Source organism: Rhodococcus sp. NPDC047139 (assembly GCF_040643435.1).
Lineage (GTDB): Bacteria > Actinomycetota > Actinomycetes > Mycobacteriales > Mycobacteriaceae > Rhodococcus.
In genome coordinates, this window is record NZ_JBEYUH010000011.1 from 1 (window position 1) to 57,671 (window position 57,671).

Annotated in this window: 54 protein-coding genes, 1 tRNA gene and 1 other RNA gene (1 of these 56 running past the window's edge); 34 read left to right on the top strand and 22 right to left on the bottom strand. The window is 67.3% G+C overall.

Features of this window, described 5'->3' with window-relative positions:
* Positions 1-104: 104 nt before the first annotated feature.
* The gene (locus tag ABZ789_RS15060; protein WP_016693855.1) at positions 105-455 is read right to left on the bottom strand and encodes an iron-sulfur cluster assembly accessory protein; all 351 of its coding nucleotides are present in this window, start codon (positions 453-455) and stop codon (positions 105-107) included.
* A 140-nt stretch (positions 456-595) separates the two neighbouring features.
* Here ABZ789_RS15060 and ABZ789_RS15065 point away from each other — a divergent pair, with 140 nt between their 5' ends.
* Positions 596-1,267, top strand: a complete 672-nt coding sequence (locus tag ABZ789_RS15065; RefSeq protein ID WP_358424969.1) for a DUF3043 domain-containing protein — start codon at positions 596-598, stop codon at positions 1,265-1,267.
* An 18-nt stretch (positions 1,268-1,285) separates the two neighbouring features.
* Here the strand turns inward: ABZ789_RS15065 and ABZ789_RS15070 are convergent, their stop codons facing one another.
* A complete protein-coding gene (locus tag ABZ789_RS15070) occupies positions 1,286-1,519 on the bottom strand; it encodes a hypothetical protein (RefSeq protein WP_358424971.1) in 234 nt (77 codons plus the stop codon).
* A 124-nt stretch (positions 1,520-1,643) separates the two neighbouring features.
* Here ABZ789_RS15070 and cobT point away from each other — a divergent pair, with 124 nt between their 5' ends.
* Both cobT and ABZ789_RS15080 read left to right on the top strand, forming a co-directional pair.
* Positions 1,644-2,735, top strand: a complete 1,092-nt coding sequence (gene cobT / locus ABZ789_RS15075) for a nicotinate-nucleotide--dimethylbenzimidazole phosphoribosyltransferase (protein ID WP_358424973.1) — start codon at positions 1,644-1,646, stop codon at positions 2,733-2,735.
* The gene (locus tag ABZ789_RS15080; RefSeq protein ID WP_358424975.1) at positions 2,735-3,499 is read left to right on the top strand and encodes an adenosylcobinamide-GDP ribazoletransferase; all 765 of its coding nucleotides are present in this window, start codon (positions 2,735-2,737) and stop codon (positions 3,497-3,499) included. The genes cobT and ABZ789_RS15080 overlap by 1 nt, the downstream gene beginning before the upstream one ends.
* Positions 3,500-3,514: 15 nt before the next feature.
* Here ABZ789_RS15080 and ABZ789_RS15085 read toward each other — a convergent pair whose 3' ends face one another.
* Positions 3,515-4,621, bottom strand: a complete 1,107-nt coding sequence (locus tag ABZ789_RS15085) for a branched-chain amino acid aminotransferase (protein WP_358424977.1) — start codon at positions 4,619-4,621, stop codon at positions 3,515-3,517.
* A gap of 32 nt (positions 4,622-4,653) precedes the next feature.
* Complete coding sequence (gcvT, locus tag ABZ789_RS15090) at positions 4,654-5,754, bottom strand: glycine cleavage system aminomethyltransferase GcvT (RefSeq protein ID WP_358424979.1); 1,101 nt, start codon at positions 5,752-5,754, stop codon at positions 4,654-4,656.
* Between the two features lie 167 nt (positions 5,755-5,921).
* Between gcvT and ABZ789_RS15095 the strand changes: the two genes are divergently transcribed.
* From ABZ789_RS15095 to ABZ789_RS15115, 5 genes are all read left to right on the top strand, one after another.
* Positions 5,922-7,433: a leucyl aminopeptidase gene (locus ABZ789_RS15095; protein WP_358424981.1), complete on the top strand. Its 1,512-nt coding sequence runs from the start codon at positions 5,922-5,924 to the stop codon at positions 7,431-7,433.
* A gap of 285 nt (positions 7,434-7,718) precedes the next feature.
* Positions 7,719-9,866 (top strand): 2-oxoglutarate dehydrogenase, E2 component, dihydrolipoamide succinyltransferase, encoded by a 2,148-nt coding sequence (sucB, locus tag ABZ789_RS15100; RefSeq protein ID WP_358424983.1) that lies wholly within the window; start codon positions 7,719-7,721, stop codon positions 9,864-9,866.
* 119 nt (positions 9,867-9,985) lie between these two features.
* Positions 9,986-10,765, top strand: a complete 780-nt coding sequence (gene lipB / locus ABZ789_RS15105) for a lipoyl(octanoyl) transferase LipB (RefSeq protein WP_358424984.1) — start codon at positions 9,986-9,988, stop codon at positions 10,763-10,765.
* A gap of 53 nt (positions 10,766-10,818) precedes the next feature.
* Entirely contained in the window at positions 10,819-11,829 is a 1,011-nt protein-coding gene (lipA, locus tag ABZ789_RS15110; RefSeq protein ID WP_358424986.1) for a lipoyl synthase, read from the top strand.
* Positions 11,830-11,911: 82 nt separating this feature from the next.
* The gene (locus tag ABZ789_RS15115; protein ID WP_358424988.1) at positions 11,912-12,652 is read left to right on the top strand and encodes a DUF4191 domain-containing protein; all 741 of its coding nucleotides are present in this window, start codon (positions 11,912-11,914) and stop codon (positions 12,650-12,652) included.
* Between the two features lie 85 nt (positions 12,653-12,737).
* Here ABZ789_RS15115 and ABZ789_RS15120 read toward each other — a convergent pair whose 3' ends face one another.
* Positions 12,738-13,214 (bottom strand): RDD family protein, encoded by a 477-nt coding sequence (locus ABZ789_RS15120; RefSeq protein WP_358424990.1) that lies wholly within the window; start codon positions 13,212-13,214, stop codon positions 12,738-12,740.
* A gap of 210 nt (positions 13,215-13,424) precedes the next feature.
* Between ABZ789_RS15120 and glnA the strand changes: the two genes are divergently transcribed.
* The 4 genes from glnA (at position 13,425) to ABZ789_RS15140 (ending at position 18,311) form a co-directional block, all read left to right on the top strand.
* A complete protein-coding gene (gene glnA / locus ABZ789_RS15125; protein ID WP_358424992.1) occupies positions 13,425-14,861 on the top strand; it encodes a type I glutamate--ammonia ligase in 1,437 nt (478 codons plus the stop codon).
* A gap of 215 nt (positions 14,862-15,076) precedes the next feature.
* A complete protein-coding gene (locus tag ABZ789_RS15130) occupies positions 15,077-15,535 on the top strand; it encodes a Fur family transcriptional regulator (protein WP_358424994.1) in 459 nt (152 codons plus the stop codon).
* Positions 15,536-15,552: 17 nt separating this feature from the next.
* Complete coding sequence (gene katG, locus ABZ789_RS15135) at positions 15,553-17,739, top strand: catalase/peroxidase HPI (RefSeq protein ID WP_358424996.1); 2,187 nt, start codon at positions 15,553-15,555, stop codon at positions 17,737-17,739.
* 236 nt (positions 17,740-17,975) lie between these two features.
* Positions 17,976-18,311 carry a hypothetical protein gene (locus ABZ789_RS15140; RefSeq protein ID WP_358424998.1) on the top strand — a complete coding sequence of 112 codons (336 nt, stop codon included), beginning with the start codon at positions 17,976-17,978 and terminating at the stop codon, positions 18,309-18,311.
* Between the two features lie 7 nt (positions 18,312-18,318).
* Here ABZ789_RS15140 and ABZ789_RS15145 read toward each other — a convergent pair whose 3' ends face one another.
* The 3 genes from ABZ789_RS15145 to ABZ789_RS15155 form a co-directional block, all read right to left on the bottom strand.
* The gene (locus tag ABZ789_RS15145; RefSeq protein WP_358425000.1) at positions 18,319-21,330 is read right to left on the bottom strand and encodes a bifunctional [glutamine synthetase] adenylyltransferase/[glutamine synthetase]-adenylyl-L-tyrosine phosphorylase; all 3,012 of its coding nucleotides are present in this window, start codon (positions 21,328-21,330) and stop codon (positions 18,319-18,321) included.
* Between the two features lie 14 nt (positions 21,331-21,344).
* Positions 21,345-22,682 (bottom strand): glutamine synthetase family protein, encoded by a 1,338-nt coding sequence (locus tag ABZ789_RS15150; RefSeq protein WP_358425002.1) that lies wholly within the window; start codon positions 22,680-22,682, stop codon positions 21,345-21,347.
* 81 nt (positions 22,683-22,763) lie between these two features.
* On the bottom strand, positions 22,764-24,317 hold the full coding sequence (locus ABZ789_RS15155; RefSeq protein ID WP_358425004.1) for an alpha/beta hydrolase: 1,554 nt from the start codon (positions 24,315-24,317) through the stop codon (positions 22,764-22,766).
* 150 nt (positions 24,318-24,467) lie between these two features.
* Here ABZ789_RS15155 and panB point away from each other — a divergent pair, with 150 nt between their 5' ends.
* The 4 genes from panB (at position 24,468) to pip (ending at position 29,609) form a co-directional block, all read left to right on the top strand.
* Complete coding sequence (gene panB / locus ABZ789_RS15160; RefSeq protein ID WP_358425006.1) at positions 24,468-25,328, top strand: 3-methyl-2-oxobutanoate hydroxymethyltransferase; 861 nt, start codon at positions 24,468-24,470, stop codon at positions 25,326-25,328.
* A gap of 111 nt (positions 25,329-25,439) precedes the next feature.
* Positions 25,440-28,142, top strand: coding sequence for a cation-transporting P-type ATPase (locus ABZ789_RS15165; RefSeq protein WP_358425008.1), 2,703 nt, complete (start codon positions 25,440-25,442; stop codon positions 28,140-28,142).
* A gap of 69 nt (positions 28,143-28,211) precedes the next feature.
* A complete protein-coding gene (locus ABZ789_RS15170; RefSeq protein ID WP_358425010.1) occupies positions 28,212-28,646 on the top strand; it encodes a hypothetical protein in 435 nt (144 codons plus the stop codon).
* A 3-nt stretch (positions 28,647-28,649) separates the two neighbouring features.
* Positions 28,650-29,609, top strand: a complete 960-nt coding sequence (gene pip, locus ABZ789_RS15175) for a prolyl aminopeptidase (RefSeq protein WP_358425012.1) — start codon at positions 28,650-28,652, stop codon at positions 29,607-29,609.
* 6 nt (positions 29,610-29,615) lie between these two features.
* On the opposite strand, the gene ABZ789_RS15180 is transcribed toward pip, so the two are convergent.
* From ABZ789_RS15180 to rnpB, 4 genes are all read right to left on the bottom strand, one after another.
* Positions 29,616-30,218, bottom strand: coding sequence for a CHAP domain-containing protein (locus tag ABZ789_RS15180; protein ID WP_358425014.1), 603 nt, complete (start codon positions 30,216-30,218; stop codon positions 29,616-29,618).
* Positions 30,208-30,363, bottom strand: a complete 156-nt coding sequence (locus tag ABZ789_RS15185) for a hypothetical protein (protein ID WP_358425230.1) — start codon at positions 30,361-30,363, stop codon at positions 30,208-30,210. The genes ABZ789_RS15180 and ABZ789_RS15185 overlap by 11 nt, the downstream gene beginning before the upstream one ends.
* A complete protein-coding gene (locus tag ABZ789_RS15190; protein ID WP_358425016.1) occupies positions 30,348-30,530 on the bottom strand; it encodes a hypothetical protein in 183 nt (60 codons plus the stop codon). Before ABZ789_RS15190 ends, ABZ789_RS15185 begins: the two co-directional genes overlap by 16 nt.
* A 252-nt stretch (positions 30,531-30,782) precedes the next feature.
* Positions 30,783-31,190, bottom strand: an RNA gene (gene rnpB / locus ABZ789_RS15195) — RNase P RNA component class A.
* Positions 31,191-31,245: 55 nt separating this feature from the next.
* On the opposite strand from rnpB, the gene ABZ789_RS15200 reads away from it, so the two are divergent.
* Both ABZ789_RS15200 and ABZ789_RS15205 read left to right on the top strand, forming a co-directional pair.
* On the top strand, positions 31,246-31,767 hold the full coding sequence (locus tag ABZ789_RS15200; protein ID WP_358425018.1) for a DUF1697 domain-containing protein: 522 nt from the start codon (positions 31,246-31,248) through the stop codon (positions 31,765-31,767).
* A 108-nt stretch (positions 31,768-31,875) separates the two neighbouring features.
* The gene (locus ABZ789_RS15205) at positions 31,876-33,120 is read left to right on the top strand and encodes a lipase family protein (protein ID WP_358425020.1); all 1,245 of its coding nucleotides are present in this window, start codon (positions 31,876-31,878) and stop codon (positions 33,118-33,120) included.
* A gap of 131 nt (positions 33,121-33,251) precedes the next feature.
* Here the strand turns inward: ABZ789_RS15205 and ABZ789_RS15210 are convergent, their stop codons facing one another.
* The 3 genes from ABZ789_RS15210 to ABZ789_RS15220 form a co-directional block, all read right to left on the bottom strand.
* On the bottom strand, positions 33,252-34,394 hold the full coding sequence (locus tag ABZ789_RS15210) for a bifunctional RNase H/acid phosphatase (protein WP_358425022.1): 1,143 nt from the start codon (positions 34,392-34,394) through the stop codon (positions 33,252-33,254).
* A complete protein-coding gene (locus tag ABZ789_RS15215; RefSeq protein WP_358425024.1) occupies positions 34,391-35,128 on the bottom strand; it encodes a C4-type zinc ribbon domain-containing protein in 738 nt (245 codons plus the stop codon). Before ABZ789_RS15215 ends, ABZ789_RS15210 begins: the two co-directional genes overlap by 4 nt.
* Before the next feature lie 75 nt (positions 35,129-35,203).
* On the bottom strand, positions 35,204-36,346 hold the full coding sequence (locus tag ABZ789_RS15220; RefSeq protein ID WP_358425026.1) for a Nif3-like dinuclear metal center hexameric protein: 1,143 nt from the start codon (positions 36,344-36,346) through the stop codon (positions 35,204-35,206).
* Between the two features lie 82 nt (positions 36,347-36,428).
* Here ABZ789_RS15220 and ABZ789_RS15225 point away from each other — a divergent pair, with 82 nt between their 5' ends.
* The 5 genes from ABZ789_RS15225 to ABZ789_RS15245 all read left to right on the top strand — a co-directional run bounded on the left by ABZ789_RS15225 (position 36,429) and on the right by ABZ789_RS15245 (position 39,579).
* Positions 36,429-37,127, top strand: coding sequence for an HAD-IA family hydrolase (locus ABZ789_RS15225; RefSeq protein ID WP_358425028.1), 699 nt, complete (start codon positions 36,429-36,431; stop codon positions 37,125-37,127).
* Complete coding sequence (locus ABZ789_RS15230; protein WP_358425030.1) at positions 37,117-37,587, top strand: low molecular weight protein-tyrosine-phosphatase; 471 nt, start codon at positions 37,117-37,119, stop codon at positions 37,585-37,587. The genes ABZ789_RS15225 and ABZ789_RS15230 overlap by 11 nt, the downstream gene beginning before the upstream one ends.
* 28 nt (positions 37,588-37,615) lie before the next feature.
* Entirely contained in the window at positions 37,616-38,455 is an 840-nt protein-coding gene (locus ABZ789_RS15235; RefSeq protein WP_358425032.1) for an SURF1 family protein, read from the top strand.
* Positions 38,456-38,493: 38 nt separating this feature from the next.
* Positions 38,494-38,850: a DUF5655 domain-containing protein gene (locus tag ABZ789_RS15240; RefSeq protein ID WP_358425034.1), complete on the top strand. Its 357-nt coding sequence runs from the start codon at positions 38,494-38,496 to the stop codon at positions 38,848-38,850.
* 126 nt (positions 38,851-38,976) lie between these two features.
* Positions 38,977-39,579, top strand: a complete 603-nt coding sequence (locus tag ABZ789_RS15245) for a DUF2510 domain-containing protein (RefSeq protein WP_358425035.1) — start codon at positions 38,977-38,979, stop codon at positions 39,577-39,579.
* Positions 39,580-39,652: 73 nt separating this feature from the next.
* Here ABZ789_RS15245 and ABZ789_RS15250 read toward each other — a convergent pair.
* The 3 genes from ABZ789_RS15250 to ABZ789_RS15260 form a co-directional block, all read right to left on the bottom strand.
* A tRNA-Val gene (locus tag ABZ789_RS15250) sits at positions 39,653-39,724 on the bottom strand.
* Between the two features lie 32 nt (positions 39,725-39,756).
* Complete coding sequence (locus ABZ789_RS15255) at positions 39,757-40,221, bottom strand: peroxiredoxin (RefSeq protein WP_358425037.1); 465 nt, start codon at positions 40,219-40,221, stop codon at positions 39,757-39,759.
* A 29-nt stretch (positions 40,222-40,250) separates the two neighbouring features.
* Positions 40,251-40,673: a DUF3052 domain-containing protein gene (locus ABZ789_RS15260; protein WP_358425039.1), complete on the bottom strand. Its 423-nt coding sequence runs from the start codon at positions 40,671-40,673 to the stop codon at positions 40,251-40,253.
* Positions 40,674-40,999: 326 nt separating this feature from the next.
* On the opposite strand from ABZ789_RS15260, the gene aceE reads away from it, so the two are divergent.
* The 6 genes from aceE (at position 41,000) to ABZ789_RS15290 (ending at position 49,452) form a co-directional block, all read left to right on the top strand.
* The gene (gene aceE, locus ABZ789_RS15265; RefSeq protein ID WP_358425041.1) at positions 41,000-43,849 is read left to right on the top strand and encodes a pyruvate dehydrogenase (acetyl-transferring), homodimeric type; all 2,850 of its coding nucleotides are present in this window, start codon (positions 41,000-41,002) and stop codon (positions 43,847-43,849) included.
* Positions 43,850-43,915: 66 nt separating this feature from the next.
* A complete protein-coding gene (locus ABZ789_RS15270) occupies positions 43,916-45,229 on the top strand; it encodes a helix-turn-helix domain-containing protein (protein WP_358425043.1) in 1,314 nt (437 codons plus the stop codon).
* 128 nt (positions 45,230-45,357) lie between these two features.
* A complete protein-coding gene (locus ABZ789_RS15275; RefSeq protein WP_358425045.1) occupies positions 45,358-46,275 on the top strand; it encodes an ACP S-malonyltransferase in 918 nt (305 codons plus the stop codon).
* Between the two features lie 119 nt (positions 46,276-46,394).
* A complete protein-coding gene (gene acpM, locus ABZ789_RS15280; protein ID WP_358425047.1) occupies positions 46,395-46,673 on the top strand; it encodes a meromycolate extension acyl carrier protein AcpM in 279 nt (92 codons plus the stop codon).
* Positions 46,670-47,926, top strand: coding sequence for a KasA/KasB family beta-ketoacyl-ACP synthase (locus ABZ789_RS15285; RefSeq protein ID WP_358425048.1), 1,257 nt, complete (start codon positions 46,670-46,672; stop codon positions 47,924-47,926). Before acpM ends, ABZ789_RS15285 begins: the two co-directional genes overlap by 4 nt.
* 92 nt (positions 47,927-48,018) lie before the next feature.
* A complete protein-coding gene (locus ABZ789_RS15290) occupies positions 48,019-49,452 on the top strand; it encodes a carboxyl transferase domain-containing protein (RefSeq protein ID WP_358425050.1) in 1,434 nt (477 codons plus the stop codon).
* A 107-nt stretch (positions 49,453-49,559) separates the two neighbouring features.
* Here the strand turns inward: ABZ789_RS15290 and ABZ789_RS15295 are convergent, their stop codons facing one another.
* The 3 genes from ABZ789_RS15295 to ABZ789_RS15305 all read right to left on the bottom strand — a co-directional run bounded on the left by ABZ789_RS15295 (position 49,560) and on the right by ABZ789_RS15305 (position 52,164).
* Complete coding sequence (locus ABZ789_RS15295) at positions 49,560-50,066, bottom strand: DUF3145 domain-containing protein (protein WP_358425052.1); 507 nt, start codon at positions 50,064-50,066, stop codon at positions 49,560-49,562.
* Between the two features lie 123 nt (positions 50,067-50,189).
* The gene (locus ABZ789_RS15300) at positions 50,190-51,002 is read right to left on the bottom strand and encodes a serine hydrolase domain-containing protein (RefSeq protein WP_358425054.1); all 813 of its coding nucleotides are present in this window, start codon (positions 51,000-51,002) and stop codon (positions 50,190-50,192) included.
* A 34-nt stretch (positions 51,003-51,036) separates the two neighbouring features.
* The gene (locus ABZ789_RS15305; protein ID WP_358425056.1) at positions 51,037-52,164 is read right to left on the bottom strand and encodes an NDMA-dependent alcohol dehydrogenase; all 1,128 of its coding nucleotides are present in this window, start codon (positions 52,162-52,164) and stop codon (positions 51,037-51,039) included.
* 369 nt (positions 52,165-52,533) lie between these two features.
* Between ABZ789_RS15305 and ABZ789_RS15310 the strand changes: the two genes are divergently transcribed.
* The 3 genes from ABZ789_RS15310 to ABZ789_RS15320 all read left to right on the top strand — a co-directional run bounded on the left by ABZ789_RS15310 (position 52,534) and on the right by ABZ789_RS15320 (position 55,356).
* Entirely contained in the window at positions 52,534-52,953 is a 420-nt protein-coding gene (locus tag ABZ789_RS15310; RefSeq protein WP_358425058.1) for an OB-fold domain-containing protein, read from the top strand.
* A 34-nt stretch (positions 52,954-52,987) separates the two neighbouring features.
* A complete protein-coding gene (locus tag ABZ789_RS15315) occupies positions 52,988-54,136 on the top strand; it encodes a thiolase family protein (RefSeq protein WP_358425060.1) in 1,149 nt (382 codons plus the stop codon).
* 197 nt (positions 54,137-54,333) lie between these two features.
* On the top strand, positions 54,334-55,356 hold the full coding sequence (locus ABZ789_RS15320; RefSeq protein WP_358425062.1) for an alpha/beta hydrolase family protein: 1,023 nt from the start codon (positions 54,334-54,336) through the stop codon (positions 55,354-55,356).
* Between the two features lie 97 nt (positions 55,357-55,453).
* On the opposite strand, the gene ABZ789_RS15325 is transcribed toward ABZ789_RS15320, so the two are convergent.
* Positions 55,454-56,080 (bottom strand): TetR/AcrR family transcriptional regulator, encoded by a 627-nt coding sequence (locus ABZ789_RS15325; protein ID WP_358425064.1) that lies wholly within the window; start codon positions 56,078-56,080, stop codon positions 55,454-55,456.
* 338 nt (positions 56,081-56,418) lie between these two features.
* Between ABZ789_RS15325 and ABZ789_RS15330 the strand changes: the two genes are divergently transcribed.
* Positions 56,419-57,222 (top strand): ATP-binding cassette domain-containing protein, encoded by an 804-nt coding sequence (locus ABZ789_RS15330; protein ID WP_358425066.1) that lies wholly within the window; start codon positions 56,419-56,421, stop codon positions 57,220-57,222.
* Positions 57,219-57,671 carry the 5' portion of an ABC transporter ATP-binding protein gene (locus ABZ789_RS15335; protein ID WP_358425068.1) on the top strand. 267 nt of this gene lie beyond the right edge of the window, so the window shows 453 of its 720 coding nt (coding positions 1-453); it begins with the start codon at positions 57,219-57,221; its stop codon lies beyond the right edge, outside the window. Before ABZ789_RS15330 ends, ABZ789_RS15335 begins: the two co-directional genes overlap by 4 nt.

The following is a 57,671-nucleotide window of genomic DNA, read 5'->3' on the forward strand; positions in this document are numbered from 1 at the left end:
GCAAAACGCTCGGCTGGGATACCCCAGCCGAGCGTCTGCGTGATCTAATCACCACCAACTAACAGCGGTGTTGCGTCGACCCCTTGAAACCGCCTCGTGCGTTCTCAGTTGAACGAGTCGCCGCAGGCGCACGACCCCGTGGCATTCGGGTTGTCGATGGTGAAGCCCTGCTTCTCGATGGTGTCGACGAAGTCGATCGACGCACCTTCGACGTACGGCGCGCTCATCCGGTCGACGGCGAGCGTCACACCGGCGAACTCCTTGGTGAGGTCTCCGTCCAGCGTCCGATCGTCGAAGAACAGCTGGTACCGCAGACCGGCACAGCCACCGGGCTGAACGGCGATACGCAGTGCGAGGTCGTCACGGCCTTCCTGATCGAGCAGTGCCTTCGCCTTGGCAGCTGCTGCTTCGGTCAGGATGACGCCGTGAGTTTCGGTCTCTTGCTGCACAGTCATGGGCGCTCCCTGTCGTTCGTGTCGAAACCCGATGGTTCAACGGTACCGCGCCGGTATCTATTCCTCGTGGACGAGCTGCGCCGAGCGTGGTATGGCACACGGATTTCCCGCTTGCATCCACTATCCCATAGCCTGGTGGTGTGAAGTTGCTACGCCGCGGTGGTTCCGACGATTCTGCTGATCATGAGGTTCCTGTGACCGGGGTCTCCTCGGCCGCAGTTCCCGACGAGCCTGCACCCAAGGTGACAGTCGGCAAGGGGCGGCCCACGCCGAAACGGCGCGACGCCGAGGCCCGCCGACGCGGACCTGTCGCGCCGGCTCCCACGACGGCCAAGGAAGCGCGCGAGCGCCGGAAGGCCGCACGGAAGTCCCAGTCCAAGGAAGAGCGCAAGGCCGCGGCAGCCAAGCGCCGCGCCGACGCCGCCGAGCGCCGCAACCGGATGCTCGCGGGCGAGGAGAAGTACCTGCTCCCCCGCGACCGCGGCCCGGTCCGCGCCTACGTGCGCGATCTCGTCGACAGCCGCCGCAATCTGGTCGGGCTGTTCATGCCGCTCGCGCTCGTGCTCATCATGTCGATGTTCCTCGGCCCGGTGATTCAGCAGTACGTCACGCTCGCAATGTTCGTGATGATGCTGCTGATGGTCATCGAGGGCATCTATCTCGGCCGTCTCGTGAACAAGAAGGTGCGTCAGCGCTTCCCGGAGTCCACGGACGGCGGCTTCGGTCTCGGCTGGTACGCCTTCGTGCGTGCCTCGCAGATCAAGAAGTTGCGCGCGCCGCTTCCCCGCGTGGGTCCCGGCGACGCCGTCTGACGCGACCCGCTCGACACCTCAGTGGTGAGGCGCTCCACACACGACCGGCGGTAGACACCGGATCTCGGCCGCGGCATGCATGTCCTGCGACATGTCGTGCCGCGGCCGGCTCGTATCCCCGGGGCGCCCCCAATTCAGGCGCCAGGGTGCCCGCCGCACCCAGGCGGGCGCGGGAGAGACTCGCCGGCGTAGCAGCTCGAGGCTCAGGACGAGGGTGGACATGACCGCGGCAGTGACGACGAGTTCGATCATGTCCCGATCCTCCGAGAGAGCGCGACCCTGGAAAAGTGGCAGTGATGACACATGACGTCGAATTCCTGCCACTGCCGGTCGATTGATAGCGTCGCACCGTGACGATCCGTTCGAGAGGTGACCTGTGACCAGCGGTTCCGAATCCCCCGTCGATGTCGAGTTCCCGCGCGTCGACGCACTCGATCTCGAAGCGCGGGTGCGCGCCGAGGAACGCCAGCGGGACCTGACGAAGCCTGCCGGTTCACTCGGGCGCCTCGAGGAACTCGGGTGCTGGGTGGCCGCCTGCCAGGGCGAAGTCCCGCCGCGCCCCTTCCGGCGTCCGCGAGTGGTCGTCTTCGCCGGCGATCACGGTGTCGCGCGGAGCGGGGTGTCGGCCTATCCGCCCGAGGTCACCGCACAGATGGTCGCGAATCTCACCGCGGGAGGCGCTGCCGTGAACGTGCTCGCCGCTGCGGCGGGCGCGAGCGTTCGGGTCGTGGACATGGCCGTCGAGAGCGACACCTCCCCGGAGGTCTCCGAGTACAAGATCCGACGTTCGAGCGGCAGCATCGACCGCGAGGACGCACTGACCCACGACGAGACGGTGCGGGCGATCGACGCCGGCCGCAGGCTCGCCGACCGAGAGGTCGACGAGGGAGCCGACCTGCTCGTCGCCGGTGATATGGGCATCGGGAATACCACTCCCGCAACGGTTCTCATCGCAACCCTCACCTCCACCGAACCCGTGGCCGCGGTCGGTCGCGGCACCGGCGTCGACGATGCCGGGTGGATGCGCAAGGTGACGGCGATCCGCGACGCCATGCGACGCGCACGACCTCACGTCAGGAACCCGGTCGCCCTGCTGCGCACCGCCGGAGGCGCCGACTTCGCAGCGATGGCAGGATTCCTCGCGCAGGCCGCGGTTCGCCGGACGCCGGTGATCCTCGACGGGGTGGTCGTCACCGCCGCCGCGATGGTCGCCGAGGAACTCGCGCCCGGGGCAGCACGGTGGTGGGTCGCCGGTCATCGTTCGACCGAACCCGCACACGGCATCGCACTGCGCCACCTCCGGCTCGAACCGATCGTGGACCTCGGTATGCGTCTCGGTGAGGGATCGGGCGCGGTGACCGCACTTCCGGTCGTGCAGGGCGCGGTGTCGGTTCTCGCGCAGATGGCCACATTCTCCGAAGCGGGTGTGAGCACCCGCGACGAGAGCGCGCCGATGATCACCGACTGATGGTCCGCAACTGGCTGGGTGCCGTCGCGTTGGCCCTGTCGTGGTTGACGGTCCTCCCCGCACGAGGGCCGGCCGAGATCGACCGGACGGTTGCGGGACGTGCCATCTCCATGGCCCCGGTCGCCGGGTGCACGCTCGCCGCCGCGGCCGCGGCCACCTGTCTGGGCGCCGCCGCGCTGGGCGCCCCGCCACTGGTGACGGGTCTGCTGTGCGTCGGTGTGCTGACAGTCGGCACCCGAGGGATGCACATCGACGGCCTCAGCGACACCGCCGACGGCCTCGGCTGCTACGGCCCGCCCGAACGTGCGCGCGAGGTGATGCACAGTGGCGGCGCAGGTCCCTTCGGCGTCGCGGCTCTCGTCGTCGTACTCGGACTGCAGGCCGCCTCGTTCGGTGCCCTCGCCGACGCGCACGCGTGGTGGGCCGTCACCTGTGCGGTGTTCACAGGACGCGTGGCGGTGGTGGCAGCCTGCCGGCGTGGAGTCTCCGCCGCTCCCGGCAGCGGCTTCGGCGCACTCGTGTCCGGCACCCAGGGCTTCGTGCCGATCGCACTGTGGTCTCTCGCTGCCGCGAGCCTCTCGGCCGTGTGCCTGCCCGGTCCGCTCTGGGCCGGGCCACTCGTGGTCGTGGTGGTGCTCGTCGCCGCCGTCGTCTTCGCGCGTCACTGCTCGGCACGCTTCGGGGGTATGAACGGGGACGTTCTCGGTGCGGTGTCGGAAGGCACCGTCGCCGCGGTCGCGGTGGCGGCCGCGACCCTGATCTGATCGCGGCCGGACGACCTACTTGCGCAGGGTCGTCATCCACCCGTGGGTGTCGGCGAAGGTGCCCCGCTGGATGCCGGTCAAGGTGTCGCGCAGGGCCATCGTGATGGGGCCGGGCTCGCCGTCCGCGATGGCGAACTCGCCGTCCTTGTCCTTGACGCTGCCGACCGGCGTGATGACCGCGGCGGTACCGCACGCGAACACCTCGGTGATCTCACCGCTGGTGGCCTTCTCCCGCCACTCGTCGGTGCTGATGCGCCGCTCCTCCACCACCAGACCGGAGTCCTTGGCGAGTGTGAGCAGCGAGTCGCGGGTGATGCCGGGCAGTAGCGATCCGGACAGTTCAGGAGTGACGAGACGCGCGTCGGCGCCCGAGCCGTACACGAAGTACAGGTTCATGCCGCCCATCTCTTCGACGTATCGGCGCTCGATCGCATCGAGCCACACGACCTGGTCACAGCCCTGTTCTGCGGCGTGCGCCTGCGCGACGAGCGAAGCCGCGTAGTTGCCCGCGAACTTCGCTGCGCCGGTGCCTCCGGGCGACGCGCGCACGTATTCACGCGAGAGCCACACGTTGACAGGCCGCACGCCCCGAGGGAAATAGGCCCCTGCCGGAGAGGCGATGAGCAGGAACTTGTACTCCTTCGAGGGCCGCACCCCGAGCGCCGGCTCGGTCGCGAACGCGAACGGACGAAGGTACAGCGACTCCTCGCCGCCCGCCGCCGGGACCCACTCGTTGTCGACCTCCACCAACTCGGTGATCGCGCGGATGAACAACTCCGGCGGCAGGTAGGGCATTGCGATGCGTTCGGCGGACCGATTCATGCGCGCCGCGTTGGCCTCCACCCGGAACGACGCGATACTCCCGTCGGACTGGCGGTAGGCCTTGAGCCCTTCGAAGATGGCCTGACCGTAGTGCAGCACCATCGCGGCCGGGTCGAGCGCCACCGGAGCGTACGGCTCAACCTTCGCGTCGTGCCAGCCGATTCCGTCGGTGTAGGTGATCGACACCATGTGGTCGGTGAAGTACTGCCCGAATCCGGGATTCGACAGAATCTCCTGCCGCCGCTCCGCAGAGGTGGGTGAGGGATGCTGGACGCGGGCGAATTCGAGGACACCTGTCATGAACGACAATGGTACAACCGCCCGCTGAGCAGCTATCTGGTGTGGTCCTCGACGAACGGAGGGGCGACCACCTCTGCGCGGAGCGAGCGTCCGCGCACGTCCACGCTCACTTCGTCGCCGGATTCGAGGCCGGCGGAGGTGTCGAGGAGCGCGAGGGCGATCCCGGCCTTGAGGGTGGGCGAGAAGGTGCCGGAGGTGGTCCGTCCGACTTCGGTGCCGTCGCGCAGCACGGTCAGATCCTGCCGCAGCACGCCACGATCGAGCGCCCGCAGCCCCCAGAGTTTCCGGGCCGGGCCCGCTTCCTTCTCGCGGAGCAGTGCCTCGCGCCCCCAGAACTGAGGCTTCTTCCAGCCGACCGCCCAGCCGCAGCGGGCCTCGAGCGGAGAGATGTCCACAGACAACTCGTGTCCGTGCAGCGCGTAACCCATCTCGGTGCGCAGGGTGTCGCGGGCACCGAGACCTGCGGCCTGGCCACCCTGCGTGCGGACCGCGTCGAGCAGGGCACGGAAGGTACGTTCGGCGTCGCTCCAGCGGGGCAGCACCTCGTAGCCGCGCTCACCGGTGTATCCGCTGCGGCAGACCCGCACCGGGGCACCTTCGTACTCGGCGTCGACGAAACCCATGTAGTCGATGTCGGTGGGCAGTCCCAGGGCTGCGAGGACGTCGACGGACTTCGGTCCCTGGACGGCGAACACCGCATAGTCCCGATGCTGGTTCGTCACTGTGACATCGGCCGGCGCGGCGGCGGCCAACGCCTCGACGACCGCTGCGGTATTGGCCGCATTGGGAACGAGGAACAGTTCGTCGTCGGCGACGTAGTAGACGATCAGGTCGTCGACCACCCCACCGGTCTCGGTGCAGCACAGTGTGTACTGAGCCTTGCCGGGCCCGATCCTGCCGAGATCGTTGCTCAGTGCCGTGTCGAGGAATTCCGCGGCGCCGGGACCGGCGACGAGCGCCTTACCCAGGTGACTGACATCGAACAGGCCCACGGCTTCGCGAACAGCGTTGTGCTCGGCGACCGTCCCGGCGTACGAGACCGGCATCTCCCAGCCCCCGAACGGAGCGAAGGTCGCACCGAGCTCGACGTGCACGCTGTGGATGGGCCCCTGCCCGAGTTTCTCGTCGCTCATGTCGTACGACGCTATCCCACCGCCCCGGCGCCCGCCGACGTGTCCGGCAGCGACGTCCGGCGTCGCGGTCACTAGGGTCGATGGCATCGAGGCGATTCCCCTCGCACCGAACGACGCCGCAACAGAACGACACGCTCGTTCCCGATCCAGCTCCAAGGAGACGCCCTGTGAGTGCACCGACTCCCGATCTTCCCGAACTCGTTCTCGCCGGTTCGGTATCCGCCCGCGCCGAGGTACTCGTGATCGGGCTGACTTCCTCCGACAGCACCCCCGAGATCCTCGCTGGCGACGCACCCATCGACGAGTCGGTTCTCGGTGAGTTGCTCGACGCCGTGGTCGCGGTGGGAGCGACCGGCCGGAGCGAGGAACTCACCCGCGTGCCCGCACCGGCAGCTCTACCGGTGGCGAGCGTTCTCGCGGTCGGCCTCGGCGCCGCCGACAAGATCGACGCCGAACAAGTGCGTCGTTCGGCCGGGGCCGCCGCGCGCGCCCTGAGCGGAGTCGGCACCGTCTCCACGGCGCTGTCGGCCGTCGATCTCGGTGCTGCGGCCGAGGGATTCGCCCTCGGCGCGTACACCTTCACCGAGTTCCGGTCGGAGAAGTCTGCACCGAAGGAGAACGCCCGGCCGGTGGCGCGGGTCGAATTGCTCGTCCCGTCGCCCCGTGCTCGCGCGGCCAAGGCCACCCTGGCCCGTGCCACTGCGATCGCCGAAGCCGTCGCGACGGCCCGCGACTTCGTGAACACCCCGCCCAGCCACCTGTTCCCGGCCGAGTTCGCCGAGCGGGCTAAGGCGCTCGGCGAGGCTGCCGGATTGAAGGTCGAGATCCTCGACGAGAAGGCCCTGGAGAAGAAGGGCTTCGGCGGCATCATCGGCGTCGGCAAGGGATCTTCACGTCCGCCGCGTCTGGTGCGCCTGTCCTACTCGTCGAAGAAGCGCAAGGCGCCGAAGGTCGCGCTGGTGGGTAAGGGGGTCACCTTCGACACCGGCGGCATCTCCATCAAGCCTGCGGCGGGAATGGAAGCGATGACCTCCGACATGGCCGGTGCCGCTGCGGTCGTCGCGACCGTCGTGCTCGCCGCGAAACTCGGTGTCGCCGCCGACGTCACCGCCACCGTGCCGATGGCCGAGAACATGCCCTCTTCGACCGCGCAGCGACCGGGTGATGTGCTGACTCAGTACGGCGGGACCACCGTGGAGGTCATCAACACCGACGCCGAGGGTCGGCTGATCCTTGCGGACGCGATCGTGCGTGCCTGCGAGGACGCTCCCGACTATCTCATCGACACCGCCACCCTCACGGGCGCGCAGATGGTGGCACTGGGAACCCGGACACCCGGCGTCATGGGTCACGACGAGTTCCGTGATCGGGTCGCCGCCCTGTCGCAGGAGGTCGGGGAGAACGGGTGGCCGATGCCCTTCCCGAAAGAACTGCGCGCAGACCTCGAGTCGCGGGTGGCCGATCTCGCGAACGTCACCCCCCACCGTTGGGGCGGCATGTTGGCGGCGGGCATCTTCCTGAACGAGTTCGTCTCGGAGGGCGTGCAATGGGCCCACATCGACGTCGCCGGCCCGGCCTTCAACACCGGCGGCCCGTTCGGCTACGTCGGCAAGGGCGGTACCGGCGTGCCCGTGCGCACGATGCTCGCCGTCATCGAGGACGTCGCCGAACACGGATGATCTCTCACACGGGTCCCCTCCGCCCGCAGCGGAGGGGACCTGTGTGATCGCAGTCGTACGCAGAATCCGATGTGAGCCGATCCGCCCCTCCCCGAACGTCGCCGCAGGATAGGTGCAAGGATGGGAGCGGCCATGCCTCGCCCGGTATCGGCCCGACCGAACACGTGAACCAGCAGCACGGGGTAGTCGCCCCGCGCACAATGGTCAACGACCACACAATGGTCGGCGACCACGAGTCGGTACAACTCAACACACACGAACACAACCGTCGAGGAGTCAACAGACATGGCCTTCTCCGTCCAGATGCCAGCGCTTGGTGAGAGCGTCACCGAGGGAACTGTCACGCGATGGCTCAAGCAGGAAGGAGACACGGTCGAAGTCGACGAGCCCCTACTCGAAGTCTCCACGGACAAGGTCGACACCGAGATCCCTTCGCCCGCCGCCGGCGTGCTGGTCAAGATCGTCGCCCAAGAGGACGACACGGTCGAGATCGGTGGCGAACTGGCCCTGATCGGCGACGCCGACGAGGCTTCCGGTGACGGATCCGGCCCCGCAGCCGACGAGGCACCTGCCGAAGAGGCACCTGCCGAAGAGCCCGCCGAGGAGCCTGCCGCCGAGTCCGCACCTGCGCAGCCCGCATCCTCGGGTGGCAGCGGCGAGGGCACCCCGGTCACCATGCCCGCACTCGGCGAGTCCGTCACCGAAGGCACCGTCACCCGATGGCTCAAGGCCGTCGGTGACGAAGTCGCCGTCGACGAGCCGCTTCTCGAGGTCTCCACCGACAAGGTCGACACCGAGATCCCCTCCCCCGTTGCCGGCATCCTCACCGAGATCACCGCGCAGGAGGACGAGACCGTCGAGGTCGGCGGACAGCTCGCCGTCATCGGCAGCGAGGCTCCCGCCGAGCAGCCCGCATCCGACTCCGCTCCCTCGACCGAGCCCACCACCACACCGTCCGAGGAGGCCGCGCCGGCTCCGTCCGAGGAGCCTGCCGCCGAGTCCGCACCTGCGCAGCCTGCATCCTCGGGTGGCAGCGGCGAGGGCACCCCGGTCACCATGCCCGCACTCGGCGAGTCCGTCACCGAAGGCACCGTCACCCGATGGCTCAAGGCCGTCGGTGACGAAGTCGCCGTCGACGAGCCGCTTCTCGAGGTCTCCACCGACAAGGTCGACACCGAGATCCCCTCCCCCGTTGCCGGCATCCTCACCGAGATCACCGCGCAGGAGGACGAGACCGTCGAGGTCGGCGGACAGCTCGCCGTCATCGGCAGCGAGGCTCCCGCCGAGCAGCCCGCTCCCAAGGAGGAGGCGCCGGCTCCGAAGCCTGCCGCCGAAGAGAAGCCGCAGGCCCAGCAGCCCGCACCGAAGGTCCAGCAGGCCGCGCCGGCACCTGCCCCCAAGCCCGCCGCGGCCTCGTCCGCTCAGCAGGCACCTGCTCCGGCAGCACAGCAGGCACCTGCTCCGGCAGCACAGCAGCCGGCCGAGTCCGCTCCCTCGAGCGGTTCGACGCCTTATGTCACACCGCTGGTACGTAAGCTCGCGTCGCAGCACGGCGTCGACCTGTCCACGGTCAAGGGCACCGGTGTCGGTGGCCGCATCCGCAAGCAGGACGTTCTCGCGGCCGCCGATGGCGGCAAGGCCGCAGGTGCCGAGCAGAAGACCGCGGCTCCTGCCGGTCCGGCTCCGGGTGTCCGTCCCGAACTCGCCAAGCTGCGCGGGACGACCCAGAAGGTCAATCGAATCCGCCAGATCACGGCGAAGAAGACCCTCGAGTCGCTGCAGACCACGGCGCAGCTCACGCAGACCTTCGAGGTCGACGTCACCAAGATCACCCAGCTGCGTGCGCAGGCGAAGAAGGCCTTCGCCGAGCGTGAAGGCGTGAATCTCACCTTCCTGCCCTTCTTCGCAAAGGCTGTCGTCGAGGCGCTCCGGGCGCACCCGAACGTCAACGCCTCCTACGACGAGAGCAAGAAGGAGATCACCTACCACGCTGCCGAGCATCTCGGTATCGCCGTGGACACCGAGCAGGGCCTGCTCTCGCCGGTGGTCCACAATGCCGGCGACCTGTCGCTGGCCGAACTCGCCCGCGCGATCGCCGACATCGCCGAGCGTTCACGCAAGGGTGGTCTCAAGCCCGACGAGTTGGCCGGTGGGACCTTCACCATCACCAACATCGGTAGCCAGGGAGCCCTGTTCGACACCCCGATCCTAGTGCCGCCGCAGGCTGCGATGCTCGGAACCGGCGCGATCGTCAAGCGCCCGGTCGTCGTGATGGACGAGACCGGCAACGAGTCGATCGGTGTGCGGTCGATGTGCTACCTGCCGCTCACCTACGATCACCGCCTGATCGACGGTGCCGACGCAGGTCGCTTCCTCAAGACGATCAAGCATCGTCTCGAGGAGGGCGCGTTCGAGGCCGATCTCGGACTGTAGTCCGACATCCGGACGCCGATCCGGACATCCGCGGGGGCATCACCGGCATGGTGGTGCCCCCGTCGGCGTAGGCGGACTGCGGTGCTGCCGCCGAGCACTGCGGCGTAGAGTTCGAGAACATGAGCAATCCCTCGTCTTCCGCCCGTTCCGACTCGGCTTCCGTCGCCGTCGTGCGGCTCGGAACCATCGGTTATCTCGAGGCCTGGGAGAAGCAGCGCGAACTCGCGAACGAGCGCGCCGACGGCGAGGGCGTCGACACCCTGCTGCTGCTCGAACATCCCCCCGTCTACACAGCCGGGCGCCGGACCGAGGACGGTGACCGGCCGACCGACGGAACGCCGGTCATCGACGTCGACCGCGGCGGCAAGATCACCTGGCACGGACCGGGTCAGCTCGTCGGCTATCCCATCGTCAAGCTCGCCGAACCGATCGACGTGGTCGGTTACGTGCGCCGGATCGAACAGGCCCTGATCAGCGTCTGCTCGGACATGGGCCTGGTGTGCGGCCGCGTGGACGGACGTTCCGGCGTGTGGCTTCCCGCCGAGCTGCGCGAGGGGCACTGGCTTCCCGAACGGAAGATCGCCGCCATCGGCATCCGCGTACAGCGCGGCGTCGCCATGCACGGCTTCTCACTCAACTGCAATTCGGCGCTCGACGCGTTCGATTCGATCGTCCCGTGCGGCATCCGCGATGCCGGAGTCGCGTCGCTCACCGGTGAGCTCGGCCGGGAGGTCACCGTCGACGATGTGATCCCGGCCGTCACCGATGCGGTGATCGCCGCTCTCGACGGCCGAATCCCCGTGACCGAGTGCGACATCGAAAGGGTGACCTTCGAGCAGGCCGTAGGCGCGTCCGGAACTGCCTCGACCACCCCGGAATTCACCACGCACCGCTTCTGAGCCTGCTCGCACCCGCCGATTCCGGACAGGACCGGCGGCGTACGATCGAGTGCGTGACTGTGGCCCCAGAAGGACGCAAGCTGCTGCGGATCGAGACCCGAAACGCGCAGACGCCGATCGAACGCAAACCCAACTGGATCAAGACCCGGGCGAAGATGGGCCCGGAGTACACCGACCTCAAAGGCCTGGTACGACGCGAGGGCCTGCACACGGTGTGCGAGGAAGCCGGCTGCCCCAACATCTACGAGTGCTGGGAAGACCGCGAGGCGACCTTCCTCATCGGCGGTGAGCAGTGCACCCGGCGATGCGACTTCTGCCAGATCGACACCGGAAAGCCGGCTGCACTCGACCGCGACGAGCCTCGCCGGGTCGCCGAGTCGGTGCGGTCCATGGGCCTGCGATACTCCACGATCACCGGCGTCGCACGCGACGATCTGCCGGACGGCGGTGCGTGGCTGTACGCCGAGACGGTGAAGCAGATCCACGAACTCAACCCGGGTACCGGCGTGGAGAACCTGATTCCCGACTTCAACGGCAAGCCCGACCTCCTTCAGGAGGTCTTCGAGTCTCGTCCGGAGGTCCTCGCCCACAACGTCGAGACGGTGCCGCGCATCTTCAAGCGCATCCGCCCGGCTTTCCGGTACGAGCGGTCGCTCGATGTCATCCGGCAGGCACGCGACTTCGGACTGGTCACCAAGTCCAATCTCATCCTCGGCATGGGCGAGACTCCCGAGGAGGTCACCGAGGCGCTGCACGACCTGCACGACGCCGGGTGCGACATCATCACGATCACCCAGTACCTCCGCCCGTCCCCGCGCCACCATCCGGTCGAGCGCTGGGTCAAGCCGCAGGAGTTCGTCGACCACTCGGAGACCGCCCGCGAGATCGGCTTCGCCGGTGTGATGGCGGGGCCGCTGGTGCGTTCGTCGTACCGCGCCGGTCGCCTCTACGCGCAGGCGATGGCCCATCACGGGCGCGAACTTCCCGCCGATCAGGCACATCTCGCCGAAGAGGGCACAGCCTCGCAGGAAGCCGGCGCGGTTCTCGCTCGCTTCGGCGAGTGACGTCGCGCGCCCGGTCACAGTAGGTCCGTAACGGCCCAGGTGGTGGTAAGTGGGCCACCACCGGGGCCGTATCCTGGAGTGCATGGCGAAGGGCAGCAAGACCGACAAGGAAGCGAAGGCGGCGGCGAAGGCCGCACGGAAGCAGGCGTCGAAGGAGCGTCGTACTCAGCTCTGGCAGGCGTTCCAGATCCAGCGCAAGGAGGACAAGCTTCTCCTGCCGTGGATGATCGGTGCCCTCGTCGTGTCGATCGTGGTGTTCTTCGTCGTCGGTCTGATCTTCGACATCGAGTGGTTCCTCCTGCCCATCGGCATCCTGGTGGGTGTCCTCCTCGCGTTCATCATCTTCGGCCGCCGCGTGCAGAAGAGCGTGTACGCCAAGGCCGACGGACAGGCCGGCGCGGCCGCATGGGCGCTGGACAATCTGCAGGGGGCTTGGCGTGTCACCCAGGCGGTCGCCGGCACCACCCAGCTCGACGCAGTGCACCGCGTGATCGGGCGGCCGGGTGTGATCCTCATCGGTGAGGGCAATCCGGGTCGCGTGAAAGGCCTGATGGGCCAGGAGAAGAAGCGCGTCGCACGTCTCGTCGGCGATACTCCGATCTACGAGTTCGTCGTGGGCAACGACGAGGGCCAGGTGCCTCTCTCCCAGTTGCAGAAGCGTCTGAACAAGCTGCCCCGCAACATCGACACCAAGCGGATGGACGCCATCGAGGGCCGGCTGTCCGCACTGAGTTCGAAGAAGGCCGGTCCGGCCATGCCCAAGGGCCCGCTTCCGGCCGGCGCCAAGATGCGCAGCGTCCAGCGCACCATCCGTCGCCGCTGAGCTTCCCGCCTCACGCCGAAGGCCGCCTGCATCCCGGGGATTGCAGGCGGCCTTCGGCGTATTCGAGTACGGGCGCGGTGGCCGCTCAGCGCGAGCGCACCACCGCGGTGCCGGTGGCACGATCCTGGAGACCGCGGCCGTCGACGTCCGTGACGAGCGCCGGCACGATGAACACGAGCAGGGCCTGGCGCGCGAGGGCTCGAACGATGCCGACGCGCACGGGGGCGTCCACCCGCACGACCTGCAGACCCGCGACGAATTGTCCCGGCGTGAACGAGAACAGGGAGACGCATCCCACGCCCACCACGAACCAGATGATCAGGGTGTAGGACGACAGCAGCGGGCTCTCGAGCGGGTTGCCCCCGACCAGCCCCGCAGCGAGGGCCATCGAGAGGAACCAGTCGATCGCGAGCGCGAGCACCCGACGAGTCGTGGCGACCATGGAACCCGGGCCGTGCTCCGGGAGACCGAGCAACTGCCCGGGATAATCCTGCTCTTGCTCGAGACCCTTGGGGAGCGCCGCAGCAGGCCCGGAAAGCCAACTGCCCGTCATGCGTGCCATGGGTCCAGGATAAGCTCTTCGCGGCGGACCAGCGGCAACCCGCGCAACCATGGTGACTTATACCACCTTTCCGACCTCACAGCCGGGCGGAGGCATGTGTAACACCCGCGAAACATAGGCTTGATGGGCGGGCAACACCAGATCCATACCGTCTGATCCGACGCAGGCGCCCCAGCACCCATGGCGCGCACCGACTGAAGGAGCACAAGCGTGGCGTTCACCACGGCCGAAGAGGTCATCAAGTTCATCGCGGAAGAGAACGTCGAGTACGTCGATGTCCGCTTCACCGACCTGCCCGGCATCGAGCAGCATTTCTCCATCCCTGCCAAGGCGTTCAACGAGGATGTACTCGAGGACGGTCTGGCATTCGACGGTTCCTCGGTCCGTGGGTTCCAGTCGATCCACGAGTCCGACATGCTGCTGCTCCCCGATGTGACGACCGCGCGTCTGGATCCTTTCCGCGCAGCGAAGACCCTCAACATCAGCTTCTTCGTCCACGACCCCTTCACCCGTGAGTCCTACAGCCGCGATCCCCGCAATGTCGCGCGTAAGGCCGAGGAATACCTGATCAGCACCGGCATCGCCGACACCGCCTTCTTCGGTGCCGAGGCCGAGTTCTACATCTTCGACTCGATCGCCTACGACTCGAAGATGAACGGCTCCTTCTACGAGATCGACGCGATCTCGGGTGCCTGGAACACCGGCGCCGAGTACAACGCGGACGGCACCCCGAACCGCGGCTACAAGGTCCGCCCCAAGGGTGGTTACTTCCCCGTCGCGCCGTACGACCACTACGTCGACCTGCGCGACCAGATCGCCACCAACCTCCAGAACGCCGGCTTCGAACTCGAGCGCGGCCACCACGAGGTCGGCACCGGCGGCCAGGCGGAGATCAACTACAAGTTCAACACTCTGCTCCACGCGGCCGACGACCTGCAGCTGTTCAAGTACATCGTCAAGAACACCGCGTGGCAGGCCGGCAAGACCGTCACCTTCATGCCGAAGCCGCTGTTCGGCGACAACGGCTCGGGCATGCACGTGCACCAGTCGCTGTGGAAGGACGGCAAGCCGCTGTTCCACGACGAGGCCGGTTACGCAGGCCTGTCCGACATCGCTCGCTGGTACATCGGCGGCATCCTGCACCACGCACCGTCGCTGCTCGCATTCACGAACCCGACGATCAACTCGTACCACCGCCTGGTGCCGGGCTACGAGGCTCCGATCAACCTCGTGTACAGCCAGCGCAACCGTTCGGCTGCCGTCCGCATCCCGATCACGGGCAACAACCCGAAGGCCAAGCGCCTCGAGTTCCGCGCACCGGACTCCTCGGGTAACCCCTACCTGAACTTCGCGGCGCAGATGATGGCCGGCCTCGACGGCATCAAGAACAAGATCGAGCCGCTCGCTCCGGTCGACAAGGACCTCTACGAGCTTCCGCCGGAGGAGGCCAAGAACATCCCGCAGGCGCCGACGAGCCTTTCGGCGGTCATCGACAACCTCGAGCGCGACCACGAGTACCTCACCGAGGGCGGCGTCTTCACCTCCGACCTCATCGAGACGTGGATCTCGCTCAAGCGCGAGCAGGAGATCGCCCCGGTCAACCTGCGCCCGCACCCCTACGAGTTCCAGCTGTACTTCGACTGCTGAGTCGAGTCCGGTAAGAGCATCCGCGAAAGGCCGCTCGTCCCGATCGGGACGAGCGGCCTTTCGCGTCTCCGGCTCCGCCCACCTCGCGCGCGCAAGCACGCCTCGCTACCGCCGCAGTGGGGTAATACGCTCTTCGGCGCGCGAGAATTCTTCGTTCCTCTACGAATACGTCGAAATCGCGACCGATTCCAGAAAAGTGGTCCATAGTGGGCTTCGTGCCCTCGACGCGGGATTTCTCCGAGCGGTTACGCGCAGCCGGTCTACGCGTGACCCGACAGCGTCTGGCGGTGCTCGGCGCAGCGCACGAGCACCCACACGCCGATGCCGACCGTATCTTCGAAGCGGTCGGTGCCGTTCTGCCCGGCATCGCACGGCACACCGTGTACGACATCCTCCACGCGCTCTCGGCACGTGGAGTCCTCCGACGAATCCAGCCCGCAGGTTTCCACGCTCGGTACGAAATGCGTGTCGGCGACAGCCATCACCACCTCGTCTGCCGTTCCTGCGCCGCGATCTCGGATGTCGATCACGCCCTCGGCGACACGCGCTGCCTGTCGCCGGTCGAGGATGCAGGCTTCGACGTCGACGAGGCGGACGTCGTGTTCTGGGGCCTGTGCCGCGACTGCTCGCACGAAGACCCACGAGCACAACCTGAATCGGTCCGATCCACCTGATCCGGAAGGAAACCGAAGTGTCCGAAAGCGAAAACCCGGCAGTCCCCACCCCCGAGCCGTCGCCGCACCGGCCGCGGACCAATCAGGACTGGTGGCCGGAGCAACTGGACCTCACGGTGCTGCATCAGCATTCACCGCTGTCCAACCCGATGGAAACCGACTTCGACTACTCGAAGGAGGTGGAGACACTCGACGTCGAAGCTCTCCGTCAGGATCTCATCGCCCTGATGACGGACTCGCAGGATTGGTGGCCCGCCGACTTCGGCCACTACGGCGGTCTTTTCATCCGGATGAGCTGGCATTCGGCCGGCACCTACCGCATCGCCGACGGTCGCGGCGGCGGCGGCAAGGGTGCGCAGCGCTTCGCCCCACTCAACAGCTGGCCCGACAATGTCAGCCTCGACAAGGCTCGTCGTCTGCTGTGGCCGATCAAGCAGAAGTACGGCCGTAAACTCTCGTGGGCCGACCTTCTGGTCTTCGCCGGCAACTGCGCCTACGAGTCCATGGGCTTCAAGACGGTGGGCTTCGCGTTCGGCCGCGAGGACATCTGGGAGCCGGACGAGGTGTTCTGGGGTCCTGAGGACACCTGGCTCGGCGACGAGCGGTACGCGGGCGAACGCGAGCTCCAGGGTCCGTTCGGCGCGGTCCAGATGGGATTGATCTACGTCAACCCCGAAGGCCCCAACGGCAATCCGGAGATCCTCGCGTCCGGTCGCGACATCCGTGAGACCTTCGCCCGGATGGCGATGAACGACGTCGAAACGGCCGCGCTCATCGTGGGCGGCCATACCGTCGGCAAGACACATGGTGCCGCCCCGGCGGACAATCTCGGCCCCGAACCCGAGGCTGCCCCGCTCGAACAGCAGGGTCTCGGGTGGAAGAACTCGTACGGCACCGGCGTCGGTGACGACACGATCACCAGCGGTCTCGAGGTGACGTGGACTCCGACTCCGACGAAGTGGGACAACACCTTCCTCGAAACGCTCTATGCCTACGAGTGGGAGAAGACCAAGAGCCCGGCCGGAGCGTGGCAGTGGACGCCGAAGGACGGCGGGGGCGCCGGGACGGTTCCCGATGCCCAGGATCCGTCGAAGAAACATGCGCCCGGCATGCTGACGAGCGATCTCGCCCTGCGCTACGACCCGATCTACGGCGAGATCACCCGTCGCTGGCTCGATCATCCCGAGGAACTCGAGCGTGAGTTCGCCAAGGCGTGGTTCAAGCTGCTGCACCGCGACATGGGCCCGATCTCCCGGTACCGCGGCCCGTGGATCCCGGAACCCGAGGTCTGGCAGGATCCGGTGCCCGAGGTCGACCACGACCTGATCGACGAGAGCGACATCGCATCGCTCAAGGACACGATCCTGGAGTCGGGGGCGACCGTTCCGCAGCTCGTCGCGGCGGCATGGGCGTCTGCGGCGAGCTTCCGCGGGACCGACAAGCGCGGCGGTGCCAACGGTGCGCGAGTACGACTCGAACCTCAGAAGAACTGGGAGGCCAACGAACCCGAGCAGCTCGCACAGGTTCTGCAGATCCTCGAGGGTATCCAGGAGCAGTTCAACAGTTCGGCGGGCGGGAACAAGAAGGTCTCGCTCGCGGACCTGATCGTGCTCGCCGGTAACGCTGCTGTGGAGAAGGCCGCCAAGGATGCCGGACACGACATCACGGTGCCCTTCTCGCCGGGTCGCACGGATGCGTCACAGGAGTGGACGGACGTCGAGTCGTTCGCGGTGCTAGAGCCGAAGCACGACGGCTTCCGCAACTACATCCGCGGTGGCGAGAAGCTTCCACCCGAGAAGTTGTTCCTCGAACGTGCCAATCTGCTGACGCTGACGGCACCCGAGATGACGGTGCTTCTCGGCGGACTTCGAGCACTCGGCGCGAACCACGGTGGCAGCACGCACGGCGTCCTGACGGACCGCCCGCAGACGTTGACCAACGATTTCTTCGTCAACCTGCTCGACATGGGGACCGAGTGGAAGGTCTCCCAGTCGACCGAAGGTGTCTACGAAGGGCGCGCGCGAGGAAGCGAAGATGTCAAGTACACCGCGACCGCCGTGGACCTCGTCTTCGGTGCGAACTCGCAGTTGCGGGCGCTGGCCGAGGTCTACGCGACCGACGACGCCGGCCCGAAGTTCGTCCGCGACTTCGTCGCGGCGTGGACGAAGGTCATGGATCTCGATCGCTTCGACCTGAAGAAGTAACGCGTCGGCGGTCCACGACCGTATCCGACGCATCACCGGAGCCACCCGCCGTGATCGGCGGGTGGCTTCGTCGGTTGCGGGGAAGGTCGTCGCCGGAGAACGGCCTGGACAACCAGGCTGCACACGGGTGTACCGTAGAAACGCAGCCTGGTGATATGTGTCACATTCCGCTCTCGGGGGGAGCAGATGCGACGAGGTCCGTATTCGAAGCACTCGTCTCCTCCGGAGGCCGCCCCATGCGCAGATCCCTCATCTCGACGGCATGCGTCGCCGCACTACTGTCCCCCGTTCCCCTGACCGTCGCGCTCGCCGGCACCGCCGCGGCACAGACCGACATCTCCGTCGTGGGAATGTCGGACGACCAGGCCGAGAAGGTTCTCTCCGAGGCGGGCGTTCCCTACGTCATCCTGAATCGCTCCGGTAGCACCATGCAGAACTGCGTCGTCACCGAGCAACGCGACCGTGGTTACGACGTCGTGACCGAGCGGGAGTGGGACTCCGACGACGACGAGTGGGTGACGACGGAAACCGAGGTCTGGCGGGGAGTCGCGCTCGTCGTCGTCTGCGACTGACGGTCCGCTAATCCCAGAAAACCCGCTCGACGACCGCCCGCGCGCGACGTGTCACGCGCAGGTAGTGGTCGAGAAATTCCGAGGCGTCCTCACCCCGCCAACCCGTCACACGCGCAACCGCTTCGAGCAACCGGCCCGGGCCGGGGAGCTGATCGGTCGGTTTGCCGCGCACGAGCACGAGACAGTTCCGCGCATCCGTGGCGGTGATCCACGCCGCCCGCAGGAGCTCGACGTCGGGTGCGCTGAGCAGCTCGGCAGCACCGATGGCGTCCAGCGCCTCGAGCGTCGAGGTGGTGCGCAGCGCCGGGAGTCCGTATGCGTGCCTGAGCTGCAGCAGCTGCACGGTCCACTCGATATCGGCGAGTCCACCCCGGCCGAGCTTGGTGTGGGTGGCCGGATCGGCTCCGCGGGGCAGTCGCTCGGAGTCCACACGTGCCTTGATGCGCCGGATCTCGCGCACGGACTCCTGGGAGATTCCCCCTTCGGGATACCGCACGCTGTCGATCATGTGCAGGAAGCGGGTGCCGAGTTCGCGATCTCCCGCGACGGCGTGTGCCCGCAGCAGCGCCTGCACTTCCCACACCTCGGCCCACTGCGTGTAGTAAGCCCGATAGGAGGCAAACGTCCGCACGATCGGACCGCTGCGACCTTCCGGACGCAGATCCAGATCGACCTCGAGCGGCGGATCGGTGCTCGGCGCTCCGAGCAGCCGGCGCACCTGTTCGGCGATACTGGTGGCCCACTTGACCGCCTCGGTCTCGTCGGCACCCGGCAGCGGATCGCACACGAAGAGCACGTCCGCGTCGGATCCGTATCCGAGCTCGCCTCCCCCGAGCCTGCCCATCCCGATCACCGCGATACGGGCCGGCGCCGGTCCGCGGGACTGCTCCGAGGCACGGATCACCGCGTCGAGAGCGGCTTCGAGAACCCCGGCCCACACCGAGGACAACGCCCGGCACACCTGCGGCACGTCGAGCATCCCCAGGATGTCGGCGCTCGCGATCCTCGCGAGTTCGGCTCGGCGGAGCGAACGGGCGGCGGCGATCGCACGCGTGGGATCGGGATGGCGTGACGACGAGACGACGAGAGCACGCGCCACCTCGGGCGGATTCGCCTCGAGCAACCTCGGTCCCGTCGATGCGTCCGCGTACAGCCGGATCACTTCGGGGGACTTCACGAGCAGGTCGGCGACGTACGCGGAGGAACCGAGGACCATCATGAGCCTCTCGGCCACCGCCGGCTCGTCGCGCAGGACCCGAAGGAACCAGACGGTGTCGTAGAGCGCATCGGACAGTCGCCGATAGGCAAGCAGGCCGGCGTCGGGATCGGTCGTCTCACCGAGATATTCGAGCAACTGCGGAAGCAGCAACGCCTGGATGCGCGCCTTGCGGGAGGCGCCGCCGGACAAAGCCGCCAGGTGTTCCATCGCGTGCCGCGGTGCGCTGTAGCCGAGCGCCGCGAGCTGGCGGACTGCCGCGTCGGGTGACAGGCGTAGCGCTTCCTTGTCGAGTTTGCTCACCGAGTCGAGCAGCGGCCGGTAGAACAGCCGCGCGTGCAGCTTGCGGATCCGCGACGAGTTGCGCTTGATCTCCGATTCGAGGACGCCGAGCGCATCCTTGCGCCCGTCCGGCCGCATATGGGCCGCGCGGGCGAGCCAGCGCAGTGCCTCCCGGTCCTCGGGTGGCGGCAGAGTGTGGGTGCGCTTGAGCCGCTGCAGTTGCAGCCGGTGTTCGAGCAGACGCAGGAATTCGTAGGACGCACGCATGTTCGCCGCGTCGTCGCGCCCCACATACCCGCCGTCGGCGAGCGCACACAATGCTTCCACCGTGTTGGGCACCCGGAGCGACTCGTCGACGCGGCCGTGCACGAGTTGCAGCAACTGCACGGCGAACTCGACGTCGCGGAGACTGCCGCGCCCGAGCTTGAGTTCGCGCTCGCGTAGTTCGGGAGGCACCATCTCCTCGACCCGCCGGCGCATCGCCTGCACGTCGGGCACGAAGTCCTCGCGCTCGGAGGCCGTCCACACCATCGGACTCAGTGCCTCGACATAGCGCCGGCCGAGGTCGAGATCGCCGGTCATCGGCCGCGCCTTGAGCAGCGCCTGGAACTCCCAGGTCTTGGCCCATCGGTGGTAGTACGCGACGTGGGATTCGAGGGTGCGGACGAGTTCGCCGCGTTTACCTTCCGGGCGCAGCGCCGCATCGACCTCGAAGAAGGCCGACGACCCGATGCGCATCATCTCGCCGGCGATGCGGCTCGCTCGGGCGTCCGCGGGTTCGGCGACGAACACGACGTCCACGTCGCTGACGTAGTTCAGTTCACGCGCACCGCACTTGCCCATGGCGATCACTGCGAGATCGACCGGGCAGGGTCCCTCCGGAATCACGGTCGCCACAGCCACGGCGAGCGCCGCGGTCAACGCGGCGTCGGCGAGATCGGCGAGCAGGGCACCGATTTCGAGATAGGGCACGACCGGTTCGTTCTCGACGACGGCGGCGAGGTCGGCGGCCGCGATCAGCATGAGCTGGTCGCGGTAGGTGGTCCGCAGCGCAGCGACGGCGTGCGGACCGACGAGCCCGGCCCGGTGAATCAACCGTCCGGGACGCCCGTCGGGTTCGGGTTCGGCGTCGACGCTGTCGAGCATGCGCACAGTGAAGGTGTGCTTGTCGGGCAGTGTCCCCGGGCCCGCGAGCATCTTCCAGCGATCGGGATTGGCCACGACGTGGTCGCCGAGCGCAGACGATGCTCCGAACAGGCCGAACAACCGGCCTCGCAGACCGGTGTCCGAGCGCAGCGCCGAGTCGAGTTCCGTCCAGTCGTCACCGAGCGAGTCGGCCAGTCGCGCGAGGGTGCGCAAGGCCAGGTCGGCGTTCGGGGCACGGGAGAGCGCCCACAGCAGTTCGACACTGCCGGCGTCGGTCCATCCGAGTCGAGCGAGTTCGGCGGGCGCGGTCGGCTCGACCAGGCCGAGCCGACCGGGGCCGGGAACTACCGAACGTGCGCTGGGCGGTCTCACCACGCTTCCATCGTCGCTTACAGCCCCAGGTACTGCTCGAGTTCGAACGGGGTGACCTGGCTGCGGTAGTTCTCCCACTCCCGCCACTTGTTGCGCAGGAAGTAGTCGAAAACGTGCTCACCGAGGGTTTCGGCGACGAGTTCGGACTTCTCCATCTCGCGCAGCGCGATGTCGAGATCGGTGGGCAGTTCGCGGTAACCCATCGCCCGGCGCTCGGCCGAGGTCAGCGACCACACGTCGTCCTCGGCCTCGGGTGCCAGCTCGTAGCCCTTCTCGATACCGCGCAGACCGGCGGCGAGCAGCACAGCGAAGGTCAGATAGGGGTTGCACGCCGAGTCGGGGGTGCGGATCTCCACGCGCCGCGAGGACGCCTTGTTCGGCGTGTACATCGGCACTCGCACGAGTGCGGATCGGTTCGACGGCCCCCAGCACGCGGCGGTGGGCGCCTCTCCCCCGTGCACCAGGCGCTTGTACGAGTTGACCCACTGGTTGGTGACAGCACTGATCTCGTTGGAGTGCTCGAGGACGCCGGCGATGAACGCCTTGCCCGTCGCCGAGAGCTGCAGCGGATCGTCGGGGTCGTGGAAGGCGTTGGTCTCGCCCTCGAACAGCGACATGTGGGTGTGCATCGCCGAGCCCGCATAGTCGCGGAAGGGCTTGGGCATGAAAGTGGCCCGCACGCCTTCCTGCATGGCGATCTCCTTGACCACATAGCGGAAGGTCATGACGTTGTCGGCCATCGAGAGCGCATCGGCGTAACGCAGGTCGATCTCCTGCTGACCCGGCGCGGTCTCGTGATGGCTGAACTCGACGGAGATACCCATCGATTCGAGGGCGTCGATTGCGTGGCGCCGGAAGTGGGGAGCCGAGCGGTGCACCGACTGGTCGAAGTAGCCGCCGATGTCGGCGGGTACCGGGGCGCCCCCTTCGGGGCCGTCCTCGACGAGGAAGAACTCGATCTCCGGATGCACGTAGCAGCTGAAGCCGAGATCGGAGGCCTTGTTGAGCTGACGTCGCAGCACGTGGCGGGGATCGGCCCAGCTCGGGGTGCCGCCGGGCATCGTGATGTCGCAGAACATCCGAGCCGAGTACTGGTGTCCCCGGTCGTCGACCCAGGGCAGCACCTGGAAGGTCGTGGCGTCTGGGCGCGCGACCATGTCGGCTTCGGAGATCCGGGAGAACCCCTCGATGGCCGAGCCGTCGAATCCGATGCCTTCTTCGAAAGCCCCTTCGAGTTCGGCCGGCGCGATCGCCACCGACTTGAGGGTGCCGACGACGTCGGTGAACCACAGACGCACGAACCGAATGTCGCGCTCTTCGAGGGTGCGGAGCACGAACTCCTTCTGGCGATCCATACCCGCGAGACTAGGCACTAACCGTTAATTCCGTGTTACATCGGCAGGCTCGTCCGATGGCGTGTCGCTCACAGCTGTCGCCTAGCGGCAGTAAGGATCGCCGGTGGGGACCGCGAGATCGACGAGATAGCTGGTCACAGCGGTGTCCACGCACTCGTTCCCGTCCAGCACGACGGTGTGCTGAGTTCCCTCGAAGGTCACCAGAATACCGCCGAGCGCGTCGGCGAGTTCGACCCCCGCGTCGTACGGAGTCGCGGGATCGCCGGTCGTCGACACCACGAGGACGGGCGGCAGGTCGCGCACGTCGGGAGTATGCGGGTCACCGGTGGCCGGGACCGGCCAGAAGGCACACACGTCCAGCGCAGAAGCTCCGGTTCCGCGACCGTCGTCGAGGAAGGGTGCGGCCACGCGGAATCGTGTGTCGAGTTCGTCGGCGAGCGCACGGTCCGTCACCGGCTGGTCGTCGACGCAACGGATCGCATTGAAGGCGTCGGTGATGTTGCTGTAGGTGCCGTCCTCGTCGCGCCCTTCGTAAAGGTCGGCAAGTCGCAGCAGGGTGTCGCCCGTGCCGCTGCTCGCCAGCGATTCCAGCCCGCCTCGCAGGGAACCCCACAGGCTCGGCGAGTACAACCCCTGCTGCACGCCGGTAATCGCGTCGCCGTGGCTCAACCTACGCGGGTCGGTGGTGGGGGCCGGCGCCTCGATCAGCGGATCGACCAGCTCGCGGAACCGAGCGGCTGCCCTCGCCGGGTCGTCCCCGAGCGGGCAACCGTCGTACTGCGCGCAGTACGCGGCGAACTCGTCGAACGCCTTCTGGAAGCCTTCTGCCTGCAGGATGATCTCCTCGACCGGGTCCTGCTCCGGATCGATCGCGCCGTCGAGCACCATCGCCCGCACCCGTCCGGGGAAGGCCTCTGCATAGAGGGTGCCCAGGCGGGTTCCGTACGAGTAACCGAGATAGTTCAGCGCGTCGTCGCCGAGGACGCCGCGGAGGATGTCCATGTCCTGCACGACCTCACGCGTCCCGACGTGAGCGAGGACGTCGACCCCGGTGCGCTCGGCGCACAGTTGCGCGTATTCGCGATTGCGCTTCTCCGTCGCTGCGATGCCCTCGGGACTCGTGTCCCCGTCGTCGAATGCCCGGTCGGCGTCGGCCTCCGCGTCCGTGCGGCACCGGACGGCCGGTTCGGACGCCCCGACTCCCCTGGGGTCGAATCCGACGACGTCGAACCGGTCACCGATGGTCGTTCCGTCGGCGGTGAGCGCCGTGGCCAGCCCTGAGGCACCCGGCCCGCCCGGGTTGACCAGGAGCGAGCCGATCCGGTCCTCGCTCGCCGGCATCCGCGAGACGGCGAGGGTGATCACCTCCCCGTCCGGGTCGGCGTAGTCGAGCGGCACCGTGATGCGGGCGCACTGCGCCCCGTTTCGGTCGAGATAGGGACCGTCGATGCCGTATCCGCTGCACGACTCCCACGCGACGCTCTGCCCGTAGAACTGTTCGAGCCCGGGCACGACCCCCACCGTCGAGGGCCCGGATTCGTCAGCGGTGGAATCACCGCACCCTGCGAGCACGACCGCGGTCGCGATCACGGGGACGGACAGACGGCGCAGACGCGTACGAGCAGGCAGGGGCACGTCTCGATCGTCCCACGCGCACCGAAGAGGCTTGCGATGTGACCAATTGCACTGCTAGGCGCACTTCTACAGCCAGACGGGGGTGGCAGACTGAGACAGTCATCACCCGACCCGGGGACCCCGAGGGCCTCGAGGAAGAAAGGGACAGTGATGTCCGACAACGTGACGTCGGTATACGGTGGCGCCGCTTCGGCTGCGGCCCCTGCCGACACTCCCAAGCGCAAGACGCGAGTCCATCATCTGCAGGCGATGAAAGCCGAAGGCCGCCGCTGGGCAGAGCTGACCGCCTACGACTACTCCTCCGCCCGCATCTTCGAGGAGGCGGGTATCCCCGTGCTGCTCGTGGGCGATTCTGCAGCGAACGTCGTCTACGGCTACGACACCACCGTGCCGGTGACCGTCGACGAGCTGCTTCCGCTCGTCCGTGGCGTCGTGCGCGGTGCCCCGCACGCGCTCGTCATCGCCGATCTGCCGTTCGGCAGTTACGAGGCGTCGCCGGAGCAGGCGCTCGCGACCGCTGTGCGGTTCATGAAGGAAGGCGGCGCGCACGCCGTCAAACTCGAGGGTGGCGAGCGGATCGCACCGCAGATCGCGGCGATCACGGCAGCCGGCATCCCGGTGCAGGCGCACATCGGTTTCACCCCGCAGTCCGTGAACACGCTCGGCGGGTTCCGGGTGCAGGGCCGCGGTGACGGCGCCGAGCAGCTCGTCGCCGATGCCATCGCAGTCCAGGAGGCCGGCGCGTTCTCGGTCGTGATGGAGATGGTTCCGGCCGACCTCGCCGGTCAGGTCACGCGCAAGCTGAGCATCCCGACGGTGGGCATCGGCGCAGGCAACGAGTGTGATGCCCAGGTCCTCGTCTGGCAGGACATGGCCGGATACACCAGCGGCAAGACCGCAAAGTTCGTCAAGAAGTTCGGGCAGGTCGGCGACGAATTGCGCCGTGCCGCCACACAGTACGCAGCCGAGGTTTCGCAGGGCACCTTCCCGGGGCCCGAGCACTCCTTCTGACGTTCACGCAGGCGGGCACCGACCGGCGAGTCCGGGTGGTGCCCGTCCTTCGTCGGGGCGCGCCTCACCCCGGCATGCCCGTCACGCCGTGCCATCGGTAAAATCGAGGTAATGAGCCACCCTTGGCATGCCATCGACACCGGTGACACCCTTACCCGGCTCGAGAGCCGCGATACCGGACTGACCGGCGCCGAAGCGGCTCACCGGCTACGCCTGTACGGCCCCAACACGCTTCCGGCTCCCCGTTCGGATCGCTGGTGGTGGCGACTGCTGCGGCAGTTCCACAACGTCCTGCTGTACGTGATGATGGCCTCCGCTGCCGTCACCGCATTCCTCGGGCATTGGATCGACACCGCCGTCCTCCTCGGCGCGGTGGTCGTGAACGCCCTCATCGGTTTCGTCCAGGAAGGCCGCGCAGCCTCCGCGCTCGACTCGATCCGCGCCATGCTCGCGCCGCGAACCCGGGTGTACCGCGACGGGCGAATCGTCGAGATTCCCGCGGCCGAACTCGTTCCGGGTGATGTGGTGCGTCTGGTTTCGGGCGACCGGGTGCCCGCCGACCTGCGGGTTCTGAATTCTCGCGAGTTGCGCATCGACGAGTCCGCGCTGACGGGTGAATCCGTTCCCGTCGCCAAGACGGCCGAGCCGGTCGATGCCGAGAGCGAACTGGGCGACCGCCGATCGGCGTGTTTCGCGGGCACCGTCGCAGTCTTCGGGCAGGGCGACGGCGTCGTGATCGCCACGGGATCCGACACCGAACTCGGGCGCATCAACACGCTCCTGTCGGGCGTCGACCGGGCGGCCACGCCACTGCTCGAGCAGATCGGCCGCTTCGGACGGTGGCTCGCCGCAGTCATCCTGGCGGTCTCCGCCCTGACGTTCGTGCTCGGAATCGTGTGGCGTGGCGAGAGCCCGTCGGAGATGTTCACCCTGGTGGTGGCTTTGGCCGCGTCCGCGATTCCCGAGGGCCTTCCGGCGGTGATGACGGTCGCTCTCTCGCTCGGTGTCCAGCGGATGGCGCGGCGCAACGCGGTGATCCGGCGCCTTCCCGCCGTCGAGACTCTGGGTTCGGTGACAGTGATCTGTTCCGACAAGACCGGCACGCTGACCCGCAACGAGATGACGGTGCAGAAGCTGGTGTGCGCACATCGCACCGTCGAGGTGGGCGGGGTCGGGTACGCACCGGTCGGCGCGATCACGACTGCGGAGAGCGGGGAACCCGTCGATGCGGCTGCCGATCCGGCGCTCGCACTGGCCGTCCGTGCCGGTGTCCTGTGCAACGACACACGAGTCATCGAGGACGACGGTGTGTGGGGGGTTCACGGCAACCCCACCGAGGCGGCACTCGTCGTGCTCGGCCGCAAGGCCGGCCTGCCCCCCGAAACCGCCCACTCGCGGTGGCCCCGCCTCGACGTCGTCCCCTTCGAGTCCGAACACAAGTTCATGGCGACGCTGCACCCCCACGACGACGGTCGGCGGGAACGGATACTGCTCAAGGGGGCGCCGGAGCGCGTCCTCGTCGCCTGCACCGGTCAGCTCGGGGCCGACGGCGAGGTACAGCCCGTCGACGAGGCCTACTGGAGCAGGCGGGCCGACGAGATCGCGGCCCAGGGCCTGCGCGTACTGGCACTCGCCTTCCGTGATCGCGAACCGGAAGGCGGCGCACTGATCTTCGAGGCCGCCCGTCACGACTTCACGATGCTCGCCCTGGTCGGCATCATCGATCCGCCGCGAGAGGAGGCGGTCACGGCGGTGCGCGAATGCCACCGCGCCGGAATCACCGTGAAGATGATCACCGGCGACCATGCCGCGACCGCGGCCGAGATCGGTGCCCAGATGGGCCTCGGTACCGGATCACGACCGATGACCGGCGCCGAGATCGAGGACCTCGACGATGCAGCGCTGCGACGGGTGGTCGCGGAGACCGACATATTCGCGCGGACCAGTCCCGAGCACAAGCTCCGCCTCGTCCGCGCCCTGCAGGCGAACGGGCACGTGGTCGCCATGACCGGTGACGGGGTCAACGACGCTCCGGCGCTCGCCCGCGCCGACGTCGGGGTGGCGATGGGCAAGGGCGGGACCGAAGCCGCGAAGGAAGCAGCCGATGTGGTTCTCGCGGACGACAACTTCGCGAGTATCGCGGCCGCGGTGCGCGAAGGTCGTGGCGTCTACGACAACCTGAAGAAGTTCATCCTCTTCATGCTGCCCACCAATGGTGGCGAGGCGCTGGTGGTCATCGCCGCGATCCTCTTCCAGCTCACCTTGCCGCTCACACCCGCGCAGGTGTTGTGGATCAACCTCGCCACCGTGAGCACACTCGGTCTTGCGCTCGCATTCGAACCCACCGAGAAGTCGGTCATGCTCCGGCCGCCGCGACCCCCCGAGGAGTCGCTGCTCTCCCGCCTTTTCGTCTGGCGGGTGGCGATGGTGTCGGTCCTGATGATGGTGGGCTCGCTCGGGTTGTTCCTGTGGGAGCTCGAGCGTGGAGCGCCGGTGGACGTGGCGCGCACGCTCGCGGTGAACGCGATCGTCGTGGCGGAGATGTTCTATCTGATCAACAGCCGGCGCATCCATACCTCGGTCCTGAGCCGTGACGGACTGTTCGGGAATCGCTACGTTCTGGGCGCGATCACGGCGTGCGCTGCGCTGCAGCTGCTCTTCACGTACGCCCCGTTCATGCAGGCGATCTTCGGCTCCGCAGCGATCTCGTGGGCGGACTGGGGCAAGGTGCTCGCCGCAGGAGCGTTGGTGTTCGTCGTCGCGGAGTTCGAGAAGTGGGTGGTCCGGCGACTGCGTCCGGCACCGACGTCCTGACCGATCGGAGTCCGTGCGCGGATCGATGGCAGACTCGACCGCGACCGACCGTCGACCCGTGAGGTGTCCATGCAGATCCGCTTCAGTCTCGTTCCCGTCCTCGCCGTCGCGGTGGCAGGTGCCCTCGCAGGGTGTGCGCCGGCCCAGGAACCGGCACCGACCGGGACCTCCACCGACTCCACAGCGACGGGCTCGGCGTCACCCGCGCCGTCCTCTCCGGAGCTCGGAGCCGGTGGCTTCACCGAAGCGCAGACTGCCGATCTGTGTGCTCGCCTCGAAGGACAGTTGTCGAACTGGCGCACCTACACCCCCTCCGTCGGGCGGGGCGGACTCAACATCCTCGTCGGTGAATGGGGTGCGGCGAACGGTGTCGATCTCGTCGTTCTCGCGGGTGACCGGGGGCGGGTGGACGCGGCTACCGCCGCGCAGTGCCCGGAGGTACGCGAAGAAGCGGTGCAGGCGCTCGACATCCCCGACCTCGCCTCGGGTCTCGTCGGGTTCTGATCCGTGGAGCGACGCGAACTGTATCCGCCGGTCGAGCCTCACGCCACGGGCATGCTCGACGTCGGCGACGGCCAGCAGCTGTATTGGGAGGTCAGCGGCAATCCGCACGGCAAACCCGTGATTTTCCTCCACGGCGGCCCAGGTGGAGGCACCGCGCCGATGCACCGCCGCTTCTTCGACCCCGGCGCCTACCGGATCGTGCTCTTCGACCAGCGTGGGTGCGGCCGGTCGCGACCACACGTGGCAGACGGCGCGGATCTGTCGGTCAACACCACCGGTCATCTCGTCGCCGACATCGAACGGTTGCGCACCTTCCTCGGCGTGGACCGGTGGATGGTCTTCGGCGGGTCGTGGGGTTCGACCCTCGCACTCGCGTACGCACAGCGGCACCCGGACCGCGTCACCGAACTCGTTCTTCGCGGCATCTTCCTGTTACGCCGCAGCGAAATCGACTGGTACTACAACGGCGGTGCCGGACAGCTGTTCCCCGAAGCATGGGAAGACTTCTGCGCGCCGCTCGCCGACTCCGCACCGGACGAACATCCCGTGGACAGCTATCACCGCCTACTGCATTCCACCGATCCGGATATCGCGCTGAAGGCTGCCATCGCGTGGTCCACCTGGGAAGGCGCCACAAGTGCTCTGTTGCCGAATCCCGAGCGCGTCGCGGAGACGGCCGAACCCCGTTTCGCGCTGGCCTTCGCGCGTATCGAGAACCACTATTTCCACCACCGTGGCTTCCTCGACGAGGGCGCGCTGCTACGCGATGCGCATTTGCTGCGCGACATTCCGGGGGTGATCGTGCAGGGCCGCTACGACGTGGTGTGCCCGGCGCGCAGCGCCCGCGACCTGCACGAGGCATGGCCGTCCTCCCGGCTGCACATCGTGGACGATGCCGGACACGCGGCGAGCGAACCGGGGATCGTCCACCGGCTCGTCGAAGCCACCGACGAGTTCCGCTGACACGGATCAGCCGGGCAGCCGCCCGAACCCGACCACCGCGTCGTCACCGGACAGATCGAGTTCGTGGACCCGGATCCTGCCCATTTCGTTGCCGCCCACGGTGATCGCGGAATCACCGTCGACGGAGACGACGATGTTCGTGTGCTCACGCTGACCGAGGCCCATGCGGTTGTGGTAGAGCACCACATCGCCGACCGCCGGGCGATATCCCGACCCGGCGGGCTCGTACCGCTCGGTCTGCTCGTAGTACTCCTGCAGGGTGTACACACCGGGGATACGCCAATGCCCCGAGTGTGGATTCGACAGCGGCACACCGGCTTCCCGCATGATCCAGCTCACGAAGTCGGCACACCAGGGTTCGCGGACACCTTCCGAGTAGTGCGTTCCGGGGTGTTGCTCCTGGTGTTGCTTCTCGAGCAGTTCGACGATCCGCACCTGCGTCGGCGACAAAGCCGCAGTGTCGATCTCGGGAAAAGGTGCACTGTCCCACGGAAACAACCGGCTCGGCAGGATCCACCACACGAGAACGCCGACCGCCACGCACAGCGTGGCCGTTACAGCGAGAAGAGCGGCAACCGGTCGTCGTCGCCGCGTGGTCTCACCGGTCATGGTCGAACCGGATCTTGCGGGCCTGTGGGTCGACCAGGGTGAGCCGCACCGGGACAGTGGCACCTTCCTCGGGCGCCCCGCCGCACGGGCCGATCAGTGCTGCCGGCCGGACCGCACCCGGCAGCGGGCTCAGCCGTTTCGCCAGTCGTCGTCGGCGGCGTCGGCCGCCTTGTTGCGTTCTGCAGCGATCTGCAGTGCGCGTCGGGCGGTTTCCCGGTCCGGGTAGGGACCCATGCGGTTGAGGGCATGAGGGTCCTTGCCCTGGGAGACCTTCCCCGTGCTCACGTCGTAGTACCAGCCGTCGTCGCTCATGGTCTCAGTGTGCCCGAAGGTCGTCCCGCGCGCGGCCGACCCGTGAGCGGTCGTGGCACGGTACCCTCGGGCCGCACGAATGTGCGAGACGACAGAACCAAGGAGCCTGCATGTCCTACATCCTCTACGACGCGTTGCTGCCCTGGCTGGGTCAGGAGGCGGCTTCCTACTGGGCGCACCTGCTGGTCATCTATCCGATCTGATACCGGAGCGGTAGCCCGTGGCGGGATCGGGATCGGGACAAGGGCCGGGCGAACGAGCCGGCCTGTAAGCCGGATCCTGTCCCCCGCCGAAACGGGGTGGCGACCATCCATCTGGGCACACCGTCGCCGGGTACCTCGAGCGGTTCACCCGCAGGCTCGGGCGAGCAGCCCTCGAACACCTGCGCAGCCGCACCGCGGGCGGTGCAGCCTTCAACCTTGCTCCGGGCGGGGTTTACCGAGCCGCCCCGGTCACCCGGGGCGCTGGTGCGCTCTTACCGCACCGTTTCACCCTTACCTGCCGTACGGCAGGCGGTCTGTTTTCTGTGGCACTGTCCCGCGAGTCACCTCGGGTTGCCGTTAGCAACCGCCCTGCTCTGTGGAGTCCGGACTTTCCTCGATTCAGGGCCTGGCACCATCCGGTACCGGTTCCCTGCTCCGCGGCCGCCCGGCCGACTCGTTCGCTCGAACAGACTATCCCGCGCCATGTCGGTGCCGCCAACTACGGTGCCACCATGACCCGATATGTGGCTCTGCTGCGCGGAATCAACGTGGGCGGCATCCGGATCCGGATGGCCGACCTGAAAGAGGTCTTCGAAGCTCTCGGCTTCGAGAACGTCCGCACCGTGCTCGCCTCCGGCAACGTGCTCTTCGACGCCGACGACGAACCCGCCGTCGCGAAGGCGAGGATCGAGGACGCACTGACCGAGCGGTTCGGCTACGAGGCCTACACGTTCGTCCTCGAGCAGTCCTCCCTCGGACGGGTCGTCGAGGCCTACCCTTTCGACGCCACCCATGCCGACCGGCATTCGTACGTGGTGTTCGTGTCCGACCCCGCCGTGCTCGAACCGCTCGCCGCCCTGTCGGGCGATCTCGATCCGGACGTCGAGTGCATCGAGCAGGGCCGGGCCGTCCTCTACTGGCAGGTCGCGAAGGGCTCGACGCTCGACAGCGCCGTGGGGAAGCAGACAGGTTCGGCCCGCTACAAGGCGACGACGACCGTCCGGAATCTCAACACACTGCAAAAGCTGGTGTGACGCCGACGGGTCACTCACCGGCCGATTCTTTCCGGGTCCATTGCGGTTGCGTGCGACCTGCAGGTAGCGTCCGCTCATCGCTGTTCGTTTCGTCCGAAAGGCTCCGGGATGCGTAGAAGCACTGGCATGCTGGCCACGATCGTCGCGGCTGCACTCCTCGCTACCGCACCGGAGGTGGCGATCGCCGATTCGGAGACCGACTTCTACACTCCCCCAATGTCGTTCGACGCGGCATCCCCTGGCGACGTGCTGCGCACCGCACCGTCCGTCGCTGCCGTCGTCCCGAACACCCCGGCAGCCCTCGACGCGCAGGTCACCCGCGTGATGTACCGCAGCACGAACGCCACCGGAGGACCGGTCGCCACCGTCGGCACCGTGCTCGTCCCGTCGCAACCGTGGAACGGGCCCGGACCCCGGCCCACCGTCGTACTCGGTCCGGGCACCCAGGGCATGGGCGACCAGTGCGCGCCTTCGAAGCTCATGACCTTCGGACAGGAGTACGAGTACATCCACATCGGCCCCATGCTCGCGCGCGGCTACGCCGTCGCGGTCACCGACTACGAAGGTCTCGGAACACCCGGCGTGCACCCCTACCTCAACCGCGAGTCGCAGGGCCGCGCGATGCTCGATCTCGCCCGCGCCACACGATCGCTCGAGGATCTCGGGGTCGCAGCAGACGGTCCGCTCGCCTTCTGGGGATATTCGCAGGGCGGGATGGCGTCGGCTTCCGCCGCCGAACTGGCCTCGTCGTACGCCCCCGAACTGTCGGTAGCGGGGGCTGTAGCGGGATCACCTCCCGCCGACCTCGGCGACCTTGCCGTGGCAGGCGACGGATCACTGCTCTCCGGCGGGATCGGCTGGGTGGTCGACGGTTTCGTCGCCGCCTACCCCGAGCACGCGCCGGCGATGCTGGCGGCGTTCAACCCCGCCGGACTCGACATCCTCCGCCGAGCCGAAACTGCGTGCGTCTACGACGCCTTCTCGTTGAATCCGTTCGGACAGACCACGATGTACACGATCGACGGACGGCCCATCGTGGAGCACCTCGACAGCGAACCGTGGGCGTCGCTGGTCGCCGAGCAGCAACTCGGCAACCGCACCCCCTCGATGCCGGTCTTCGTCGCGCAGAGCACGGGCGACGACTTCGTCCTCGTCCAGGGTGTCGACACCATGGTGGACAAATGGTGCGCAAGCGGAGCCGATGTCACCTACCGCCGCTACGACCTACCGCCGGTACTCACCAAAACCGGAACAGGCCACCTCGCAGGGATGTTCCCTGCCCTGGCGGAAGGTCTCGACTGGCTCGATCGCCGGTTCGCCGGGGAAGAAACCGCGCCCGGCTGCGCCCGCTGAGATCGGGCCGGAAAAACCTCTCGGCAACGGTGTAACGCCTGTCGCGCCGCCCCGATAGAAGTGGTGAGTGGCCGCGCCGGCAAACCCCCGACATGTCTGCGCGGCCACTTTTCGTTTCGGTCGCTGCGCCGCTACAGGTGCGAGGTGTCGTTCACGAGCCGCACCGACGACCCGCCGTCCGGGTAGAACTCGGCGATGCTGAGCGACGCCAGATCCAGATGCAGGCGATACAACAGCGCCGGACCCGAGTCGAGCGCCATCTGCAGGAACGTCTTGATCGGCGTGACGTGCGAGACGACGAGCACGGTGGAACCTGCGTAATCGGTCAGCAGGTCGTCGCGCACCGCGGCGATCCGTTTGGCCACCTCGTCGAAACTCTCACCGTTCGGGGGTCGCACGGAGGTGTCGCCGAGCCATCGCCGGTGCACCTCGGGATCCCTGCGCGCAGCCTCGGCAAAGGTGAGGCCCTCCCAGTCACCGAAATCCGTCTCGATGAGCCCGTCGTGCACCGTGACGGGAAGATCGAGAGCGTCGGCGGCCGCGGCTGCTGTTTCGCGTGCGCGGCCCAGCGGCGAGGACAGGACAGCCGAGATTCCCCCGCGCGCACCGAGACGCTGAGCCGCCGCGACCGCCTGGTCGCGGCCGAGTTCGGTCAGCTCCGGGTTACCCCGCCCCGAATAGCGACGCTCGACGGACAGGGTGGTCTGCCCGTGACGCAGCAGCAACAGCCGGGCCGGCGCTCCGACCGCACCGGTCCAGCCGGGAGAGGCCGGAACGGCAGGATCCGGTACGGAAGTCGCTTCGGTTCCTGGGCTCGTGCCGACAGCAGGCGGCGGCTCCGTGCCGGCCACCGTATCCAGCGGCGCCTGTGCCGCAGCGTCCATCGCGGCGTTCGCCAGGCGGTCGGCGTATGCATTCTCCGCTCGCGGGATCCATGTGAAGTCGACGCTGCGGAACCTGCCGGCCAGTTCGCGTGCCTGCGCGGCCAGCGGGATCATGTCCGGATGCTTGACCTGCCATCGCCCGCTCATCTGCTCGACGACGAGCTTGGAATCCATGCGGACGTGCACCGCGTCGGCACCGAGTTCCGCGGCGGCGGCGAGACCGGCGATCAGGCCCTTGTACTCGGCCACATTGTTCGTCGCGCGCCCGATGCTCGCATGCCGTTCGGCGAGGACGGTCCGATGATCGACGTCGAAGACCACGGCACCGTAACCGGCGGGTCCGGGATTCCCGCGGGATCCGCCGTCGGCTTCGACGACGACCGTCGTCACAGGCCGGATTCCTTGGTACGCACCAGGATAGCGTTGCACTCGGGGCATCGGACGAGCAGATCGGCAGGCGCGGCCGCGATCCTGGCGATCTCGCCACGGTCCAGTTCGAGACGGCACGCGCCGCAGCGGCGACCCTGCAACAGCGCGGCACCGATGCCGGACTTCTCACGCTGCTTCTCGTAGGTCGTCACCAGATCGTCGGGGAACACCGCGAGCAGCGCCTCACGATCGCTGCGGCATCGCTGCTCGGCCACCTCGATGTCGGCGATGGCTTCGTCGCGAGCACGGGTGGCATCGCCGAGTTGGTCGTCGACCTGCGATACCTGCGCACCGGCATGATCGTGGTCGGCCTTCGACGCCTCCCGGCGCTCCATGACCTCGAGCAGGTCGTCCTCGAGGGCTGCCTGACGACGTTCGAGGCTGGTGAGCTCGTGCTGCAGCTCGGTGAGCTGCTTGGCTCCCACCGAGCCGCTCTCGAGCATCGAACGATCGCGAGCCGCGCGCAGACGAACCGCCTCGATCTCTCCTTCGAGCTTGCGAATGTCCCGGTCGAGGTCGTCGAGAATGATCTCGACGGCCACCGCGGCATCCTTCCGCGAGTTGCGCTCGGTCTGCAGGCGGTCCACCTCCTGCTGTTCGGGCAGTGTCCGACGGCGGTGCGCGAGCCGGTTCAGCTCCGCGTCCACGGCGGCGAGGGACAGCAGCTTTGCCTGCACGGTGGGTTCGACGTTCACTCGGGTGGTTCCTGCTTTCGGGGATCTGTCGGGTGGGCCGGGAGCCGGCTGCCACTCGGGACGTGTCGTAGCTGATTACCGTACCGCGCCCGCCGCAGTCGTCCAGGGATCGGTACGCAACTCACTGACTCGCGCGTGCCAGCCGTCGCGGTCGCCGAAAGCAGCATCGAGGACATCGCGGGCCTGCGCACACCACGGATACTCGCTCGCCCAGTGCGCAACGTCCACCAGCGCGGGCCCCCCGGTGCGCAGGTGCTCGTCGGCGGGATGATGCCGCAGGTCGGCGGTGACGTAGACGTCGACCCCCTGCGCCGCAGCGAGGCCGAGGAACGAATCGCCGGATCCGCCGCACACGGCCACGGTCCGCACGGGCCGTTCGGGGTCACCTGCTCCCCGCACGCCCCATTCGGTCGGCGGCAGCGCGGCGGCCACGTCGGCGGTGAACTCCCGCAGGGTCCGGGTCTGAGGCAGCTCCCCCACCCGTCCCAGCCCCCGATCACTCGGCAGCTCGGCGAGTTCGATGATGTCGAAGGCCGGTTCCTCGTACGGATGCGCGTCGCGCAGGGCTGCGAGCACTGCGGCCCGGGAGCGGCGCGGTGCGATCACCTCGATGCGGTCCTCGGCGACGCGTTCGAGGTCCCCGACCGACCCGACCGCCGGGTCGGCACCGTCCACCGGGCGGAACTGACCGGTGCCCGAGGTGGTCCAGCAGCATTCCCGGTAGTTGCCGAGCGCGCCCGCACCCGCAGCGAACAATCCCGCACGCACCGTCTCGGCGGCGTCGGCGGGCACCATGACAACCCACTTGTCGGTCGCCGGCTCGGGCTTGGCCTCGAGCGGTCGCAGCCCCGTCAGGCCGAGCGCGCCGGCGAGCGCATCCGAGACACCGGGGTTGGCCCGGTCGGCGTTGGTGTGCGCGGTGAACAGGGCGCAGCCACCGCGGATGAGGCGGTGGATCAACGCACCCTTGGGGGTGTGCGCGCCGACGGTGTCCACGCCTCGGAGCAACAACGGATGGTGCACGAGCAGCAGTTGCGCACCCCACTCGAGTGCCTCGTCGACGACGGCTGCGGTTGCGTCCACGGCCAGCAGCACCTTGCGCACGGGTTCGTCCGGGTCGCCCGCCACCAACCCCACCGAATCCCAGCTCTCGGCGAGCGAGGGCGGGTAAGAAGCCTCGAGAACCTCGATCACCTCACGCAGCGTCGCCGCGGTCACCTGTCCACCTCCAGCCGATCGGATCCTTCTTTCCGCACGACCCTACGCGGCGGGACACCCGACGAGCGGACAGAATGGGCGGGTGACCGTTCTTGCCCCCACCCAGCCGCTCGTGCTCCCAGCTCCCGTCGTGCTGTTCGATCTCGACGGCACCCTCACCGACTCCGCGACCGGGGTGATCAACGGGTTTCGCCACGCTGCCCAAACCACCGGTTTCGAGGTGCCGGCAGGCGACCTCGAATGGCTGTTGGGGCCGCCCATGCGCGACACCCTTCAGGGTCTCGGCCTCGACGAACCGCGGGTCGCTGCTGCGCTCGCCGCCTACAAGGAGTACTACTCCACCACCGGGTGGGCCGAGAATGCGGTCTTCGACGGCATCGACTCCGTGCTCGACGCGGTGCGGGGAGCCGGTAGCCGCCTGGCCGTCGCCACGTCGAAGTCCCAGACGTTCGCCGAGCGGATTCTCCGCCACTTCGGTCTGGCCGAATACTTCGAGTTCATAGGTGGTGCCAGCGACGACGGTGCTCGTCGGCACAAGGCCGAGGTCGTCGCGCACAGCCTCGCCGCGCTCGGGATCGATCCTCGGGAGACCGCAGCCGGCGGCACCACCGGAGTGGTGATGGTGGGCGACCGCGAACACGACATCCACGGGGCGGGACGTTTCGGTATCCCGACGATCTTCGTCGAATGGGGTTACGGGACCGCAACCGAGGGTCGTGCGGCAGCGCTCACGGCCGCGTCCGTCGAAGAGCTGGGCGAGGTGCTGACCGGTGGACGCTGACGACCGATTCCATGTGAGCTTCGTGTGCACGGGGAACATCTGCCGGTCCCCCATGGCCGAGAAGATCTTCGCGGAGCATGTGCGGAGGGAGGGGCTCGACGACCGAATCCGGGTCAGCAGCGCCGGAACCCACGGCTGGCATATCGGAGCCGAAGCGGACCCGCGCACCGATGCGGTGCTGCAGCGGCACGGCTATCCCACCGGACACCGGGCCGCGAAACTCGGGCCGGAGCACCTGTCGGCCGATCTCCTCGTCGCTATGACGACGACGCACGAGCGGGCGCTCGCCCATCTCGGGGTCCCGTCGGAACGTCGGGTTCTGCTGCGATCGTTCGATCCGGAGGCCGACGACGAGTCGGTACCCGACCCCTATTACGGATCGCTCGCGGAGTTCGAGCAGGTCCGTGAGCAGATCGAAGCGGCAATCCCCGGCCTGCTGGAACGGGTGCGCCGACAGTGAGACGCACCTCACCGGCTACCGTGGTTCTGTGCGCCGATTGACATTTCTCCTACGCCCCGGGTGGTTGGTCCTGGCGCTGGTGGTCGTCGGCTTCGCATATGCGTGCTTCACGGTCCTCGCGCCCTGGCAGCTCGGCAAGAACACGAGCACCGAGGACCGCAACGGTCGCATTGCGGCGTCGATGGCGCAGGACCCGGTTCCCGTCGCCGACCTGCTCGGTGGCGACGGACCGACGATCGAGCAGGAATGGCGCCGTGTCGTCGCGCAGGGCACCTATCTCCAGGACTCGGATGTGCTCGTCCGCCTGCGCAGTGTCGATTCGCAACCGGCCTACGAGGTGCTGACTCCCTTCGCGCTCGACTCCGGCGGAACGATCCTGGTCAACCGCGGTTACGTGCGGCCCGTCCGCGGCACGGAGGTCCCGGAGATCCCTCCCGCGCCGTCCGGGAACGTCACGCTCGACGCCCGCATCCGGATGTCCGAGGGCACGGTCCCCGGCAAGGATCCGTTCTACGACGCCGGCTATCAGCAGGTGTACTTCATCGACGCCCCGCAGGTCGCGGCGATGACGGGTCTCGAACTCGAGGACGTCTACCTCCAGCTCGACGCCGATCAACCGGGCGGTCTCGGTGTCATCTCCCTTCCCCAGCTCGACGCCGGCCCGTATCTGTCGTACGGCCTGCAATGGCTGGCGTTCGGGATCATGGCCCCGCTCGGCCTCGGTTATTTCGTGTGGGCGGAGATACGGGAGCGGCGGAAGGCCAAGACCGCCGCGCAAGGAGACGACGACGCGACCGGAACTCCGGTCGAGGCGGCCCCGCGTTCCGCGAGCGAAAAACTCGCCGACCGATACGGCCGGCCGCGGTGATGCCACCGGCCACTCTTCCCCGATTCGAGGAGTCCCCGATGTACGCGACCGTCGACGACTATCTGGCCGACAAGGACCCGGCCGCCGTCGACGTGTTCCAGCGGGCACGCGCGATGATCCTCGCCCTCGGCGACGATGTCGCCGAGCAGGTGCATGCCTCCGAGATCTCCTGGTCGCGCGGACACGTCTTCGCGGCGGCGTTCGTGTACTCCTCGCGCCTGGAAGTGGCGCTGGATCTACCCAAGCGTGTTCACCACCCCACGCTGCGAGAGGCCTTCCCGCAGAAGGGAACGGTCACGACGCACAGGTTGAGTGTCGCGTCCGCCGACGAACTCGACGAACACTTCGTCGCCTTGCTGGACATCGCGTACCGCACCGCGGCCGAACCCCGCTGAGCGGGGACGGACCCACCCGCTTTCGGATGCGACGGAAAGCGCCCGTCCGCTCCCCTATCGGAGTTACGCTGGCAGGCTGATCAGATGCGTGCCCCGGGCACCTTCTCGCCCGAGAGGAGACCGCCGATGGCCGATACTCCCGACCCGGGTAAACCGCAGCCCGGCTTCTACCCCGATCCGTCCGGAGTGATGCGCTGGTGGGACGGAAATTCCTGGACGGAGCACGTTCAAGGGGGCGCTCCCCCTCCGCCCGGGCCGCCCGCCCGGAAGTCGCACGCTGTGCGCAACATCCTCCTCGCCATCCTCGCGGTGTTCATTCTGGCCGTCGGTGGATGCTTTGCATTCCTCTCCATCACCGCCAATGAGGTGAACGAGGCCATCGAATCGGTCGAGGCCGACGATGCGGCTCCCGGCGGCGCGGACAACCCGCTCACGATCGTCGAGGGCCAGCCATTCGAGGTTTCGGGCTTCCAGTACGCGGCGGGCTGGACTGTCACGGAAGATCCGTTCGGTGACGCCACCGTCGAGGGACTGAAGGTCACCAACGCTCGCGAGTCGAATGATGCCGCACTGGTCGAGATCAAGTTCATGCAGGGTAACGAGGTCGTGGCCCTGGTCAATTGCACGACGGAACAGATCCCGGTGGGCCAGACGACCACCCTGAACTGCGTGAGCGTCGACGACTTCCCGGCGAACTACGACCGGATCACGATCAACGACACCTTCTGACAGGTGGAGGGATTCGTGTGGATCCGACCCCGCTGAGCGAGGTCGGATCCACCGAGATCTCGAGACGACAGTGTGGGCGCGGAGGGTTTCGAACCCCCGACCGCTGGTGTGTAAAACCAGAGCTCTACCACTGAGCTACACGCCCGGAAGCCGGCGGCAGATGCCGCCGACCTCGCATCAGGACTTTAGCGCGGCGAGCGCTCTCGCCCAAGCTCCCTGGTCACGGGCCTCTCCGGGCTGGTTCTCCTCGGCGAATCGCACGATGCCGTCCTTGTCGATGACGAACGTGCCGCGGTTCGCGAACCCGAACTTCTCGTTGAACACGCCGTAGGCCTGCGCGACCTCACCGTGGGGCCAGAAGTCGGACAGCAGCGGGAAGGTGTAGCCCTGTTCCGCCGCCCAGATCTTGTGGGTCGGCGACGGGCCGACGGAGACGGCGAGGATCGCGGTGTCGTCGTTCTCGTAAGTGGGCAGGTCGTCACGGACGGCGCACAGCTCGCCCTGACACACACCGGTGAACGCGAGGGGGTAGAACACCAGGAGCACGTTCTTGTGGCCCTTGAAGCTCGACAGGGTCACTTCCTGGTTGTTCTGGTCCTTGAGGGTGAAATCGGGGGCTTCGGCGCCCACGGCGATCGGCATGCGTGTGAATCCTTCGTCGATGGGGCGGATCAGCGGCGGGGACGCCCGGCCTTCGGCTGGACGAGACGGCTACCGATCCAGTCCCCGAGGTTGGTGGCAGTGGTCTGGGTGAGACCGGCCGTGGTGGCCGATTCGGCGATCTCGCTGGGCTCCACATGATCGGGACGACCGGTCTTGGGAGTCAGCACCCACACGACGCCCTCGTCCGCGAGGGGTCCGATCGCGTCCATGAGGGTGTCCACGAGGTCGCCGTCGCTGTCGCGCCACCACAGCAGCACGATGTCGACGACCTCGTCGGACTCCTCGTCGAGCAGCTCGGTACCGGTGACCTCTTCGATCGCAGCCCGCAATTCGTCGTCGGTATCCTCGTCCCAACCGAGTTCCTGCACCACGTGGTCGTGAGTGATACCGAGCTTGGAAACGTAGTTCTTGGCATCCGCCGCGGCGACCACGGTGGCTCCTCCTAACGGTTGTGGCGCGCGAAGCGGCTCCGCGTACCGGTGTGACGAGCAATTGGTCAAAGCGAACATCGTCGAGAGGCTCAACGCAACCCGAATCGCTGGGAAAAGCGGGAGAATCTTTCCTGAAGGACCTTTTGCGCCACCCCACGAGGTACTCCATTGTGTCCCGACGGCCGGACCGAGGGGTGATCCTCACTTCCCGATGGGGGAAGATGAGGGGTGCATCATGTTCAGATGTCGATTGCGTCGGCTCCCACAAGAGCCGGCCGACGGAGAGGGCGCTCCACCTGCGCGCCCACCACGATGAGGAGCAGACGTTGACAGACCTGATCCACGGATCCGACTCCCCGGAAAGCGCCACACAGGGCGCGTCGGGCGCGGATTCCTCGGCCAAGCCGGCATCGACCAAGGACAACCGTGTCCGGGTGATCCGCGAGGGCGTGGCCTCCTACCTGCCGGATATCGACCCGGGAGAAACCGAAGAGTGGCTCGAGTCGTTCGACGGGATGCTCGAGGCAGCGGGTCCGACCCGCGCCCGCTACCTTCTTCTGCGCATGCTCGAGCGTGCGAACGAGCGTAAGGTCTCCCTCCCCGCCCTGACCTCCACCGACTACGTCAACACCATCCCGACCGAGAGCGAACCGTGGTTCCCCGGTGACGAGGAGGTCGAGCGCCGATTCCGCGCGTACATCCGGTGGAATGCGGCGATCATGGTGACCCGTGCGCAGCGACCGGGCGTCGGGGTCGGTGGCCACATCTCCACCTATGCGTCGTCCGCGGCGTTGTACGAGGTCGGCTTCAACCACTTCTTCCGCGGCAAGGACCACCCCGGCGGCGGCGACCAGGTCTTCATTCAGGGCCACGCCTCCCCCGGCATCTACGCGCGTGCCTTCCTCGAAGGCCGCCTCGACGAAGCGCAACTCGACGGTTTCCGTCAGGAGCACAGCCACGCTTCGCTCGGTGGCGGTCTGCCGTCGTACCCGCATCCGCGCCTGCTCCCGAACTTCTGGGAGTACCCCACGGTGTCCATGGGCCTGGGCCCGATGAACGCGATCTACCAGGCTCGGTTCAACCACTATCTGCACGACCGCGGCATCAAGGACACCTCCGACCAGCACGTCTGGGCGTTCCTGGGTGACGGCGAGATGGACGAGCCCGAATCGCGTGGCCTGCTGCACGTCGCGGCCACCGAGGGACTGGACAACCTGACCTTCGTCGTCAACTGCAACCTGCAGCGTCTCGACGGCCCGGTGCGCGGTAACGGCAAGATCATCCAGGAACTCGAGTCGTTCTTCCGCGGCGCCGGCTGGAACGTCATCAAGGTCGTGTGGGGCCGCGAGTGGGACGCACTGCTGCACGCCGACAAGGACGGCGCGCTGGTCAACCTCATGAACGTCACCCCCGACGGCGACTACCAGACATACAAGGCGAACGACGGCGCGTTCGTACGCGAGCATTTCTTCGGCCGCGACCCCCGGACGAAGGAACTGGTCAAGGATCTGTCCGATCAGGACATCTGGAACCTCAAGCGTGGCGGGCACGACTACCGCAAGATCTACGCGGCGTACAAGGCCGCGATGGAGCACAAGGGCCAGCCGACGGTGATCCTCGCGCACACCATCAAGGGCTACACGCTCGGTAAGCACTTCGAGGGCCGCAACGCGACCCACCAGATGAAGAAGCTCACCCTCGAGGATCTCAAGTACTTCCGCGATGTTCAGCGGATCCCGATCTCGGATGCCGAGCTCGAGAAGGATCCGAAGTTGCCGCCCTACTATCACCCCGGTTTCGAGTCACCCGAGATCCAGTACATGCTCGAGCGTCGCCGATCGCTGGGCGGTTTCCTGCCGGAACGGCGCACGACCGCCAAGCCTCTGCAGTTGCCTCCGGAGAAGACCTACGACGTCATCCGCAAGGGTTCGGGCAAGCAGGACGTCGCGACCACGATGGCGACCGTGCGCGTGCTCAAGGAACTGCTGCGCGACAAAGAGATCGGCAAGCGCATCGTGCCGATCATCCCGGACGAGGCCCGCACCTTCGGCATGGACTCGTGGTTCCCGTCGCTGAAGATCTACAACCGCAACGGCCAGCTGTACACGTCTGTGGACGCCGAACTCATGCTCGCCTACAAGGAGAGCGACGCCGGCCAGATCCTGCACGAGGGCATCAACGAGGCCGGTTCGACGGCGTCGTTCACCGCTGTCGGCACCTCGTATGCGACACACGGTGAGCCGATGATCCCCGTGTACATCTTCTACTCGATGTTCGGTTTCCAGCGCACGGGCGACGGCCTGTGGGCGGCCGCCGACCAGATGGCACGTGGTTTCCTCCTCGGCGCCACCGCGGGGCGCACCACGTTGACCGGCGAGGGTCTGCAGCACGCCGACGGGCATTCGCAGTTGCTCGCGTCGACGAACCCCGCTGTGGTCACCTACGACCCGGCGTTCTCGTACGAGATCGCCCACATCTTCCGTGACGGCCTGCGGCGGATGTACGGCGGCACCGAAGGTGTGGAGGGCTTCGGCGGCGAGGACATCTTCTACTACATCACCGTGTACAACGAGCCCTATGCTCAGCCAGCCGAGCCGGAGGGTCTCGATGTCGATGGCCTGCTGCGCGGCATCTACCTGTACAAGCGGGGCTCGGACACCGGACCGAAGGCCCAGATCCTGGTTTCGGGCGTGATGATGCCCGAGGCGTTGCGCGCACAGCGGATGCTCGCCGACGAGTGGGGCGTCTCGGCCGACGTCTGGTCCGTCACCTCGTGGGGCGAGCTGCGCCGTGACGGCGTCGAGTGCGACCGGCAGGCGCTTCTGCACCCCGGTGACGAGGCTCCCGTGCCCTACGTCGCGTCGGTACTCAACGACGCGGCGGGTCCGTTCGTCGCGGTGTCCGACTGGATGCGTGCGGTGCCCGATCAGATCCGCAAGTGGGTGCCCGGCGACTACACGGTGCTCGGCGCCGACGGATTCGGTTTCTCCGACACCCGTACGGCAGCGCGTCGCGTGTTCAATATCGACGCCGAGTCGACGGTGGTCGCGGTGCTCGCAGCGTTGGGCCGCGAAGGTGCCCTCGACGGCGACAAGGCCGCCGAAGCTGCCCGCACCTATCGGATCGACGACGTGACGGCAGCACCGGTGTCCCTGGCGGATCCGGGCGTCGCCTGATCCGCCCTCCGCTCACGTCCGAAGTGGCGTGACGGCCGGATCGCGACCGCCGGGTACTTTCGTCCCATGGTCGACGACCCGCAACTTCACCGGACCGGGCAGGTACCGGGCGTTCCCAGAGAACGCCCGGTACCTCCTTCCCGTCCCGAGCGAGCACCCCTGCCCGACGCGCTCCTCCGCCGGGTCAAGCAGTTCTCGGGGCGACTGTCCACCGAAGCCGTGCACGTCATGCAGGAGCAATTGCCCTTCTTCGCCGACCTCGACGCGTCGCAACGTTCGACGGTGCAATTGGTGATCCAGACGTCGGTGGTCGATTTCCTCGAGTGGGTGCGCAATCCCGACAGCGACCTGCAGTTCAGCCTCGACGCCTTCCAGATGATCCCGCAGGACCTGGCGCGGCGGTTGACCCTGCGGCAGACCGTGGACATGGTCCGTGCGGCGATGGAGTTCTTCGAGCAGTGGCTTCCTGCTCTGGCCCGCAACGAGGAACAACTCGTGGCGCTGACCGAGGCGATCCTGCGCTACGGCCGGGAACTGGGATTCGCTGCGGCAGCTGTCTACGCAAGTGCCGCAGAGTCCCGGGGCGCGTGGGACACCCGACTCGAAGCCCTGGTGGTCGACGCAGTGGTCCGCGGGGACACGGGGCCCGACATGCAGTCCCGCGCTGCGACCCTCAACTGGGACGCCACTGCGCCTGCGACGGTCATCGTGGGTACACCCCCTCCCGACCAGGGAGTTTCGGTGATCACCACCGTGCACACCGTCGCCCAGGAGCACGGTCGCGCCGCTCTTGCGGTGGTGCAGGGTGAACGACTGGTGATGGTGGTGAGCGGCGACCTGCACGGTTCGGCGGATGCCGCGAATTTCCGCACCGAGCTGATGCGCGCATTCTCGGACGACCCGGTGGTCATCGGCCCGACCACACCGACGCTGGCGACCGCGCACATCTCCGCGGTCGAAGCGCTCGCCGGCATGGAGGCCGTGGTGGGGTGGCCCGGGGCCCCGCGTCCGGTGCATGCCGCGGAGTTGCTGCCCGAGCGCGCCCTGCTCGGCGATCCCGGTGCGATCGCCGCGCTCGAGGACTTCGTCGTCGCCCCGCTCGCGGCTGCCGGACCGTCCCTCGCCGACACTCTGGACGCATACCTCGACAGTGGAGGCGCTGTCGAGACCTGCGCCCGGAAGCTGTTTGTTCATCCAAATACCGTGCGGTATCGATTGAAGCGAATCACAGAGGTGACGGGTCGAGATCCTACAAATCCACGCGACGCGTACGTGCTGCGAATCGCGGCCACGGTCGGTCGTCTGGCACGAAGTCATCACGAATTGAGATCTCCCGTACCACCTGTCACTAGGTTCACAATTCGCGAATCGGACACGTAACGTCCCGGAGCCTGACTCCGATAGCGCCGGGCGACGTGCAGATTTGTAGGAACCCTACAAATTGGCGGGCCAGCTTTCATCGCTACCGACATCTCGCAGGGGTACGTTTCCGGTGTTCCCTGGTGGTCGTGATTTCGCTGCTTGCCCCCGGTCAGGGGTCTCAGACACCCGGAATGCTCGCCCCGTGGCTCGAGCAGTCCGGAGCACGCGACCGCATCGATCAGTGGTCGCAGACAGCGGGCCTCGACCTCGCGCGACTCGGCACGACGGCTACCGCCGACGAGATCACCGACACCGCGGTGACCCAGCCGCTCGTGGTGGCTGCTGCCCTTCTCGCGTTCGAGGATCTGGATCGACGCGGTCTCGTTCCTGCCGACACGATCGTCGCCGGACACTCGGTCGGCGAGCTCGCCGCAGCCGCCGTTGCAGGTGTCATCAGCGCCGACGACGCTGTCGCCCTCGCGGCGATCCGCGGCGCGGAGATGGCCCGAGCGTGTGCGCTCGAACCCACCGGAATGTCCGCCGTCCTCGGCGGAGCAGAAGACGAGGTGCTCGCGCGCCTCGCCGAGTTGGATCTGACCCCCGCGAACATGAACGCGGCGGGCCAGATCGTCGCAGCCGGGCGCGTCACCGCGCTCAAGGAACTCGCTGCGAACCCGCCCGAGAAGGCCCGAGTCCGGTCCTTGCCGGTCGCCGGCGCCTTCCACACCCGGTTCATGGCGCCGGCCCAGGACGCCGTGGCCGCCGCTGCGGCGAAGATCACTCCGGCCGACCCGAACCGCACGTTGCTGTCGAACTTCGACGGCAAGCCCGTCACCTCGGGGGCCGACGCGCTCGAACGTCTCGCAGCTCAGGTCACCCGTCCGGTCCGATGGGATCTGTGCACCACCTACCTGCGCGAATCTCAGGTGAGCCGGATCGTCGAGCTCCCGCCTGCCGGTACGCTCGTGGGCATCGCCAAGCGCGAGATGCGTGGTACGCCCACCGTCGCCCTCAAAACCCCCGCGGAGATCTCCGCTCTGGCCGAAAGTCTTCAACTCGGTTAGGTTGCTGCGCGCGCCGTCGCACAGCACGGGCACCTCACCGGGACCTCCCCGGACCCCGGTCGGAAACATTCGACCGGTTTCGAACGACATAGTCGACAGATCGAGAAGGGAGCCACATCGTGGCCGCCACCCAGGAAGAAATCATCACCGGTCTCGCCGAGATCATCGAAGAGGTCACCGGTATCGAGCCCTCCGAGGTGACCGTCGAGAAGTCCTTCGTCGACGACCTCGACATCGACTCGCTGTCCATGGTCGAGATCGCCGTTCAGACCGAGGACAAGTACGGCGTGAAGATCCCCGACGAGGATCTCGCCAGTCTCCGCACCGTCGGTGACGCCGTGTCCTACATCCAGAAGCTCGAGGCCGCAGGCGTTCAGGCCACGAACGACAACGAATGAGTTCTGCTGTGGCATCCCCTTCTCCTCGGGCACTCCGCAACGTCGTCGTCACCAGCCTCGCGGCCACGACGTCGATCGCCGGGGACGTGGACGCGACCTGGAAGGCGCTGCTGGCCGGTGAGAGCGGGATCGGCACAATCGACGGCGGGTTCGTCGAGGAGTTCGACCTCCCGGTTCGCATCGGGGGGACACTGAAAGTCAGCCCCGACGAGGGCCTGTCCCGCGTGGAACTCCGCCGCATGAGCTTCGTCGAGCGGCTGGCGCTGACTCTCGGGCGCACCGTGTGGCAGAACGCCGGCAGCCCCGAGGTCGACCACGACCGCCTCGGTGTGGTCATCGGTACGGGTCTCGGCGGCGGCGAGTCGCTCATCGACGCCGTCGACAAGCTTCGTGAAGGCGGGTACCGCAAGGTGTCCCCCTTCGCGGTGCAGATGATCATGCCGAACGGGCCGTCGGCCACCGTCGGGCTCGAACTCGGTGCCCGCGCGGGAGTCATCACCCCGGTCTCGGCATGCTCATCCGGGTCCGAGGCGATCGCCAACGCATACCGGATGATCGCGTTCGGCGACGCCGACATCGTCGTCACCGGCGGTGTCGAAGGCCAGCTGGACGCGGTCGCCACTGCAGGCTTCGCGATGATGCGGGCGCTGAGCACCCGCAACGACGACCCGCAGAGCGCGTCGCGCCCGTTCGACAAGGACCGCGACGGCTTCGTCTTCGGCGAGGCCGGCGCACTGATGGTCCTCGAGAGCGAAGAGCACGCCAAGGCACGCGGAGCGACCATCCACGGTCGGCTCCTCGGCGCCGGTATCACCTCGGACGGCTATCACATCGTGGCACCCGATCCGGAAGGCACGGGTGCGGCACGAGCGATGCGGCGGGCGATCGAGACCGCCGGGCTCACGAAGGCGGACATCGGGCACGTCAACGCGCATGCGACGGCAACCCCGATCGGCGACGTGGCCGAGGCGAAGGCCATCAACGCGGCCGTGGGCAACCACGCCGCGATCTACGCTCCGAAATCCGCGCTCGGGCATTCGATCGGCGCGGTGGGTGCACTCGAAGCAGTACTGACGGTCCTGGCGCTGCGTGACGGGGTCATCCCGCCGACGCTGAATCTCGAGAACCAGGATCCAGAAATCGATCTCGACGTGGTCAAGGGCGAACCGCGATCCGGACAGATCGATTTCGCGCTGAACAACTCGTTCGGTTTCGGTGGGCACAACGTGGCGCTCGCATTCGGTCGCGCCTGACCGTCCGCGCCCGTTCGCCCCTCGCGGTGAAGGCTCCGCCCGGGAGCCTTCACCGCGGCCCACCATCACCGCGTCTGCCCGAGGAGCACCCGATGACCATCCTGGATCCAGCCACGCTGCGCGAAACGCCGGTGGACCCGAGAGATCCGTTGGCCCGTCTCGAGAATCTGTTCGACCCGGGCAGCCTGGAGTTGCTGCACGTCCGCGACAAGTCCGGCGTCCTCGCCGCGATCGGAGACGTCGACGGCATCCGCACCGTTGCGTACTGCTCCGACGCCACCGTCATGGGCGGTGCCATGGGCGTCGAGGGATGCCGGCACATCGTCGAGGCGATCGACCTCGCCATCGACCACGAGTTCCCCGTGGTCGGTATCTTCCATTCCGGTGGAGCGCGTCTCGCCGAGGGTGTGGAGGCCCTTCACGCCGTCGGCCTGGTCTTCGAAGCCATGGTGCGCGCCTCCGGTCTGGTTCCCCAGATCTCCGTGGTCCTCGGTTTCGCTGCCGGTGGTGCCGCCTACGGCCCCGCACTGACCGATATCGTCATCATGGCCCCCGAGGGCCGGGTCTTCGTCACCGGCCCCGACGTGGTGCGAAGTGTCACCGGCGAACAGGTCGACATGGAATCACTCGGCGGCCCGGAGACGCACACCAAGAAGTCCGGTGTCGCCCACATCGCCGCGCACGATGAGGCCGATGCCCTGCATCGAGCACGCCGCCTGGTGTCGATGCTCGCCGAACAGGGCGAATTCGACGTCGCGGCAGCGGCACTCGGCGACACGGATCTTCGAGCGTTGCTCCCCGAGTCGCCTCGCCGCGCGTACGACGTGCGACCCATCGTGCATCAGTTGCTCGACAACATCGACGGAGAGTCCGCCTTCGAGGAGATCCAGGCCGGCTGGGCGCGCAGCATCGTCACCGGCTTCGGCCGGCTCGGCGGTCGCACGGTCGGGGTCATCGCGAACAATCCACTCCGCCTCGGCGGTTGCCTCAACTCCGAGAGCGCCGAGAAGTCAGCACGTTTCGTCCGGATGTGCAATGCCTTCGGAGTTCCGCTCGTCGTGATCGTCGACGTTCCCGGCTATCTTCCGGGCGTGAGCCAGGAATGGGAAGGTGTCGTGCGACGTGGCGCCAAACTGCTCCACGCGTTCGCCGAAGCGAAGGTTCCCCGCGTCACGCTGGTGACACGCAAGATCTACGGCGGCGCGTACATCGCGATGAACTCCCGCGCGCTCGGCGCCACGGCCGTCTACGCCTGGCCCGAATCCGAGGTGGCTGTGATGGGCGCGAAGGCCGCCGTGGGGATTCTCCACAAGAAGGCACTCGCCGCGGCGCCCGAGGAAGAGCGCGAAGCACTGCACGACCGCCTGGCCGCCGAGCACGAGGCCATCGCCGGCGGGGTCGGGCGCGCCATGGCGATCGGTGTCGTCGACGAGATGATCGATCCGGCTACCACGCGCAGCACGATCACTGCCGCATTGGCTGCAGCACCCGCGGTTCGCGGTCGGCACAAGAACATTCCGCTCTGATACGACAGACGAACACCGGCATCGCCCGATGAGCGATGCCGGTGTTCTCTCGTATCAGAAGGGGGTGGCGCGCATTCAGGTCCCCGACTCCCCGGCGGAAACCACGGTCAGCCGACGTCCCGGCGGAGCCAGGTCACCTGTGCTCCTTCGTCGCCGCTTCGGTACGGCTCGAGTTCCTCGTCCCACGCCGTTCCGAGCGCGCGATGCAATTCGCTGGTGATGTCGGCGGAGGAGAGCATGGCGCGCAGACGCATCTCGCCGAGTACGACGTCGCCGTTGGCACCGGTGATTCCCCGCCAGAGACCCAATCGGGGTACGTAGCTGAAACGTTCACCGTCCACACCCTCGCTCGGGTTCTCGGTGATCTCGAAACGGAGCATCGGCCACGACCGCAGAACATCGGCAAGTCGAGCGGCCGTGCCCACAGGGCCCACCCAATCGGCACAGGTGCGCAACAGCCCCGGTGCGGCCGGTTGACCCGTCCATGCCAGGTCGGGCCGGCTGTCGAGAATGTCGGCCAGTGCCCAATCGATGTGCGGGCACACTGCGGCCGGAGACGAGTGGATATAGATCACCCCCGCCGTAGCATCCGCGAATTGGTTGGATGCGCGCATACATTCACCTCCGAGTCGACCAGGACGTCTTCCCCAACGACCTTCGTCGACCAAGGCTTCTCCATGCAGGCTGGGTACAAGTGTGCCCCTGTGACGCATGTTTCGCCAGAAAACCAGAGAGGTTTATGTGAATTCCGTGATAATTGCGTCCCCGAGGGCAGGCCAGAGCGGTTTCGCCCAATCTCCGAACGCACGATCTGTGAGTACCACACAGGAGACGGAAATGTCGGGGTCTACCCAAATGAACGTGCCTGATTGACCGAAATGACCGAAAGTTCGGGAAGAATTACGCATAGCGGTCCAATGCGGATTCTTTTCGCCGCGAATTTCGAATCCGAGGCCCCAGTCGTTGGGCTTGAACATCCCGTAGCCCGGCACGAGTCCGTTCAGACCCGGGAACTGCACGGACGTCGCTTCGGCGACCGAGTCTCGCGAGACCAGCTCGGGAGCAAGCAATTCGCGTGCGAACAGAGCCAGATCTGCCACAGAAGACTGCGCTCCGTGCCCTGCCGGCCCGGGCAGGGAGGACGCCCGCATGCCGAGGGGCTCGAAGACCGCCTGCCGGAGGTATTCCGGAAACGCGATGTCTGCTTCGGCCTCGATGAGTTCGGCGAGCACCTCGAAGCCCGCGCTGGAGTAGATCCGCTTCTGCTCCGGCTCGGCCTGCGAGGTGCGCTCGGCGAAGGCGAGACCCGAGGCGTGCGCAAGCAGGTGCCGTACCGTCGATCCGGGAGGACCCGCCGGCTGGTCGAGTTCGATCGCGCCTTCCTCGACAGCCACCAATGCGGCGTACGCGACGAGCGGTTTCGTCACGGACGCGAGGGGATAGACCTCGCCGAGGTCTCCCGTGGACGCGACCGTGCCGCTGTCGCGGGTCACCACCGCGGCAGCGGCACGGTCGACGGGCCAGTCGCTGATCAGATCGAGGCTGTGCACTCGATCAGCCTACGAGACGGACCTACCTGGCAGCTCACCAGTCGGCTTCGGTGTACCGAATGACACCGCGGATGTTCCGGCCCTCGAGCATGTCCCGGTATCCGTCGTTGATCTGCTCGAGGGTGTAGGTGCGCGTGACCATGTCGGCCAGATTCAGCTGACCGGACTTGTAGAGATCGAGCAGATTCGGAATGTCCACGCGCGCATTGCAACCGCCGAAGATGTTGCCCTTGAGGTCCTTCTGCAGCATCGAGAACAGGAAGGAGTTGAGCTTGACGTCCATATCGGACATGTAACCCATTGCGGTCACGACGCACCGGCCACCCTTGGCTGTGAGTGTCAGCGCAGGGTCGACGAGCTCACCCTTCATCTCACCTACGGTGATGATCGTCGAGTGGCACATGCGGCCCCAGGTGATCTCCATGATGGGCACGATTGCCTCCTCGATGGAGGCGAAGGTGTGCGTGGCTCCGAACTTGAGGGCCTGCTCCCTCTTCCAGGGCTCCGGGTCGATCGCGAAGACGTGACGCGCACCCGAGGCGACGGCTCCTTGCAGAGCGCTCATCCCGACCCCACCGACACCGATGACGGCGACCGAGTCTCCGGCCTTGACCTCGGCGATGTTCGTCGCCGAACCCCACCCGGTGGGCACACCGCACCCGACCAGAGCTGCGAGTTCGAACGGCACTTCCTTGTCGATCTTCACGACCTGGCTCTGGTTGACGGTCATGTACGGGGCGAAGGTTCCGAGAAGGCACATCGCGATCACGTTCTGGCCCCGCGCCTGGATGCGGTAGGTGCCGTCGGAGATCGCCTGGCCGCTCAGCAGACCCGCACCGAGATCGCACAGGTTCGAGTGCCCCGACGCACAGGACGGACACCGGCCGCAGGCAGGGATGAAGGACAACACGACGTGGTCGCCCACCTCGAGCCCCACCACACCTTCACCGACCTTCGTGATCACACCCGAGCCTTCGTGCCCGCCCATCGCAGGGAACGACGGCATGGGGGTCGCCCCCGTGACGATGTGATGGTCGGAGTGGCACATGCCGGCGGCTTCCATGCGGATCTGCACTTCGCCCGCGACCGGATCGCCGAGCTCGATCTCCTCGACCGACCACGGTTCGTCGATACCCCACAGCACTGCACCCTTGGTCTTCATCTGGCTCGCCCTCCATCGCATTGCCTGTTGTGCACGTGACGATAGCCACAATTTCACAGAATTGGAACAGGTTCTAGGACAGTTTCCGCTCCGGATGGAACTTCGGCCCGGGACATTGCGAAGGCGCAGTCACACAGGTCCCCACGCCCGATCGTCCGATGAAGATGCGCCGTGCCCATCATTCCGGAAGCGCCTGACGGCGTGCCCCTCGCCGGCGCCTAGGCGACACACTTCGCCCACTCCGCGCGATCGACGATCTCGCGATATTCAGCCTCTCATTGTAGAGAATGGCATTTCCGTCTAACGTGATCGACATGTTCGATCGCGGCGAGGGCCGCCGCATCGGCATCGGACAACGGAGGACGAACCATGACGACGAAGGCGCTCGCGCCCGACGTATCCACGTGGCCGGCAGATGACCCGCAGCTCATCGGGAGCCGCTGCGACGACTGCTCCGCGACCACGTGGCCGACCCAGCCGCGCTGCCCCCGATGCAGCGGCGCGAACATCTCCGAGCTACTGCTGCCGCGACGCGGCACGCTCGTGGCATGGACGACCCAGGGCTTCGTGCCGAAGCAGCCGTACGCCGGAAACGAGACGGCAGCAACCTTCGAGCCCTTCGCTTTCGGATTGGTCCAGCTCGGTGACGTGGTGCGCGTCGAGGCGCGCCTCACCGAGACCGACCCGGCCAAGCTCGTGCCCGGCATGGAACTCGAGCTCACCTTCGTCCCCTTCTACACGGACGAGGACGGCACCGACATCGTCACGTGGGCCTTCGCGCCGATCTGATCCGCACACATCCCATCGAGGAGTTCCCGACATCATGAATGACGTTGCCATCATCGGCGTGGGTCTTCACCCGTTCGGTAGATTCGGCGCCAAATCGGCTATCGAAATGGCCGCAGACGCAATCCAGCTCGCCCTCGAAGACTCGGGCGTCGCCTGGAAGGACATCCAGTTCGGCATCGGCGGCAGCTACGAGGTGGACAACACCGACGCCGTGACCCGACTGGTCGGCCTGACCGGCATTCCTTTCACCAACGTGTTCAACGCGTGCGCGACGTCCGCGAGCGCGATCGAGCAGACCGCGGACGGTATCCGTTCCGGAAAGTACGACATCGGCATCGCGGTGGGCACCGACAAGCATCCCCGCGGGGCGTTCACCGCAGATCCCGCCATGCTGGGCCTGCCCGCCTGGTACGCGGAGAACGGGCAGTTCGTCACCACCAAGTTCTTCGGGATGAAGGCCAACCGTTACGCGATCGAGCACGGCATCTCGCACGAGACCCTCGCACGCGTCGCCGCGAAGAACTACCGCAACGGCGGACTCAACCCGAAAGCCTTCCGCCGCACCGAATTCAGCATCGATGAGATTCTGTCGTCACCGATGCTCAACTACCCCCTCACGGCGAAGATGTTCTGCGCACCGGACGAAGGTGCCGCTGCCGTGATCATGTGCCGCGGCGACCTGGTCTCCAAGTACACGACCAACAAACCGGTCTACTTGCGCTCCACCGCAATACGGACGCGCACCTACGGTGCGTACGAGGTCCATGCGACCTGGGCGGCGATCGACGAGGATGTCTCTCCCACCGTCTACGCCGCCAAGGCCGCGTACGAGGCCGCCGGAATCGGCCCCGAGGACGTCGACGTCGCGCAACTCCAGGACACCGACGCCGGTGCGGAAGTGATCCACATGGCCGAGACCGGCCTGTGCGCGGACGGCGACCAGGAGAAGCTGATCGCCGAGGGCGCCACCGAAATCGGTGGATCTCTTCCGGTGAACACCGACGGTGGTCTCATCGCCAACGGCGAACCCATCGGTGCCTCCGGAATCCGCCAGGTCCACGAATTGGTTCTGCAACTGCGTGGCCAGGCCGGGGACCGGCAGGTTCCCGGCGAGCCCCAGGTGGGTCTCGCTCAGGTCTACGGTGCCCCCGGCACCGCGGCCGCGTCGATCCTGTCACTCTGAGTATCACTCAACTTCTCGAAAGATCGGCCGCCGCACGATAACTCACGTGCGGCGGCCGATCTGTTCGCGAAGCTCCGCCGGCCCGGTATCGCCCCACCCGGGGCGTGGTCCCCGGATGGAGAAAGGTAATGTCCACCTCAGCGGGTCGGCTGCGGGGATCGACTCATCACCATCGATTCCAATCGAGGAGTTCATCCGTGCGTCGATCAGCCGTGTCCCGTAATGCCCTCCGTGGCTTGGCCACCGGTATCGCAAGCCTGTCGGTACTCGTATTCGCCACCACCACTGCGCACGCGGCCCCCGAACCTTCCGCTGCCTATGTCGAGGGCGTCGACGAAATCACGGACCAGCATTGGACGGTCAGCATCTACTCCCCCGCCATGGATACCGTCGTACCCCTCGACGTCCTGCGCCCGGCCGACTCGGCCGAGCCGCGTCCGGTGGTCTACGCCCTCGGTGGAGCCGGCGTCGGGGTCATCGACGGCACCGGCTGGATGGAAAGCAGCGACATCGCCGAGTTCTTCTCGGAGAAGAACGTCAACGTCGTGATTCCGGCTACCGGCAACTTCAGCTATTTCACCGACTGGACTGCGGACGATCCGACTCTCGGCCGGAACCGGTGGCAGACCTTCCTCACCGAGGAACTGCCGCCTGTCATCGAAGACCTGCTGGACGCCGACGGACAGCGATCGATCATCGGAATGTCCATGAGCGCCGGCGCCGCACTGGACCTGGCGATCCAGAGCGGAGATCTGTACTCGGGTGTCGCCTCCTTCAGCGGGTGCGTGCGTACGAGCGACCCCGTCGGGCGGCAGTACGTGAGACTCGTCGTCGAACGCCGCGGCAAGGGCGACGTCGAGAACATGTGGGGGCCGGTCGACGACCCGCGCTGGACCGAGCACGATGTGTACCTCAACGCCGAGCGACTGCGAGGCAAGGCCCTGTACCTGTCGAGCCGCAACGGCCTCCCCGGTCCGTACGACCATCCCGGGCAGGAGCGGGCAGCGGGTGAATCGTTCACCACGCAGATCGTGGCCGGTGGGGCGATCGAGGCTGCGACAAGCATCTGCACCAGGCAGTTGGTGGACAAGCTCGGCTCGCTCGGTATTCCGGTCACAGCCGATCTCGGTGCGGCAGGGACGCATTCGTGGGGTTACTGGGAGGACGATCTGCGTAAGGCCTGGCCGATCCTCGCCGAGTCGATGCACGTCGAGCCCTGACCCCTCGACCAGCACGCACCACCCGTCTTCCGCCCGTCCGCCCTGCGGCATCACCGTCCCCCGCCCGCAGAGCGTGGCCTCATCGCCCGGCTGATCCCTACCCGCCGGCTGTCCGCCACCCGAGGGAGACGTGCACAGCGGCTGCGAGGAGCGCGGCCACGGTCTGACGCATCACGGCGGTGGCTCCCTCGACGTCGAGTTCGTACTCGTCGCGCAACACCGACCAGGATGCCCACGTACTGGCGATTCCGAGTGCCTGGATCGCCTGTATACGGCGTGCCTCCGGCAGGGGCGCCAGTTCGCGGGCGAAGAGCACCTCGATTTCGTCGGTGACGCGCCCGATGTGTCGCAGACGATTGGTCCGGAGTTCCCGCGAGTAGGGCTCCCGCAATCCCGCCGCCCGCGCGTAGGGAGCAATGAACTCGAGCAGTTTCGCTCGCTGCGCGCAGAAGCCGTCCACTCGATCGGGAAGATCGAGCTCGGGCGACACCGGGACGAACATCGCGTCCTGGCGCCTGAGGAGTTCGGCGCCCGTGGTTCGGAACAGCGTTTCCAGATCGTTGAAGTTGGCCCACAACGCACGAAGGGAGATTCCGGCGCGCTCGGCGATCTGCGCGCCGGTCGGTTTCAGTTCCCCCGCCTCGATCAGTGCGATGTGCGCGTCGATCACGGCGCGCCGGGTGCGCTCCCCGCGTGCGGTCCGCCCGTCCGAGGTGCTGGCCACCACCGATCCCTCACTTTGCGTCGTAGCTCTGTTGCTGTGCTGCATTCTGCCAGCGCCCGGGAGGATCCTCCGGGCCGTGCGGTGCGCACCGGACCTCATGCGGACACGGCCGCGGGGCCGCCGTCGTGAACCGACGACACCGGTCGTGCGCTACGGGACGCGCCGTCCCGCACCGGATCCGATCACCGTGCTGTTTCCTCTTCGAGACGATCTTCCCGGGCAGTAGAAAGATTCACTTGCAGTGTTGTAACCTGTCGCTGAAAAGTGACTCACGTCTCAACTATATCCGGCAGATCACCCTAAAGTCCGAAGACGTCACGAGAGAAAGTGCACCCACTGTGCAATCAATCGTCACCCGGAGTGAATCTCCTGCCCGGCTCCGCCTCAACGGCATCGAGGTCCGTTTCGGTGGGCTCGTCGCACTCGAGAACGTGTCACTGCAAGTCCCGGCGGGCGAGGTGGTCGGCGTCATGGGTCCGAACGGCGCAGGGAAGACGACGCTGTTCAACGTCGTCTGCGGATTCCAGCGCCCACACGCCGGGACACTGCTCTTCGACGGCCGTGTGGTTCGCCCCGTGCCTCACCGCCTGGTCCGGCACGGGGTCGGGCGCACCCTGCAGGGACTCGGACTCTTCGGCGGGCTCACCGTCCTCGAGAACGTTGCCGCGGGCGCATCGCTGTCACACCGCGCACCGTTCGCCACGAGCCTTCTCGCCTTGCCGTACGGCACCCGGGCCCAGCGGGCCGCCCGCGCCGCGGCTGCCGATCTGCTCGACGAGTTCGGGATCGGCGACTACGCGAACTCGCTGCCGCCGGCACTCCCCTACGCGGTCGCGAAGAAGGTTGCGCTCGCACGCACCCTCATCTCGGACCCGACACTGCTTCTGCTCGACGAACCGGCGGGCGGGCTCGACAACACCGACATCGAGGAACTTCGGGCGCTGATTCGCCGCCTCCCCACGCGCGGCGACGGATCACGTTCGGTGATGCTCGTCGAACACAACGTCGACCTGATCATGTCGGTGTGCGACCACATCGTCGTCCTCGACTTCGGCAAGGTGATCGCTGCGGGAACACCCGACGAGATCCGCGCCGACCCACTGGTCGCCGCGGCCTATCTCGGCGGTAGGGAGGCGGCGTGACCTCCCCCTTACTGCGCGTCGAAAACCTCACGGGCGGATACGGTCCCGTTCCGGTACTGCACGAAGTGAGCTTCGACGTCCCACCCGGCACCATCGCGGCCGTCGTCGGCGCCAACGGAGCCGGGAAAACGACCTTGCTGCGGGCACTGTCCGGAATGCTGCCCGCAGTCCAGGGCGCGGTCAGCGTGTCCGGCAGACCGGTGCTCGGTGTCCCCACGGAACAGTTCGTCCGCCACGGCGTGGCCCACGTACCCGAAGGCCGCGGCGTGATCGGCGAATTGACCGTGGAGGAGAATCTGCGGCTCGGCGGGCTGTGGCGCAAGGACCGCGCGGGAACGAAGCGCGCGATCGCCGAGATGTACGAGCTGTTCGAGCCGCTCGCCCGCCGCCGCGACAGCAGCGGCCATCAACTCTCCGGCGGAGAACGTCAGATGCTCGCGATCGGCCGT

Coding starts and splice junctions, on each gene's coding strand:
- ABZ789_RS15060 (WP_016693855.1), bottom strand. CDS start 455: ATGACTGTGCAGCAAGAGACCGAAACTCACGGCGTCATCCTGACCGAA.
- ABZ789_RS15070 (WP_358424971.1), bottom strand. CDS start 1,519: ATGATCGAACTCGTCGTCACTGCCGCGGTCATGTCCACCCTCGTCCTG.
- ABZ789_RS15080 (WP_358424975.1), top strand. CDS start 2,735: ATGGTCCGCAACTGGCTGGGTGCCGTCGCGTTGGCCCTGTCGTGGTTG.
- ABZ789_RS15085 (WP_358424977.1), bottom strand. CDS start 4,621: ATGACAGGTGTCCTCGAATTCGCCCGCGTCCAGCATCCCTCACCCACC.
- gcvT (WP_358424979.1), bottom strand. CDS start 5,754: ATGAGCGACGAGAAACTCGGGCAGGGGCCCATCCACAGCGTGCACGTC.
- sucB (WP_358424983.1), top strand. CDS start 7,719: ATGGCCTTCTCCGTCCAGATGCCAGCGCTTGGTGAGAGCGTCACCGAG.
- lipB (WP_358424984.1), top strand. CDS start 9,986: ATGAGCAATCCCTCGTCTTCCGCCCGTTCCGACTCGGCTTCCGTCGCC.
- ABZ789_RS15115 (WP_358424988.1), top strand. CDS start 11,912: ATGGCGAAGGGCAGCAAGACCGACAAGGAAGCGAAGGCGGCGGCGAAG.
- ABZ789_RS15120 (WP_358424990.1), bottom strand. CDS start 13,214: ATGGCACGCATGACGGGCAGTTGGCTTTCCGGGCCTGCTGCGGCGCTC.
- ABZ789_RS15140 (WP_358424998.1), top strand. CDS start 17,976: ATGCGCAGATCCCTCATCTCGACGGCATGCGTCGCCGCACTACTGTCC.
- ABZ789_RS15150 (WP_358425002.1), bottom strand. CDS start 22,682: ATGGATCGCCAGAAGGAGTTCGTGCTCCGCACCCTCGAAGAGCGCGAC.
- panB (WP_358425006.1), top strand. CDS start 24,468: ATGTCCGACAACGTGACGTCGGTATACGGTGGCGCCGCTTCGGCTGCG.
- ABZ789_RS15165 (WP_358425008.1), top strand. CDS start 25,440: ATGAGCCACCCTTGGCATGCCATCGACACCGGTGACACCCTTACCCGG.
- ABZ789_RS15170 (WP_358425010.1), top strand. CDS start 28,212: ATGCAGATCCGCTTCAGTCTCGTTCCCGTCCTCGCCGTCGCGGTGGCA.
- ABZ789_RS15180 (WP_358425014.1), bottom strand. CDS start 30,218: ATGACCGGTGAGACCACGCGGCGACGACGACCGGTTGCCGCTCTTCTC.
- ABZ789_RS15190 (WP_358425016.1), bottom strand. CDS start 30,530: ATGAGCGACGACGGCTGGTACTACGACGTGAGCACGGGGAAGGTCTCC.
- ABZ789_RS15200 (WP_358425018.1), top strand. CDS start 31,246: ATGACCCGATATGTGGCTCTGCTGCGCGGAATCAACGTGGGCGGCATC.
- ABZ789_RS15205 (WP_358425020.1), top strand. CDS start 31,876: ATGCGTAGAAGCACTGGCATGCTGGCCACGATCGTCGCGGCTGCACTC.
- ABZ789_RS15240 (WP_358425034.1), top strand. CDS start 38,494: ATGTACGCGACCGTCGACGACTATCTGGCCGACAAGGACCCGGCCGCC.
- ABZ789_RS15245 (WP_358425035.1), top strand. CDS start 38,977: ATGGCCGATACTCCCGACCCGGGTAAACCGCAGCCCGGCTTCTACCCC.
- ABZ789_RS15255 (WP_358425037.1), bottom strand. CDS start 40,221: ATGCCGATCGCCGTGGGCGCCGAAGCCCCCGATTTCACCCTCAAGGAC.
- ABZ789_RS15270 (WP_358425043.1), top strand. CDS start 43,916: ATGGTCGACGACCCGCAACTTCACCGGACCGGGCAGGTACCGGGCGTT.
- ABZ789_RS15285 (WP_358425048.1), top strand. CDS start 46,670: ATGAGTTCTGCTGTGGCATCCCCTTCTCCTCGGGCACTCCGCAACGTC.
- ABZ789_RS15290 (WP_358425050.1), top strand. CDS start 48,019: ATGACCATCCTGGATCCAGCCACGCTGCGCGAAACGCCGGTGGACCCG.
- ABZ789_RS15295 (WP_358425052.1), bottom strand. CDS start 50,066: ATGCGCGCATCCAACCAATTCGCGGATGCTACGGCGGGGGTGATCTAT.
- ABZ789_RS15305 (WP_358425056.1), bottom strand. CDS start 52,164: ATGAAGACCAAGGGTGCAGTGCTGTGGGGTATCGACGAACCGTGGTCG.
- ABZ789_RS15310 (WP_358425058.1), top strand. CDS start 52,534: ATGACGACGAAGGCGCTCGCGCCCGACGTATCCACGTGGCCGGCAGAT.
- ABZ789_RS15315 (WP_358425060.1), top strand. CDS start 52,988: ATGAATGACGTTGCCATCATCGGCGTGGGTCTTCACCCGTTCGGTAGA.